Raw genomic sequence first — 54,638 nt, 5'->3', positions numbered from 1 at the left:
GTTGAGGACCGTCACCGGCAGGCCGCCCAGCTCGCGCGAGAGGAGACCCGCGGCGTCGGCGCCCACCCACCCCTTGTCGACGTTGGCAGCCGAGCGGGTGATCCCGTTCGTGACGACGCCCGGGAAGGTGACCCCGACCGGCCCCGACCAGGAGAAGGCGCCGACCACCTCCGCGACGCAGCCGGCCACCCCCTCGGGGGTGGCCGGCTGCGGTGTCAGTACCTTGTGGCGCTCCTGTGCCAGGCCGCCCCTCGCCAGGTCCACGGGAGCGCCCTTGATCCCGGATCCGCCGATGTCCACACCCATGATCTGCATGGACATACCGTACGAAACCAGTTACTTGTCCGCGACCAGTTCGGCAGCTTCGGCGCGCAGGTCGCGGCGCAGTTCCTTCGGGAGGGAGAAGACGATCGACTCCTCGGCCGTCTTGACGATCTCCACGTCGGCGTAGCCGCGCGCGGCCAGCCACTCCAGGACCTCCTCGACCAGCACCTCCGGCACCGAGGCGCCCGAGGTCAGGCCGACCGTGGTGACGCCCTCCAGCCAGGCCTCGTCGATCTCGCTCGCGAAGTCGACCAGGTACGCGGCCTTGGCGCCGGCGTCCTTGGCGACCTCGACCAGCCGGATGGAGTTCGAGGAGTTCTTCGAGCCGACCACGATGACCAGGTCGGAGTCGGCGCCCATCACCTTGACGGCGGCCTGCCGGTTCGAGGTGGCGTAGCAGATGTCGTCGCTGGGCGGGGAGACGAGGAGCGGGAACTTCGTCTTCAGCGCGTCGACCGTCTCCATCGTCTCGTCGACGGAGAGGGTGGTCTGGGAGAGCCAGACGACCTTCGACTCGTCGCGGACCTCGACCTTCGCCACGTCCTCCGGCCCGTCGACGATCGTGATGTGGTCCGGGGCCTCGCCGGAGGTGCCGATGACCTCCTCGTGGCCCTCGTGGCCGATGAGGAGGATGTCGAAGTCCTCGTTCGCGTACCGGATGGCTTCCTTGTGCACCTTGGTGACGAGCGGGCACGTGGCGTCGATCGTCGCGAGCCTGCCGCGCGCCGCCTCCTCGTGCACCACCGGCGCCACGCCGTGCGCGGAGAACATCACGATGTTGCCCTCGGGCACCTCTTCCGTCCGCTCGACGAAGATGGCGCCCTTCTTCTCCAGGGTCTGCACGACGTACTTGTTGTGCACGATCTCGTGCCGGACGTACACCGGCGCCCCGTACTGCTCGAGGGCTTTCTCGACGGCGATCACGGCTCGGTCCACGCCCGCGCAGTAGCCGCGGGGCGCGGCGAGCAGGACACGGCGGGAGGCGGGAGCAGGGGCGGGAGCAGTCATGTGGTCCATCGTACGGGGGTCCCCAGCAGGCCGTACGTCCCCCGTACGGCACACACTTGCCGGGAAGATCAGAAGAAACGTCCCGACAGTCACCCGGAGGACTGATGGCGTCCGCTACGGATTCCGGCAACGCCGCGCCCGGAGGCACGGGCGGCGGTGCGCCCACCGCCCTGCGGCGAAGCCTCGGCTTCCGGGACCTGGTCGTCTACGGGCTTCTCTTCATCGCCCCGATGGCCCCGGTCGGGGTCTTCGGCACCCTCGACGCGAAGTCGCACGGCGCCGTGGCCCTGGTCTACCTGGCCGCGACCGTCGCGATGGCCTTCACGGCCTTCTCGTACGCGCAGATGGTGCGGGTCGCCCCACAGGCCGGCTCGGTCTTCACGTACGCCCGCAAGGGGCTGGGCGAGGGGGCGGGGCTGATCGCCGGGTGGATGGCGATGCTCGACTACCTGCTGATCCCGGCGGTCGCGTACCTGTTCTCCGGGATCGCGATGAACGCGCTGGTGCCGGAGGTCTCCCGGTGGGTGTGGACGGCGCTGGCGGTGGTCGTGACCACCGGCCTCAACCTGTGGGGCGTACGGACGGCAGCGCGGGTCGGTTTCGCCGTGCTGGCCATGGAGGTCCTGGTCCTGCTCGTGTTCGTGGTCGCGGCGGTGACGGTGCTGGTCCGGGACGGGGCTCGGCGCGGGCTGCTCTCCCCGCTGACCGGCGACGGCTCGCTCGGCTTCAGTACGGGCGCGGTGCTGACGGCGGTGTCGGTGGCAGTCCTGTCGTACCTGGGCTTCGACGCGATCGTCTCCTTCGCGGAGGAGGTGACGGGGGGCTCGCGGCGGGTGGCGCGGGCGGTGCTGTTCTGCCTGGGGCTGGCGGGCGCGCTGTTCGTCGCGCAGACGTATCTGGTGGCGCTGCTGAACCCGGTCTCCTCGGCGGAACTGGCGGCCGATCCGGGGCTCCAGGGCCCGGCCTTCTACAACGCGGTGGAGTCCTCGGTCGGCACCTGGCTGCACGACCTGGTGGCGGTCAGCAAGGCCATCGGGGCGGCCTTCGCGGCGCTGGCCGGGCAGGCGGCGGCGGGCAGGCTGGTGTTCGCGATGGCGCGTGAGCGGCGGCTGCCGGGGGCGCTGGCGCGGACCTCGGACGGCACTCCGCGGGCGGCTCTGGTGGTGGCGGCGACGGTGACGCTGGTCGCGGCGTTGTGGGCGGCGGGGCGCGACGACGGGCTGGACCACCTGGTCTCGGTGGTGGACGTGGGGGCGCTGGTGGCGTTCACGCTGCTGCACGCGTCGGTGGTGGGCTGGTTCGTGGTCCAGCGGAGGGAGGGGCCGCCGAACTGGTGGAAGCACCTGGTCATGCCGGTGCTCGGTGCGGTGGTGACGGTGGCGGTGATCGTGGAGGCGTCGTGGGCGGCGCGGGTGGTGGGGGCGGTGTGGTTGGGGGTGGGCCTGTGCGTGCTGCTTGCCCAGCGGGGGCGGCGGCGGGTGTCCCCCTGACGGAACGCTGCCGCCGGACTCCGCTGCCTGGCTCCGCTGCCTGGTGCGGCGCCGGGCTCCGCCGCCGGGCTCCGCTGCCGGGTGCGGCGCCGGGCTCCGCCGCCGGGCTCCGCTGCCGGGTGCGGCGCCGGGCTCCGCCGCCGGGCTCCGCTGCCGGGTGCGGCGCCGTTCCGGGGGCGCTGCCCCCGCACCCCCGCGCCTCAAACGCCGGCGGGGCTGGGGTGGTGTCCCCCGTGCGGGACCCGGCCCCTCGCGCAGCGCCACTGCCGGCCGGTCTTCGAGCCGCACCCGACAACCGGCAGCAGCCGAATCCAGCCCCGCCGGCGTTTGAGGCGCGGGGTCCGGGGCAGCGCCCCGGCAGCGGAGCTGAACCCGGCGGCCGACACGGCCCCGCAGGGTAACGGCCCTGAGGTGGTGTCAGCCCCGCCGGATAGCCTGCGTACATGGGTCTGAATACGTCGGCCGAGGCACCGCTGCCGGTGGGGCAGGTGTCCCGGCTCATCGGGGGCTGGATCGAGCGGCTCGGGCAGGTGTGGGTGGAGGGGCAGATCACGCAGCTCTCGCGGAGACCGGGAGCGGGGGTGGTCTTCCTGACGCTGCGCGACCCCTCGCACGACATCTCGGTCAGCGTGACCTGCTTCCGCCAGGTGTTCGACGAGGTCGCGGACGTGGTCTCGGAGGGCGCGAGGGTCGTACTGCTGGCCAAGCCGGAGTGGTACGCGCCGCGGGGGCAGCTGTCCCTGCGGGCCACCGAGATAAGGCCGGTCGGCATCGGGGAGCTGCTGGCCCGGCTGGAGCGGCTCAAGCGGTCCCTGGCGTCCGAGGGGCTGTTCGCCCTGGAGCGGAAGAAGCCGCTGCCGTTCCTGCCGCAGCTGATCGGGCTGGTGGTCGGGCGGGCTTCGGCGGCCGAGCGCGACGTGCTGGAGAACGCCCGGCGCCGCTGGCCCGCGGTCCGTTTCGAGGTGCGGAACGTGGCCGTGCAGGGCGTGCACGCCGTGCCCCAGGTGATCCAGGCCGTCAAGGAGCTGGACGCCCTCGACGAGGTCGACGTGATCATCGTGGCCCGCGGCGGCGGCAGCGTGGAGGACCTGCTGCCCTTCTCCGACGAGGAGGTCGTGCGGACGGTCGCCGCGGCCCGTACGCCGGTGGTCTCGGCGATCGGGCACGAGCCGGACTCCCCGCTGCTGGACCTCGTCGCGGACCTGCGGGCCTCCACGCCCACGGACGCCGCGAAGAAGGTGGTCCCGGACGTGGGTGAGGAGCTGGAGCGGGTGCGGCAGCTCCAGGGCCGCGGGCTGCGCGCCGTGCGCGGGCTGCTGGACCGGGAGGAGCGGGGGCTGGCGCACGCGCTGGCGCGGCCGGTCTTCGTACATCCCCAGCGGATGGTGGAGGTACGGGAGGACGAGCTGGACGCGCTGCTCGCGCGCAGCCGGCGCACGCTCGGGCACCTGCTGGACCGGGCCGACTCCGAGCTGGAGCACACCCTGGCCCGGGTGGTGGCGCTGTCGCCGGCCGCGACGATGGAGCGCGGGTACGCGGTGCTCCAGCGGGCCGACGGGCACGTGGTGCGTTCACCGCGGGAGGTGACGGGGGACGAGGTGCTGCGGGCCCGGGTCGCGGAGGGCGAGTTCGAGGTGCGGGTCGTGCCGGAATCCGACTAGCCACATGTGATCAACCAATTCACACACTGAAGCAACGGTTCCGTTGCATTGCACACATAGGGTGGAAAAGGAATGGCAGAGGCCGAAACCGCGCTGGGTTACGAGCAGGCGCGCGACGAGCTGGTCGAGGTCGTCCGCAAGCTGGAGGCCGGCGGGACCTCCCTGGAGGACTCCCTGGCCCTCTGGGAGCGCGGCGAGGAGCTGGCGAAGGTCTGCCGGCACTGGCTGGAGGGGGCCAGGGCCCGACTGGACTCGGCGCTCGCGGCGCGCGAGCAGGCCGAGACGGGCGGGTCGGGCGAGGCAGCCGGCTAGGGGGCGGGGGCGGAAAAGGTCCCGCATCGCGAGTGACGCTGATCACCATCAGGGCGATTTAGTTGAAACTTCATCTACTTGCGCCGTAGTGTCTGGGACATCGCTTCACCTCCGTATGGAAGAAGGCTTTCCGCATGTCTCTCGTTCTTGACTCCGCCGCCCAGGACCTCCTGTTCCGCGAGGCCCGCACCGCCAACACGTTCTCGGACGAGCCGGTGACCGAGGAGCAGGTTCAGGCGATCTACGACCTGGTGAAGTACGGCCCCACCGCCTTCAACCAGACCCCGCTGCGCATCACCCTGGTCCGCTCCCCCGAGGCCCGCGAGCGCCTCGTGAAGCACATGGCCGAGGGCAACCAGGCCAAGACCGCCGCCGCCCCGCTGGTCGCGATCCTCGCCGCGGACAACGAGTTCCACGAGGAGCTCCCGCAGCTGCTGCCGCACTTCCCGCAGGCCAAGGACGCGTTCTTCTCCGAGCGCCCGGTCCGCGAGCAGTCCGCGCTGGTGAACGCCGCCCTCCAGGCCGCGTACTTCATCCTCGGCATCCGCGCCGCCGGCCTGGCCGCGGGCCCGATGACCGGCCTGGACTTCCAGGGCCTCCAGAAGGAGTTCCTGGACGCCGACCACACCCCGCTGATGGTGATCAACATCGGCAAGCCGGGCGAGGACGCCTGGTTCCCGCGCTCCCCGCGCCTGGAGTTCGACCAGGTCATCACCACGGTCTGACCCGAGTACGAAGAAAGGCGGCCCGCCCCGGGATTCCGGGGCGGGCCGCCTTTCTTCGTGTCCGCGCTCGGCGGGCCTACTTGCCCTGCTTGAACTCCAGCGACGCCGCCATCGCGCCCAGCTGATCGAAGGAGGCCGTGCCGGTGACCACCGTGACGTGGCCCTGGTCCTGGCGGACGAGGGCGTCGTACTTCTCGCCGTCCCAGCGCTCCCAGGCCGTGTCGCCGACCTGCTGCGTCTGCCCGGTGGCCTTCGCCTTCTGGGTGATCCGGCCGAGGTTCTTGGCGGAGGTGTCCGTGGACTGCTCCACGGCCACGTACTGCTGCTCCGGATCGAGGAAGCCCAGGTGCCAGGAGTCGGCGTTCTTGCGCTCGTACGAGACCGACGTCGCCCGCCACTGCTCCGGGAGCCCCACGGGGGCGGCCACCGGGTAGGGGGCCGCGCGCCGGGCCGTGAGCGTCTCCACCCGGTAGTCGATCGTGAGCGTCGGATCGGCCTTGTCGTCATGGGGGACGAACACGTAGATCCCCGCCACGACGACGCCGATCACCGCCAGCGACCGGACCATGTCCCAGACCGTCTGCTTGCCTTTCATACCTGCCACGGCACCATCGTCCCGCATCCCCTCCGGCGATCACCGCCGGGGGCCGCCTTGGCGGGGCGCGAGTGTCCGCTCAGGCCAATCGGCTGACCGATATACCGCTCATAAGTGACCCGGTCTGCTCAATTTGTCGACCTGACGATAGAGTTCCAGCACCCTCACTTCACCGGCCGTCGCCGACCAGAAAGGTGCCCTCGGATGACCGAGCACAACCTGCCGCCTCAGCTCGTAGTCTCACCGGAGGCCCCCGACCGCAACCTCGCCCTGGAACTCGTCCGGGTCACCGAGGCCGCCGCCCTGGCCGCGGGTCGTTGGGTCGGCCGCGGTGACAAGCTCGGCGCGGACGGCGCGGCCGTCAACGCCATGCGCACCCTGATCTCCACCGTCTCGATGAACGGCGTCGTCGTCATCGGCGAGGGCGAGAAGGACGAAGCCCCGATGCTCTTCAACGGCGAGGCGGTCGGCGACGGCACCGGTGCCGAGGTCGACATCGCCGTGGACCCGATCGACGGCACGACCCTGAACGCCAAGGGCATGCCGAACGCCATCGCCGTCCTGGCCGCCGCGGACCGCGGCACCATGTTCGACCCGTCCGCGGTCTTCTACATGGAGAAGCTCGTCACCGGCCCCGAGGCCGCCGACTTCGTCGACATCAACGCCCCCGTCTCGGTGAACATCCGCCGCGTCGCCAAGGCGAAGGGCATGGCCGTCGAGGACGTCACGGTCGTCATCCTGGACCGCCCGCGCCACGAGGGCATCGTCAAGGAGATCCGCGAGACGGGCGCCCGCATCAAGTTCATCTCCGACGGCGACGTCGCCGGCTCGGTCATGGCGGTCCGTGAGGGCACCGGCGTGGACCTGCTCCTCGGCATCGGCGGCACCCCCGAGGGCATCATCTCCGCCTGCGCCATAAAGTGCCTCGGCGGCACGATCCAGGGCAAGCTGTGGCCCAAGGACGAAGCCGAGCGGCAGCGCGCCCTGGACGCCGGCCACGACCTGGGCCGCGTCCTGACCACGAACGACCTGGTGTCGGGCGAGAACGTCTTCTTCGTCGCCACCGGCATCACCGACGGCGAGCTGCTGCGCGGCGTGCACTACCGCGCGGAGACGGCGACGACGTCCTCGCTGGTCATGCGCTCGAAGTCGGGCACGATCCGGCAGATCGACTCGACGCACCGCCTGTCGAAGCTGCGCGCGTACAGCGCGATCGACTTCGACCGCGCGAAGTAGCCCGCGGCGGCGATCGGGCCGGGGCCCGGGTTCTGGCGGAGCTCGGCGGCCCTGCGGCGCATCCGGGCCAGGATCACCCGGCGCTCGGCGGCGGTGAGGCCGCCCCACACTCCGTACGGCTCGGGCTGGAGCAGTGCGTGCTCCCGGCAGGCGACCATCACCGGGCAGCGCGCGCAGACGCGCTTGGCGGCCTCCTCGCGGGAGAGCCGGGCCGCGGTCGGCTCCTTCGACGGCGCGAAGAAGAGCCCCGCCTCGTCCCGGCGGCACACCGCCTCCGCATGCCAGGGACCGTCCTCTTCCCGTGATGGGGTCCGCGGCTTCGGCACGGCCGGCGCCGCACGCCCCTGAAGAGTCTGGACGGCGGCTGCCTGCAGGGACTGATGCGGCGGATGCGGCACGGTCTACTCCTGACGACGTATACGCGAGCGAGACGCGAGCGGGAGACGATGCACCTGTCCCTACCCGCTGTACGCGCCCCTATGCACCGTGCACCACCGGCCTCGCGGCCTTCGTCCGAAACGTGCCCCTGCCGTCGGGGCTCTCAGGCGCCCTTCGGCGCCCAGCCCGGATCGCGCCCCAGGAAGCCCAGCAGCGACCCGGCCGGGTCGGCTTCGGGCGAGGGCGCGTCGGACAGCGCCGGGCCGTAGGCGAAGCCCCTCAGGGGCTCGGCGAGGGCCTCGGCGGCGGGCCGCAGGGCGCGGGCCAGCTCTGCGGGGAGCGGGGACGGCTGTCCGGTGGCGACGGCGATGTCCCAGGCGTGCACGGCGGCGTCGAGGGCGGCCGCGCCGACGGCGATCTCGGCGGACACCGTGAACGGGGGCAGCGGCACCGCGACCTCCGCGGTACCGGGCACGACCCCGGCGAAGGCCTCGGCGGCCGCGTCGAGAGCGGGCTCCAGCAGCCCCGCCGGGGCGCCGATCGGGGCGCCGGACGGTGCGAACGGGTCCTCGTCCGGGCCGGGTCCGCCGGTGAGGCGGGAGGCGTAGGCGAGCTGGTCGCCGGCGGCGTGCCGGAGCACCTGGGTGACGTTCCACTGCTCGCAGGGCGTCGGCCGGTCCCAGCCGTCGGCCGGCACCGCGGCGACGGTGGCGCGAAGTGCTTGGTGTGCCTGGTCGAGCAGGTCCCACTTGGATACGGTCATGCAGCGGATCCTACGAGAGCGCTTGCGGCCGAATCCCGTTGTTCCCAGGGCGTGTTGGGGAGCGGGAAGCGGAATGGGATCAGCCGTCGAGCCGCTTGCGCAGCTTGTGCGCCAGGTCTACGAGGCGGGCGCCGAGTTTGGGGCGGGCCTCGATGTTGCCGAGCAGGGCGAAGCCCCGGACGATCACGACGGGGGCCTGCGGGTCGGTCTCCCCGCGGCTCTCGCCGCGCACCTCGAAGTTGCCGAGGACCCCGCTGCCGTAGCCGCGCAGGGTGACGTTCTCCGGGACCTTGATCTCCACGTTGCCGAGTACGCACGTCACGTTGATCTCGGTGACCTGCTGCTCGAAGACCGCCTCGGTGAGGTCGATCTCGATGTCGCCCATGACCGAGACCGCGCGGGTGTGCGCGCCCGGCCGCCAGCGACCCTTGCGGGAGGCGCTGCTGCACACGGCGACGACGTTCTCCATGTAGCCGGCGGGCACGGCCGCGGCGGCTCCCACCCCGTACACGGGGCGGTCCTGGCCGGCGCCCGGCGCGGGCAGGTCCCGTACGAGGGCCTCCAGCTCGCCGACCGTCTTGAGTTCGTAGAGCGAGTCCAGGCGCTCCGAGTGCTCCTCGGAGTTCAGCCGGCCCTCGGCGAGGGCGTCGGCGAGCCTCTGCGCGATCCGGTCCCGGTCGGCGTCGGAGGCGCGCAGCTCGGACGCGGCGGGGGCGGGGGCGGCGGGGTGCTTTTCCAGGTCCACGTCGGTCAGCATAGCGAGACGCGATAGATCGCGATAGTCCCGAGTGGCGCAGAGCGCGCCCCGAGTGAGCCTTACCTCACAACCACGGCCGCGTCGAGAGGTCCTACGCTGGATGACCGCGCTGCCAATTGGTCGCCAGTGCTGTCTGCCGAGTGAGGAATGGCCACACGATGCCGGAGTTCGCGTACACCGACCTGCTGCCCTTGGGCGAGGACACCACCCCCTACCGGCTGGTGACCTCGGAGGGCGTGTCCACCTTCGAGGCGGACGGCCGTACGTTCCTCAAGGTCGAGCCCGAGGCGCTGCGCAAGCTCGCCGAAGAGGCCATCCACGACATCCAGCACTTCCTGCGCCCCGCGCACCTCGCGCAGCTGCGCCGGATCATCGACGACCCCGAGGCCTCGTCGAACGACAAGTTCGTCGCCCTGGACCTCCTGAAGAACGCGAACATCGCGGCGGCCGGCGTCCTGCCGATGTGCCAGGACACGGGCACGGCGATCGTGATGGGCAAGCGCGGCCAGAACGTCCTGACCGAGGGCGGTGACGAGGCGGCCCTGTCGCGCGGCATCTACGACGCGTACACCCGCCTGAACCTGCGCTACTCCCAGATGGCCCCGATCACCATGTGGGAGGAGAAGAACACCGGCTCGAACCTGCCCGCGCAGATCGAGCTGTACGCGACGGACGGCGGCGCGTACAAGTTCCTCTTCATGGCCAAGGGCGGCGGCTCGGCCAACAAGTCCTTCCTCTACCAGGAGACCAAGGCGGTCCTCAACGAGGCCTCCATGATGAAGTTCCTGGAGGAGAAGATCCGTTCGCTCGGCACGGCGGCCTGCCCGCCGTACCACCTGGCGATCGTGGTCGGCGGCACCTCGGCCGAGCACGCACTGAAGACCGCGAAGTACGCCTCGGCGCACTACCTGGACGAGCTGCCCCGCGAGGGTTCCGCGCTCGGCCACGGCTTCCGCGACGAGGCCCTGGAGCAGCAGGTCTTCGAGCTGACCCAGAAGATCGGCATCGGCGCGCAGTTCGGCGGCAAGTACTTCTGCCACGACGTCCGCGTCGTCCGCCTCCCCCGCCACGGCGCCTCCCTCCCGGTGGCCATCGCGGTCTCCTGCTCCGCGGACCGCCAGGCGGTCGCGAAGATCACCGCCGAGGGCGTCTTCCTGGAGCAGCTGGAGACGGACCCGGCGCGCTTCCTCCCGGACACCACGGACTCCCACCTGGACGAGTCCTCGGACGTGGTCTCCATCGACCTGAACCGGCCGATGGACGAGATCCTGGCGACCCTGACCGAGCACCCGGTCAAGACCCGCCTGTCCCTGACCGGCCCGCTGGTCGTGGCGCGCGACATCGCGCACGCCAAGATCAAGGAGCGGCTGGACGCCGGTGAGGGCATGCCGCAGTACCTGAAGGACCACCCGGTCTACTACGCGGGCCCCGCGAAGACCCCCGAGGGCTACGCCTCGGGCTCCTTCGGCCCGACCACGGCCGGCCGCATGGACAGCTACGTCGAGCAGTTCCAGGCGGCGGGCGGCTCGAAGGTCATGCTGGCCAAGGGCAACCGCTCGCAGCAGGTCACGGACGCGTGCGGCGCGCACGGCGGCTTCTACCTGGGCTCGATCGGCGGCCCCGCGGCGCGCCTGGCGCAGGACTGCATCAAGAAGGTCGAGGTCCTGGAGTACGAGGAGCTCGGCATGGAGGCGGTGTGGAAGATCGAGGTGGAGGACTTCCCGGCGTTCATCGTCGTCGACGACAAGGGCAACGACTTCTTCCAGAACCCGGCTCCGGAGCCGACGTTCACGCACATCCCGGTGCGCGGCCCGGGCCTCTAGCCCGTAATCCGCGGCGCGTTGGCCGAGGGCCCCTCCCCCGTTCGGGGGAGGGGCCCTCGCACATGTCCACCCATCGGCAGATGGCGGGCGGTCGGGCTCCCTACGAGGCTGTTGCCGTACCCAAACAGCCCACGCAGCACGGGAGTTCACGATGAAGAAGCACACCCGCACCCGCGCCCTCGTCCTCGCCGGGACCGCCGCCGCCCTGGTGGCCTCCCTGGTCGCCGCCGGTCCCGCCCCGGCGGCGCCGGCGGCGGCGAAGGTCGCCTCCGTCCACGGGGGCGGCACGATCTTCTTCCCCTACTCCGCCGAGGACGACATCCGCTTCACGGTCGAGGCCGAGTCGGTCCCGTGGAGCAAGCCGTACCCGGCGCCCGGCCTGGAGAAGGGGCTGCCGACGGACGCGCGGGGCCGGGTGACCATCTCCCACCGCTTCAAGGAGAACGGGTTCACCGGCACCGCCGAGGCGGAGGTCGACTGCCTGGTCACGGGCGGCCGGACCGCCACCCTGACGGCCGTGGTCACGTCCTCGAACGTCGGCTGGGAGGGCAAGCGGATCGGCATCAGCGTCCAGGACGGGCAGCGCGGCGAGCCCGACCGCCTCGGCTTCTCCTGGGGCGTCGCCAACGTCGACGTGAAGCCGGACGGCACGGTGGCCGAGCCGCGGGTGGGCACCTGCATGGCCCCGGCCCCCTTCACGGAGGTCACGAAGGGCACCTTCAGGGTCACCCCGGCGCCCCTCTCCCCGCGGCCCGCGGCGTAGCGGTCCTCCCGCCGGACGCGTTGCCGCCGCGTGCGGCTCAAAGACCGGGGCTCCGCCCCGCACCCCGCTCCTCGAACGCCGGAGGGGCCGGAGTCGGCCCGGCCGCGGCCGACTCCGCCAGGAAACGGGCCTCGACCGGCGTGGCCTCGATGCCGTGCTCCCGCGCTTCCCGCAGCTCGGGGAGCGTCAGACCGTACAGGGCGCGTACGGCCTTCAACGGCAGGCCGTCCGGGCCGCCCACGGCCAGACGGACCGTGCCCTCCTCGGCGACGATCCGCTCGCGGACCCGGGGCGGTGGCGGGCCCCAGCCACCGCCGCAGGCGTAGAACGCGTAGACGTCGCAGGACTCCGACTCCTCCCACCTGAGCCTGCCGTCGACGATGCGTTGCCACGCCTCGTGGCGGCAGTGCGGGCAGGGGCCGCAGTGTGTCGTCCCCAGGAGTTCAGCCATCCGTGCAGCATGCGGTGCCGGAGCCGCCACCGCATCCGGATACCGTCGGGGCATGACGCGACAGCCCCTCCCCGCCACCCCCGCCATCCGCGTGGTCGCCCATCGCGGGGCGTCCCACGAGCACCCCGAGCACACCATGGCCGCCTACCGGCAGGCCATCGCCGACGGGGCCGACTCGCTGGAGTGCGACGTGCGGCTCACCGCCGACCGGAAGCTGGTGTGCGTGCACGACCGGCGGGTGGAGCGGACCTCCGACGGGCAGGGGGTGGTCTCCGCCATGACGTACGCGGAGCTCGCCGCGCTCGACTTCGGGCGGTGGAAGGGCGAGGAGCACGCCGGGGCGCGGGTGCTGCTCTTCGAGGACCTGCTGCGCGAGGCGCTGGCGGCGGAGCGGCCGGTCGGGCTCGCCGTGGAGACCAAGCACCCGTCGAGGGCCGGGGGCCGGCTGGAGGTGGAGCTGGCGCGGATGCTCCGGGAGTACGGGCTCGCGGACGGGGCGTCGGGCCGCGTCGAGGTGATGAGCTTCTCCCGGAACGCGCTGACGCGGATGCACCGGCTCGCGCCCGGGCTGCCGGCCGTCTACCTGATCGAGCGGGCGGTGCGGCCCGTACGACCGCCGTTCGCGACCCACGCGGGGCCCGGCATCGACCTCGTACGGCGGGATCCGGGTCTGGTGGGGCGGCTGAAGGCCAAGGGGCTGCGGGTGCGCGTGTGGACCGTGGACGAGGCCGAGGACGTGGAGCTGTGCGTACGGCTCGGCGTGGACACGATCATCACCAACCGGCCGGCGGAGGTCCGAAAGCTCCTGGAGTCGCGCTGACCTGCCGGCGGGACCGTACGACCCTCACCGTGCAGTACGCGACGCCCGCCAGCGAGCCCATGAGCAGGGGGTTGACCCAGATCGGGACGACTTCCACGACGACGCTCCCGGAGAAGGTGCACTCCGTGGACACCGGGAAGTACGACCGGTCGATCTTGATGTCGGCGTCCGGGGTGCGGTAGCTCTGCGGGCCGCGCTGATCCGTGAGCGCGTTGAGGCAGGGACGGGTGGGGCGCGAGGCGAAGCCGCTCAGGTTGCCCCAGGCGAAGGCGATGACCGCGAGGCTCACACACACCCAGACGGCCTCGGTCCACTGGCCGGTGGCCGTACGGCTCATGCCCCGTCTTCGGGTCACCGCCAGGTGGACGGCCTTGACGAGGACGAACCCCACGGCGGGGAGGGCCAGCAGAACGGATATCGCGGTCATGATCATCGGGCAAGCGTGCCACAGGAGTTGGAGCCACCCGGCCGGGGTGCGCCGGCCGGGTGTGGGGGTGCGCGTGGGGATGTTCGGCGGGGGTGTCGTGTGGGGTTACGCGAAGCGCTGGTTCGCCGAGCCGTTGCACGGCTGCAGGCGCAGCGGGTCGTGGGCGGCGGCGACGGTCAGGCACATGCCCTGGGCGGCCGCGGGGCGGATGGTGGCGCCGTCGCGGACGAACTGCTGGTTCGCTCCGCCGTGGCAGTTCCAGATGATCAGGCCGGTGCCGGCCCCGTAGTTGGCGCCGGGGGCGTCGAGGCAGCGGTCGTGGCTGAGCTCGATGTGGACCGACTTGCGTGCCGTGTCGTACCACCAGCCCTGGTTGCGCCCGCCGTGGCAGTCCCAGCCGAGGACGGCCGTCTCATTGGCGCTGGAGCCGCCCTTGGCGTCGACGCAGTTGCCGGTCGCCTCGTTCTTCAGGGGTGCGTAGAGGGAGTCCCACGCGCCGGCCTGGAGGACCGGGGTGCCGGTGCTCGCGGGGTCGGCGCAGGAGGCCTCGCGCAGGCCGGAGTCGTAGAGCTGGGTCAGGCAGGACGCGAACGCGCCGTGGCCCCGGTAGTTGGGGTGGAAGGACTGGCGGGCGGTGTTCTCGTCCCACGGGAAGTGGTCGCCGAGGTCCAGGTAGAGGCCGCGGGCCCAGGTGTCCTCCATGCAGACCTCGTGGCCATGGAAGAGCCGGGAGTTGTCGAGGAAGATCGCGCCGGAGTTGCGGGCGGCCTCGCGCATGCCCTTCTCGAAGGTGGGCACCGCGTAGTTGCGGCCCCAGGCGGCGTCGGAGTCGTAGCCCGCGCAGCCTCCGGGGAGCTTGCCGGGGAAGTTCGGGTTGTCGTAGAAGTCGGGGCCGATGGGGCTGGGGTAGCCCATGACGACGAGCTTGTAGTCGGAGTCGGCGTAGCCCGCGTCGCGCATGACCGTCTTGAGGTCCGCGACGGTGGCCTCGACCTTGGGCCCCAGCCCGTCGACGCGCCCCTGCCAGCCCGGGCCGTACTTGGGCTCGCAGGTGCCCTGGCTGAGCACCCAGCGGGTGACGCAGTCGGTCATGACCGGGCCGAACTGGAGGTCGTCGTTGGCGCCGGCGACCAGCAGCACCATCTTGATCTTCGTGTTGCGGGCCTTGATGGCGAGGTTGTCGCTCTGGACCAGCTCGTCGGCGTACTGCTTGCTGCCTCCGATGCGGATGTTCCCGGTGTACCCGCCGGAGCAGGCGACGTTGAAGGTCAGGTCGGCGGGGATCCCGGTGCGGTGGATCGCCGAGTCCGGCGAGCGGTGGCACTGGTTGGACGAGGTGTTGGTGGCGGGGTCGTAGTTGCCGACGCCCTCGCCCGAAATCTCGCTGTCCCCGAGCGAGATCAGGCCGGTCTTGCGCTCGGCGAGCGGGCGGACGGCCGGGTCGCCGTAGATCTTGGTGGCCTCCGCCGCGCGGATGGCCTCCAGCTCGGGCGAGAGCGGGGTCGCCGCGCCCGCGGTGGCGGCCGTGACCGTCGCGGCCTGGGCCATCGGGGTGATGGCGGTGACGCCCCCGAGGGCGGCCGCGATCGCCGCGACCGCGGCGAAGGTAGATCTGAGCATGGGTTTCGTACGTGCACGTGCCATGGACGCCTCCCCGGCTGTCGGTGTTACCCCCGGTATTTACTGGCCGGTAGGGGAGTTGGGAACACTTCGAACAAGACAATTGCTCAACTTTTTGAGGAGGCTACGAAGATGACCGAAGACCAGCAGGCCGAAGCGTTCCGGATCGAGCACGACTCCATGGGTGAGGTACGGGTCCCCGCGCACGCCAAGTGGCGTGCGCAGACCCAGCGCGCGGTGGAGAACTTCCCGATCTCGGGGCAGCGCCTGGAGAGCGCCCACATCGAGGCGCTCGCCCGCATCAAGGCCGCGGCCGCCGTGGTGAACGCGCGGCTCGGCGTCGTGGACGAGGACATCGCCGCGGCGATCCGGTCCGCCGCCGCCGAGGTCGCGGACGGCCGCTGGGACGACCACTTCCCCGTGGACGTCTTCCAGACCGGCTCCGGGACCTCGTCCAACATGAACGCCAACGAGGTGATCGCCACCCTGGCCACCGAACGCATGGACGGGGTGCAGGTCCACCCCAACGACCACGTCAACGCCTCGCAGAGCTCCAACGACGTGTTCCCGTCCTCCATCCACATCGCCGCCACCGCCGCCGTCACCCACGAGCTGATCCCGGCACTGCGGCACCTGGAGATCGTGCTGGAGCGCAAGGCCGCCGAGTTCGAGCACGTGGTCAAGGCCGGCCGGACGCACCTCATGGACGCGACCCCGGTCACCCTGGGCCAGGAGTTCGGCGGGTACGCGGCCCAGATCCGCTACGGCGTCGAGCGGCTGCACGCGGCCCTGCCGCGGCTCGCGGAGCTGCCGCTGGGCGGCACGGCGGTGGGCACCGGGATCAACACCCCGCCCGGGTTCTCCGCGGCGGTGATCGCCGAGGTGGCCGCCGCGACCGGGCTGCCGCTGACCGAGGCGCGCGACCACTTCGAGGCCCAGGGGGCGCGGGACGCGCTGGTGGAGACCTCGGGCATGCTCCGCACGGTCGCCGTCTCCCTCACCAAGATCTGCAACGACCTGCGCTGGATGGCCTCCGGGCCGCGCACGGGATTGGCCGAAATCAACCTCCCGGATCTCCAGCCGGGGTCCTCGATCATGCCCGGCAAGGTCAACCCGGTGGTTCCGGAGGCGGTGCTGATGGTCGCCGCGCAGGTGATGGGGAACGACGCGACCGTCGCCGTGGCGGGCGCGGCCGGCAACTTCGAGCTCAACGTGATGCTGCCGGTGATGGCGAAGAACCTGCTCGAATCGATCCGGCTGCTCGCGAACGCGAGCCGGCTGCTCGCGGACCGCACGGTCGACGGGATCACCGCCAACATCGCCCGGGCCAGGGAGTACGCCGAGTCCTCGCCCTCCGTGGTGACCCCGCTGAACCGCTACATCGGCTACGAGGAGGCCGCCAAGGTCGCCAAGAAGTCCCTCGCCGAACGCAAGACGATCAGGGAGGTCGTCCTGGAGTCCGGCTTCGTGGACCGCGGCGACCTCACGGTGGAGCAGCTCGACGAGGCCCTGGACGTGCTGCGGATGACGCACCCCTGAGTCGGCCGCGGTCGGGGGCGGACGGGGGACGGAGGGCTTCGGCGAGGGGCCGGATTCGGTCGTTTACCGTCCCCGACCACCTCCGTGACCTGCACCGCAGCGGGCGCGGGGGCCCCGGACCTAAGATCTGCGCATGACAGGTACCTTCCGGCCCACGAGTGGTGGCGCGCCGCACGGCACGCGCTGGGCGCCCGGGGAGCAGATCCTCTGGCGCTACCGCGACCACGCGCCGGGGCCGACGGGCGGCGTGCACATCTGCCGCCCGGTGACCGTGGTGCGGGACACCGAGGACCTGCTGGCCGTCTGGATGGCCCCGGGCACCGAGTGCGTCAAGCCGGTGCTGGCCGACGGCACGCCGGTGCACGCGGAGCCGCTCGCCACCCGCTACACCGCGCCCCGGACCACCGTGCGCTCGCGCTGGTTCGGCGCGGGCGTGCTGAAGCTGGCCCGTCCCGGGGAGCCCTGGTCGGTGTGGCTGTTCTGGGAGCGCGGCTGGCGGTTCAAGAACTGGTACGTGAACCTGGAGTCGCCGCGGACCCGCTGGTCCGGCGGGGTGGACTCCGAGGACCACTTCCTCGACATCTCCGTCTACCCGGACCGCACGTGGAAGTGGCTGGACGAGGACGAGTTCGCGCAGGCGCAGCACTCCGGGCTGATGGACCCGGAGCAGGCGGAGCGGGTGCTGGCGGCGGGGCGCGACGCGGTCGACGTGATCAAGGCCTGGGGGCCTCCGTTCGGCGACGGCTGGGAGGACTGGCGGCCCGATCCGGCATGGACGGTTCCGGTCCTGCCCGAGGACTGGGACCGCACCCCGGCGCATATGACCTCATGAGACCCTTGATGCGCCCCCGGGGTTCAAACGTAGGATCGTTCTCCGCGAGGTCGCGTCGCCGGCTGTGCGAGCGGTACGTGGTTCCGTAAGTGTCGTGTTACGCGCGGTACTTGACCGGAGGTCGAGGCAGGGCGAGAAGTAACGAGGGGGACCCGGAAGCGCGGGGCGGTGGTGCCGCGGCCGCTGAGCGGGTATACCGCGACTGACCGAGTTGAGTGCAGCGCACATCGAGCGCAAACGGACGGAATTCCACGCGTGACGGAGTACCCCACCTCCCAGGAGGGCCCGCAGCCCGTCGCCTCCGGCGGAGGTACGGACGAGCCCGGCCACGGCAAGGCGCCGATCGCCGCCGAGGCCGTGCGCACGCATGCGCCGGACACGGGCGCCGGCCCCGCCGACCCGGCCGCCGCCACGGCGGCCTCCGATGCCCGCGCGGCCCGCGCCGCGGCGGGTGGCGGCGGACTCCCCCACCCCCGGGGTGAGGCCGGCGCCGCCGCGCGGAACGCCGCGGGCGGTGCGGCCGCCGAGCAGCCCCGCACCCGCGGGGAGGACGATGCGTCGTCCGGGGACGGCCCGGCCCGGGCACGGGACGGCGCGAACTCGCCGAACGCCGCGGGCGGCGACACCGACCGGGTACGGGACGGCGCGGCCGCGCGGAACGCGGGCGCCGCTCCGCGACCGCTCGGCGAGGTCGGCGGCGACTCGGCCGGGGGCGGCAAGGGCGGGCTCCCCGGCGGGGAGGTCACGGCCGCGCGCCGCGAGGGCGACCGGCTGCGGTTCGTCGGGGCCGCCACGCGCCGGATCGCCCGCGGCATCGACCTCGACGAGATCGTGCTCGGACTGTGCCGGGCCACCGTCCCGACGTTCTCCGACGCGATCCTCGTCTACCTGCGCGACCCGCTTCCCGTCGGCGACGAGCGCCCCGTCGGCCCGGTCGTTTTAAGGCTGCGTCGCACCGACCGGCTCCGGCCGATCGACGATCTGACCGCGGTCGAGGGCGCCGGGGCCGCGGGGGCCGCCGGCGAGCTCGACTTCAGTCAGCTCCCGCTGCTCGGCCCGCAGGGTGACCTGCCCGCGGCCGAGCTGTGCGAGATCCGCTCCGGCGGCCCGCTCGCCGAGGTGCTGCGCGGCGTACGGCCCGTCTTCGGGTCCGCCGCCGGCGCCAAGGAGGCCCTCGCGGAGCTGCTCGGATCGGAGCACCCGGTGCCGCGCGGCAACCGGGCCGTCCTCGCGCCCCTGCGCGGCCGCCGCCGGGTGATCGGCGCGGCCGTGTTCCTGCGCAGCCCGGAGCGGCCGGCCTTCGAGCAGAACGACCTGCTGGTCGCCGCGCAGCTGGCCACGCACACCGCGCTCGGCATCGACAAGGCCGTGCTGTACGGCCGCGAGGCGTACATCGCGGACGAGCTCCAGCGCACCATGCTGCCCGACAGCCTGCCCCAGCCCACCGGGGTGCGGCTCGCCTCGCGCTACCTGCCGGCCGCCGAGACGGCCCGGGTCGGCGGGGACTGGTACGACGCCATACCGCTGCCCGGCAGCCGGGTCGCGCTGGTCGTCGGCGACGTCATGGGGCACTCCATGACCTCCGCCGCGATCATGGGTCAGCTCCGCACCACGGCCCAGACCCTGGCGCAGCTGGACCTGCCGCCGGCCGAGGTGCTGCACCACCTCGACGAGCAGGCGCAGCGGCTCGGCTCGGACCGCATGGCGACCTGCCTGTACGCGGTCTACGACCCGGTCTCGCACCGGATCACCATCGCCAACGCGGGCCATCCGCCGCCGGTGCTGCTGCACCTGGGCGGTCGTGCCGAGGTGCTCCGCGTGCCTCCGGGCGCCCCCATCGGCGTCGGCGGCGTGGACTTCGAGGCCGTGGAGCTGGACGCCCCGGCCGGGGCCACCCTGCTGCTGTACACCGACGGCCTGGTGGAGTCGCGGCTGCGGGACGTGTGGACGGGCATCGAGCTGCTCCGGGAGCGGCTGGCCACGACGGCCCAGCTGACGGGCCTGGACCACCCGCCGCCGCTGGAGGCCCTGTGCGACGACGTGCTGGACATGCTCGGCCCGGGCGACCGGGACGACGACATCGCGCTGCTCGCGGCCCGGTTCGACGGGATCGCGCCCAGTGACGTCGCGTACTGGTTCCTGGACCCGGAGGAGACGGCTCCGGGCCGGGCCCGCCGGTTCGCGCGCCGGGCTCTGACCCGCTGGGGTCTGGAGGAGCTGAGCGACTCCCTCGAACTGCTGGTCAGCGAGGTGGTCACCAATGCCGTGCGGTACGCGGAGCGGCCGGTGACGCTACGGCTGCTGCGGACGGACGTACTGCGCTGCGAGGTCGGCGACGACTCTCCGCAGCTGCCGCGCCAGCGGCGGGCGCGGGACACCGACGAGGGCGGCCGCGGTCTGTTCCTGGTCAACCGGATGGCTCGGCGCTGGGGTGCGACCCGGCTGAGCAGCGGCAAGGTCGTCTGGTTCGAGCTGCCGCTGCCGGGGCCGCACGAGCGCCGCTGAGAAGGGCCCGACCGGAAACGCGCCCGGAAGGGGCCCTGCGAGGGCCCGTGGAAGGCCCGTAGAGGGCCTTGAGAGGGCCCGTGGATGCCTGCCAAGGCCCCGTAACGGCAGAACCGCCGCCCGCGTCCTGCGGGGGGCGGTTCTGCCGTTACGGGCCTACTGTCCCTGCTGCGGCGGGAACAGCGGCGGGTCCGGCGGCTTGGGACCGTTCGTCTTGGTCGGGTCCGGGCTCGTGGTCGGCGAGTTGGTCGGGGTCGGGGACTTCGAGCCGCTCTTGGTCGGCGTCGGCGACGGCGACTGGCTGCCCGCCGGGGTGCTGCTGGTCGACGGACTGGTCGACGGGCTGGTCGACGGCGTCGGGGAGGCGCTGCGGGTCGGGGCCTGCGAGGCCCCCATCTCCGCCTCCTTCAGGTCGAACTCGCCCGTGTCCTGGCCCTTGAGCGCGGCGAGGGTGTACGCCTTCCAGATCGCGGCGGGGAACGTGGAGCCACCCGCACGACCACCACCTGCGGTACCGGTCAGCGTGACCTGCGTGTGGTTCGTGGGGTCTTCACCGAACATCGCGACGACGGTGACCAGTTCGGGGGTGAACCCGGTGAACCAGCCGGCCACGTTCTTCTCCGTGGTACCGGTCTTGCCGGCGGCCTCGTAGGAGCTGCTGCGGACCTTGTTGCCGGAGCCGCCCTCGTCGTTGACGACGCCGGTGAGCACCTTGGTGACCGTGTCCGCGGTCTTGCGGCTGATGACCTGGGAGCCGATGGGCTGACGCGGGGTGAACTTGCCTTCCCTGTGCTCGGCCTTCTTGATGATGGTCGGCGTGACCTTCTTGCCGTGGTTGTCGAAGGTGGCGTAGACGGCCGCCATCTCCACGGTGTTGGCGCTCATGGTGCCGAGCGACATGGCGGGCGCGTCCTCCTTCCAGCCCGGACGGTCCTTCATGCCGAGCGCCAGGGCCGTCTTCTTCACCTTCTCCGGGCCGACGTCCACGATCATCTGTGCGTAGACGGAGTTCACGGAGAAGTCGGTGGCGCCCTGGACGGTGATCATCGGATCGCCGAAGTTCCGGTCGTCCTGGTTCTGCGGGGCGAAGGGGGTGTCGCTGCCCTTGACCGGCCGCTTGCTGGTGCCGTCGTAGAGGGCGTTCGGGGTGATCGGCTTGCCGTCCTGCGTGTTGGCGTTCTCCTGCAGGGCGGTGGCGAGCACGACCGGCTTGAAGGTCGAGCCGGGCTGGTAGTCGGTGCGCAGGGCGTTGCTCTCGGACTTCTCCGTCAGGCCCTGGCCGCCGTACATCGCGACGATGGCGCCGGTCTTCGGGTCCACCGAGGTGGCGCCGGCCTGGACGCTCTGGTCCACGGGGCGGTTCTTGGTGTCCTTGCGGTCGAGCTTGGACTCCAGCTCCTCGTTGACGGCCTCTTCCAGCGCCTTCTGCTTCTTCGGGTCGATGTTGAGCACGATGTTCCAACCACCGGCCGCGATCGCCCCGTCCTTGAACCCCTGCTCGTTCATCTCGTCGTTGGCGGCCTGGATCAGGTAGCCCTTCTGGCCGTCCATGCCCGGGCGGGGCTTGGGCTTGATGGGCGGCGGGAGGGTCATGGTCTTGCGCTTGGCCGGGTCGAGCTTGCCCATCTCGACCATGTTGTCGAGGACCGCGTTGAAGCGGATGTTGACGAGCCTCGTGCCGTTCGGGCCGGCGGTCGCCAGGTCGTACTGGCTGGGCGCCTGGATGACGGCGGCGAGGTAGGCGCCCTGCTCCAGGGTGAGCTTGTCGGAGTCGACCCCGTAGAAGGCCTGGGCCGCGGCCTGGATCCCGTACGCGTTGCGGCCGTAGAAGTTGGTGTTCAGGTAGCCGACGAGGATGTCGTCCTTCTCCATGCGCTGGTCGACCTTGAGGGAGATCACCAGCTCCCGGAGCTTTCGGGTCGGCGACTGGTCCTGCGTCAGGTAGTAGTTCTTGACGTACTGCTGGGTGATCGTCGAACCACCGGCCGTGCCCTTGCCGCGCACCGTGTTGAACAGGCCGCGGGCCACGCCCATCACGTCGATGCCGCGGTCCTTGTAGAAGGACTTGTTCTCGATGGCGATGAAGGCGGTGCGGACGTCTTCGGGGATCTTGTCGATCGTGACGTTCTCGCGGTTCATCGTCCCGGTGCGGGCCATGATCGAGCCGTCGGCGTACCGGTAGGTGTTGCTCTGGAGCGTGGCGCTCTTGTTCGGGTCGGTGGGTTCGTTCACCGAGAAGTAGAGGATCACCGCCGCGGCCATGAGGAGCAGGATCAGGCCGAAGAACGTCCCGAGGACCTTCTTCCAGGTGAAGAAGCGGCGTATGCCGGTGCGCTTGCCGCCGCCCGCCCCTCCCTTGGCGGGCTTCCCGCGCCCGCTCGGCGCACGCCGCGCACTGCGCTGCTGCTGCGCCCTACGCGCTTCTGCTCGGCTCATCGCTCCCGCTCCGCTCGATTTCCCCCGACACGTCAGCTCAGAAAGCTAACACCGCAGGCTGTGACAAAGGTTGGTCAACCATCATCAATACCGGTCAAATCGGACGTGAGAATCAGCACCCACGCCACTGGAACCGACGCACGTGAGGGCCGAAGGGTTGCCGTATCGCGAAAAAGTGATATCACTTTGCTAAGCGGCTCGACCGGCCGCGACCAAGAGAAACGGGGCAGACCATGACGAACGCAGCGAGCTCACCGGCCGGGGCGTCGGACGGCGTACGGGAATTCAGCGCGCGCAGCGTGGGCGGGGGCCTGGCGCTGCTGCTCGGACTGGCGGGCATGGTGGCCGGGGCGGGCCTGATCGCGGCCGGCGCGGTCCAGACGGCGGCCGCGGCCAAGGTCCTGCTGATCGCGGGCGGCATCGTGCTGATCGTGACGTCGATCTTCGCGATGAGCGGGCTCAACACCGTCGCGCCGGGCGAGGCCCGGGTGGTCCAGCTGTTCGGCCGCTACCGGGGGACGATCCGCACGGACGGGCTGCGCTGGGTCAACCCGCTGACCTCCCGGGAGAAGATCTCCACCCGCGTGCGCAACCACGAGACGGCCGTCCTGAAGGTCAACGACGCCTATGGCAACCCGATCGAGCTGGCGGCGGTCGTGGTGTGGCGGGTCGAGGACACGGCCCGCGCCGTCTTCGAGGTCGAGGACTTCACGGAGTTCGTCGAGACCCAGACCGAGGCCGCGGTGCGGCACATCGCTATCGAGTACCCCTACGACGCCCACGACGAGGGCGGGCTGTCCCTGCGGGAGAACGCCGAGGAGATCACCGAGAAGCTCGCGGCCGAACTCCACGCCCGGGTCGAGGCGGCCGGCGTGAGCATCATCGAGTCCCGCTTCACGCATCTCGCGTACGCTCCGGAGATCGCCTCCGCGATGCTCCAGCGCCAGCAGGCGGGCGCGGTCGTGGCGGCCCGCAAGCAGATCGTGGAAGGCGCGGTGGGCATGGTCGAACTGGCCCTCACCCGCCTGGCGGAGGAGGACATCGTGGATCTGGACCCGGAGCGCAAGGCCGCCATGGTCTCGAACCTGATGGTGGTCCTGTGCGGGGACCGCGCCGCGCAGCCGGTCGTCAACACGGGCACCCTCTACCAGTGACCCGGCCCGAGGCCCCGGACCCGACCCCGGACCCGGCGTCCGGGGCGAAGGCCGGGCGGCAGGCCCGCAAGCAGGTGCTGCTGCGGCTGGACCCGCAGGTGTACGACGCACTGGCGCGGTGGGCGGGTGACGAACTGCGCAGCGCGAACGCGCAGATCGAGTTCCTGCTGCGCCGCGCGCTGTCCGAGGCCGGGCGACTGCCCTCCTCGCCGGGGCCGATCCCCCGCCGCGGCCGCCCCCGTAACGCACCCGATTCCTGAGGGATTTCCGCCGGAATTCAACGGCGTGTGCCGCCCGTCCGCCTCGGCGCGACTGGATACGCTCACCGCGTCGTACACGGCCGCTCACCGAATTCGAGGCGCGTATGAATCTGACCAGTTGGAAATCATTCGGCGATCGGCGGGCGGTCCGGAAAGCGGCCGGCGTGGCCGCGGCGATCGTCGCGTGTTCCGGGCTCGCCTGGACGGCGGTTTCCCTCACCACCAGTACGTCCACGGACTCCAAGCGGCCCGAGGCCTGCCTGTACACGCCCACCGGCAAGGGCAACGGCGACAAGTCGGTCGGAGTGCCGACCTACGACACCATCTCCGCACGGCGGCCGTTCATGCTCACCCTCTCCACCAGCGAGGGCCCGATCACCATTCAGGCCCTCACCACGCAGGCGCCGTGCACCACCAATTCCTTCGCCTATCTCGCCGGGAAGAAATACTTCGACGGCAGTAAATGCCACCGTCTCACGACGAAGGGTATTTTCGTACTGGAATGCGGCGACCCCGCCGGGGTGGGAACCTCTGACCCCGGCTACTCCTACCCGAACGAAAACCGGAAGGGCGCCACCTATCCGGCGGGCACGGTGGCCGTCTCCAAGGCCCAGCCGGGACGGAACGGCGGACAGTTCTTCATCAGTTACGCCGACCCGCTCCTCAGGATGCCGCCCGAGTGGACTCCCTTCGGCAAGGTGATCGACGGGCTGGAAGTGGTGCAGAAGTTCGCCGCGAAGGGGACGGCGAACGGAGCGCCCGACGGTGCGCCCAAGGAGCCCGTCGTCATCGACTCGGCCACGGTGCAGTATCCGAAGGGCTGAGCGCGGTACGGGTGCCACGTGACCGTCACGGTCGCGTGGCACCCGTGCGTGTACCCGCGTCCGACGGTCAGCCGGTACGGGTCAGCAGGATGAAGCCGTCCTTGTCGTACACGGTGCTGTAGCCCCGTGCGCGGGCCTCTTGGACGGCCCGGTCCTGCTGCATGTGGTTGTACGGCCACTGCAGCGCCGGGGGCACCTCGGTGTCCACCATGATCCACTCCGGGTCGGGGCGGCTGTCCCCCCAGCCGTGCAGGCTGACGCTGGTGCGGTCGGCCAGGTGGGGCACCAGGTAGTGCCCCGCCTGGACCGTGGCGCCGTCCGGGATCATTTCCATCACCTTGTGGGCCTCGGCCGTGCGGGGATGTTCGGCCCAGGTGTCCGGCTTGACCAGTTGCCAGAAGGCGAAGTGCGGCAGCAACAGCAGGGTGACCGCCGCGCAGCCCGCCAGGTACCGGTACAGGCCGCGACCGCTCGCGCCCCGCCGGTGCAGGGCGTCGACGAAGGCCACGAAGACGATCGGCATGACCAGCAGCGAGTAGTGGTAGCTCGTACCCCAGTGCGGCGCGTAGTCCGAGGAGAGGCGCCACAGCACGGACGGCACCAGGACCAGCGCGATCGGCGAGCGCAGGGCCAGGAAGAGGGTCGGGGCCAGGATGTAGAGGATGGTCGTGACCTTCTCGCGCGGCGTGATGAGACCGAGCGTCATCCGTTCGACGGAGCCCATGAAGCCGCCGTCCGACTGCACGGCTCCCGCGGCCGCGCCGGTGTTCGGGTTGTGGGAGGCGAAGTAGCCCTCGAACCCGCCCGGGTGGAAGGAACTCAGCACCAGCAGGGACAGCCCGAGCGCCGCCACGCCGATCGCCGCCGTCACCAGCCCCGTCCTGCGGTTGCCCCGGCCCGCCTGCCAGGCGATGACGACGCCGATCGCGGCCACGGTGAGGCCGAGGTCCTCCTTCACCAGGAGCAGGGGCATCGCCCAGGCCGCGGCGGCGCGCAGTCGGCCCGCGCCGAGGGCCGTGAGGGAGAGCGTGAGCAGCGGAAGGGCGAACGCCCACTCGTGGAAGTCGGATTCGAGTCCGCTCGCCAGGCCCCACGAGAGGCCGTAAGCGACGCCGATGACCACGGCGGCGGGGGCGCCCAGAGCGCGGCGGGTCCAAAGGGCCAGGGGCACCATGCTTCCGGCGACCAGCGCGGCCTGCGCGACGAGCAGCATCTTGACCGAGGGCCACAGCCAGTACAGCGGCGCCAGCAGGGCCAGGATGGGCGAGAAGTGGTCGCCCAGGACCGGGAAGTCCGGGCCCTTCACCTCGGAGACGGGCAGGTGCCAACCCGCGTACGAACGCACGACCTGGACGAAGATCGCCAGGTCGAAGCTGCGCGAGCCCAGACGGTCGTGGACGGACAGGGACAGGATCGAGTATCCGAAGAACAAGGCCCCCGCCATGGCCCAGATCCACCATGTGCGTGCGGGGCGGTCTTCCGGGGGCGTCTCCGGCGCCGCCCGTTCCTCGATGCCCGTCTGCTGTGGTGGAAGTGTGGCGGCGGTTCCGGTGGGTGCTTGCATGAACCCGCAAGATGCCGGCAACGCCGGCGGTCGGGGCCGGAGTTGCCCTCCATCTGGGCCGATTCCCTTCGGATGGCGCACGCCGGGGGTCTATACATCGAGCGTATACACACGGTGTAGAGTCACCGACATGTCCATCGGTCACACGCTCCTCGGCCTCCTGGAGGCCGGCCCGCGCCACGGCTACGACCTCAAGCGGGCCTTCGACGAAAAGTTCGGCCACGACCGCCCCCTCGCCTACGGGCAGGTCTACTCGACCATGTCCCGCCTCCTGAAGAACGGCCTCGTGGAGGTCGAGGGGATCGAGAGCGGCGCCGGGCCCGATCGCAAGCGGTACGCCATCACCGACGCCGGCATCACCGACGTCGAGGCCTGGCTCTCGGAACCCGAGAAACCAGAGCCGTACCTGCACTCGGTGCTCTACACCAAGGTCGTCCTCGCCCTGCTCACCCACCGCAGCGCGAGCGGGCTCCTGGACACCCAGCGGGCGGAGCACCTGCGCCTCATGCGCATCCTGACCGCGCGCAAGCGCAAGGGCGACATCGCCGACCAGCTCGTCTGCGACCACGCCCTGTTCCACCTGGAGGCCGACCTCCGCTGGTTGGAGCTCACCGCGGCCCGCCTCGACCAGCTCGCCCAGGAGGTACGCCGATGATGCCGGCCGGATCACTGCTCGCCGCCACGGACCTCCACAAGGCCTACGGCAGCACCAAGGCGCTCGACGGCGCGGAGTTCTCCATCCACGCCGGCGAGGTCGTCGCCGTCATGGGCCCCTCCGGCTCCGGCAAGTCGACGCTGCTGCACTGCCTCGCCGGCATCGTCACCCCCGACTCCGGCTCCGTCTCGTACGCGGGCCGCGAGCTCGCCACGATGAGCGACTCGGAGCGCAGCGCCCTGCGCCGCTCCGACTTCGGCTTCGTGTTCCAGTTCGGGCAGCTCGTACCGGAGTTGACCTGCGTGGAGAACGTGGCGCTGCCGCTGCGGCTGGCCGGTGTCCGGCGCAAGGAGGCCGAGGCCACCTCCCTGCACTGGATGGAGCGGCTCCAGGTCGAGGACCTGGCCCGCAAGCGCCCCGGCGAGGTCTCCGGCGGCCAGGGCCAGCGGGTGGCGGTCGCCCGTGCGCTGGTCACCGGACCCCGGGTGATCTTCGCCGACGAACCCACCGGCGCCCTCAACTCCCTCAACGGCGAACTCGTGATGCAGCTGCTCACCGAGGCCGCCCGGTCCGCGAACGCCGCCGTCGTCCTCGTCACCCACGAGACCCGTGTGGCCGCGTACTCCGACCGGGAGATCGTCGTGCGCGACGGCCGGTCGCTCGACATGGAGCGCGTCATATGAACACCCTGCGCGCATGGGCCCGGGACCTCGGCATGGGTGTCCGCTTCGCCTTCGGCGGCGGCCGCGAGGGCTGGACCCGCACCCTGTTCACCGGTGTGGGCGTCGGCCTCGGCGTCGCCCTGCTGCTGATCTCCACCGCCCTGCCGAGCGCTCTCACCGCCCGTTACGAACGGGGCGACGCCCGCTCCATGATCAACGCGCCGCGGGCCGAACAGCCCGGCCACAACACCCTGTTGGCCATGCGCGCCGACCAGACGTACCACGACATGGACGTCGAGGGCGGCTTCCTGCGGGCCGAGGGGCCCGACGCGCCTGTTCCTCCGGGCCTGGGGAAAGTCCCCGGTCCGGGCGAGATGGCCGTCTCCCCCGCCCTGAAGCAGCTGCTGGACTCCCCGGACGGCAAGGGGCTGCGCGAGCGCCTGGAGGACTGGCGGGTCTCCGAGATCATCGGCGAGTCGGGCCTGATGGGCCCCGGCGAACTCTACTTCTACGCGGGCAGCGACCGGCTGCAGAAGACCGGCCCCGAGCAGTACCAGGTCATCCGGATCACCGGCTTCGCCCCCACCAAGGAACGCGAGGGGCTCGACCCCGTGCTCACGCTGCTGGTGGTGCTGACCTTCGTCGCTCTGCTGCTGCCGGTCACCGTGTTCATCGCTTCCGCCGTGCGCTTCGGTGGTGAACGTCGCGACCAGCGGCTCGCGGCGCTGCGGCTGGTCGGCGCGGACGCCCGTACGGTCCGCCGGATCGCCGCCGGGGAGGCCCTCGCCGGGTCCCTGGTCGGGCTGCTCCTGGGCGTCGGCTTCTTCGCCGTGGGCCGCGAACTGGCGGGCAGCTTCACGCTCCGCCAGCGCAGTGTCTTCCCCGCCGACCTGAATCCGTCGCCGGAGCTGGCCGCGCTGGTCGCGCTCGCGGTGCCCGTGGCGGCGGTCGCGGTGACCCTGTTCGCGCTGCGCGGCGTGGTCATCGAACCACTGGGCATCGTCCGTACGGCCACCCCGCGCGGGCGCCGCATGTGGTGGCGGCTGCTGCTGCCGCTGGGCGGACTGGGCCTGCTGGTCCCGCTGATGGGCCGCCGGGCCGACGGGGGCGGGGACTTCAACAAGTGGCAGGTCGGCGCCGGCATCGCCCTGCTCCTGGTCGGCATCACCGCGGTGCTGCCGTGGCTGCTGGAACGGCTCGTGTCCCGGCTCTCCGGCGGCCCGGTGTCCTGGCAGCTGGCCGTCCGGCGCCTCCAGCTGACCGGTGGCGGCGCCGCCCGGCCGGCCAACGGCGTGGCCGTGGCCGTCGCCGGGGCCATCGCCCTGCAGATGCTCTTCGCCGCCGTCGAGAGCGACTACGTCGCGTCCACCGGCCAGGACCCGGCCCGGGCGGCGCTCTCGATCAGCCTGCCCCAGGGCAACGGGGGCATGGGCGACCTCCCCGCCAAGGTCGCCGCCACCAAGGGCGTCGTCGCGGCGGTCCCGCTGACCGCCGTCTACGGGCAACAGGCGGGCCCCGACGACGGGACGCGCACCGAGATCACCATCGGCACCTGCGAGGCGCTGCGCGAGGTCGCCGTACTGAACTCGTGCGCCGACGGGGACTCCTTCGTCCTGTCGGATGCCTACTCCGGCCGGCCACTGCGGCCGGGCGAGAAACTGACCATCGACCCGTTCCTGGACTCCGCGCCGGACTCCGGGCACTCCAAGGCCGTCGAATGGACCGTCCCGGCCGGGGCGCTGCCGGCCACCGGCCGCGAGGACCCGACGGGCAGGATCCGGGGCGGGGTCCTGCTGACGCCCTCGCTGGCCCCGCAGGGCGTGGGCGCGGCGGAGAACGCGCATGTCTTCGTGCAGGTCGACGGGTCCGTGCCGGACGCCGTGGACAAGGTCCGCACGGCCGCCCTCAAGGCGGACCCCCTCAGCCGCACGCTGACGCTGAAGTACACCAAGGAGAAGGCCGGTTACTCGGCGATCCGCACCGGGCTGTTCTTCGGCGCGACCGCCGTGCTGATCCTGATCGGCACCAGCCTGTTGGTCTCGCAGCTGGAGCAGCTGCGCGAGCGCAAGAGGCTGCTGTCGGCGCTGGTCGCGTTCGGTACGAAGCGTTCCACGCTGAGCCTGTCGGTGCTGTGGCAGACGGCCCTGCCGATCGGGCTGGGCCTGGCGCTGGCCGCGGCGGCGGGCCTGGGCCTGGGGGCGGTCCTGATGCGGATGACCGGCCGGTCGGTCCGGATCGACTGGGCTTCGGTGGCCGCGATGACGGGCGCCGGGGCGGCCCTGGTGGGCGCCGTGACCCTCCTCAGCCTGCCGGCCCTCCTCCGCGTCATGCGGCCGGACGGCCTGCGGACGGAGTGACCAGGTGCGGCGCCGCTGCGGGGGCTCCGCCCCCCGAGCCCCCGCGCCTCAAACGCCGGCGAGGCTGGATTCGGCTGAGCTGCGCTCGAAAGTGCCGCCCGGCGGGGCTGGATTGCGCGGAGCGCAAATTCAGCCCCGCCGGCGTTTGAGGCGCGGGGGTCCGGGGGCGGAGCCCCCGGCAGCGGCGCCTCACCCGGTTCGCGGCCCGGGGGCGCGGGGCCGGCCCCGGTCAGTCCGCCAGGGAGACCGGGAGGAGCCGCACCGCCTCGCGGAGGGCGGCGGCGACGGCCTGGAACTCGTCCTGCCGCGCCGTCCCCGTCCGCATCGCCAAGGCGACCCGCCGCACCGGCGCGGGCGCCGCGAAGTACCCCGTGGCCAGCCGATCGTTCCGCGCGGTCTCCAGCCTCAGCGCGGTCCGCGGCAGCAGTGTCACTCCGAGTCCCCCTGCGACCAGTTGTACGAGGGTGGACAGCCCGGCGGCGGTCGTCGTGACGTCCGCGTCCGAGGTCCGCCCCGCCTCGCGGCAGATGTCGAGGGCCTGGTCGCGCAGGCAGTGGCCTTCGTCCAGCAGCAGCAGTCGCAGCCCGCGCAGTTCCTCCAGCGGTATGTCCCGGCGGCCCGCCAGCTCGTGCTCCCGGGGCGCCAGCAGCACGAACTCCTCGTCGAAGAGCGGCAGTTCGGTGACGCCCGGTACCCCCAGCGGCACCGCGAGCAGCAGCAGGTCGAGCCTCCCGCCGGCCAGCCCCTCCAACAGCGAGGCCGTCTGCTCCTCGTGCACTTGGAGGTCCATCCCGGGGTAGCGCCCGCGGAAGAGACGGAGCACGGTCGGCAGCAGGTACGGCGCCACCGTGGGGATCACCCCGAGGCGCAGCACCCCGGTGAACGGCGCCCGTACGGCCTCGGCCTCCTCCATCAGCCCGCCCACGGCGTCCAGCACCACCCGCGCACGCGCCGCGATCCGCTCCCCCGCGGGCGACAGCAGCACCTTGCGGGTGGTCCGTTCCAGGAGCCGTACGCCGAGGGCCTCCTCCAGTGCGGAGACGGCCCCCGAGAGCGCGGGCTGGCTCATGCCGATCGCCCCGGCGGCGTCCCGGAAGTGCAGGTGCTCGGCGACCGCCGCGAAGGCGCGCAACTGCGCGAGGGTCGGCTGCTTCACCGGCCTCGCCGGCTTCGTTCCCCTGTTACCCGTAGCCACTGATAGGCACCTCCGATCACCTGCCGCAAGAGTAGCTATTTCTTTAATCAATCCTGGTGTGCCAGCATGTGAGATCCGTCCAACCCCCTCGGAAAACCCCCAAAAAGGGCTCTTTCCATTCCGTAAGGAGAGCGCGTGCTCACTGTCGGCGACCAGTTCCCCACCTTCGACCTGACGGCCTGCGTCTCGCTCGAAGCAGGCAGCGAGTTCGCGCAGATCGACCACAAGACGTACGAGGGCAAGTGGAAGGTCGTCTTCGCCTGGCCCCTCGACTTCACCTTCGTCTGCCCGACCGAGATCGCCGCGTTCGGCAAGCTGAACGAGGAGTTCGCCGACCGCGACGCGCAGATCCTCGGCTTCTCGCTCGACTCCGAGTACGTGCACCATGCCTGGCGCAAGGACCACGCCGACCTGCGTGACCTGCCCTTCCCGATGATGTCCGACATCAAGCGCGAGCTGTCGACCGACCTGGGCATCCTGGGCGAGGACGGCCTGCCGATGCGCGCCGTCTTCATCGTGGACCCGAACAACGAGATCCAGTTCTCGATGGTGACCGCCGGTTCCGTGGGCCGTAACCCCAAGGAGGTCCTGCGGGTCCTCGACGCCCTGCAGACCGACGAGCTGTGCCCGTGCAACTGGAACAAGGGCGACAGCACCATCGACGCCGGCGCCCTGCTGGCCGGTGAGTGAGCGATGTCCCTCGACTCCCTCAAGTCCGCCATACCGGACTTCGCCAAGGACCTGAAGCTGAACCTCGGTTCGGTCATCGGGAACCAGGACACCCTCACCCAGCAGCAGCTGTGGGGCACGGTCCTGTCCTGCGCGATCGCCGCCCGCTCCCCGCTCGTCCTGCGTGAGCTGGAGCCGGAGGCGAAGGCCGTCCTGTCCCCGGAGGCGTACACCGCCGCCAAGTCCGCCGCCGCGGTCATGGCGATGAACAACGTCTTCTACCGCACCCGCCACCTGCTCTCCGACCCGGAGTACGGCAACCTGCGGGCGGGCCTGCGGATGAACGTCATCGGCAACCCGGGCGTGGAGAAGGTCGACTTCGAGCTGTGGTCCCTCGCGGTCTCCGCGATCAACGGCTGCGGCCAGTGCCTGGACTCGCACGAGCAGGTCCTGCGCAAGCACGGCCTCGACCGCGAGACGGTCCAGGAGGCCTTCAAGATCGCCTCGGTGATCCAGGCCGTCGCCGTCACCCTCGACGCGGAAGCGGCCCTGGCCGCCGAGTAGTCACCCGTGGGAGAGCAGGGCCCCCGCAGCCGTCACCGGCGGCGGGGGCCCTGCCCGTACCCGGCTCCCGGTTCCCCGCTCCCGGCACCGCGCGGGCCCGGGCGGGCGTTCACCGCTTCCTCAGCGCCTCCATCATCACGCGCGCGTCCTCGACCATCGCCGCCCTGAGCGCGTCCCCGTCGGCCTCGGCGTTGTTCCCGTTCTCCGCCCACCACACCGCGGTGATCGTGAAGACCGCCCCGCCGTCGAGCACCTGGAGCTGCGGCTCCTTCGGCGCCCCGCCGATCAAGGCCCGTTCCCCGAGCCCGGGTACCTCCTGCGGCCCGTCGAGTTCCTCGTCCCCGTACGGATCGATCAGGAGCGACGTGCCGAACTCCGGCCCGGGGTCGGTCTTCTTGTGCAGGTAGACCCGTACCTGGCTGTAGTACGAGGCCTTCCCCGGGATCCGCAGCGAGTTGTAACCGCACGTGGCCCAGTCGAGCGCGGGACTCCCGCCGCGGCTGCGCCGGCCCTTCTCGAACCCTCCGGCCAAGGTGCCGAGCCCGCTCAGCGGCGCGTCCTTGCACAGGTCCTCGGAGTGCCGGTACGAGATCCTCGGCGCGGCGGAGAACCGATCCTGCAAGGCCGGCAGCCCCGCCCACACCGCGGAGGCCACCAGGGCCCCGCCGAGCGCCCACACCCACGGCAGGCGGCGTCCCGCGGGCCCCCGGGGAGCCTCGTGCCGTGCCTCCTCGGCCGGAGGCCCGCCCGACCACTCGCCGTCGAGCTCGGGCTCGCCGATCACGCCTGCGGGCCGTCCGTGACACCGACGGCCGTCGCACCGTGCGGCGCGGGGCCGACAGGACCGACGGCGGGGTGCAGTTGCTCGCGCGAGTACGCCCGCAGGTAGACCACCACCGTGTTGGTGACGGCCACCAGCGGCACGGCCACCACCGCTCCGCCGATGCCCGCGATCATTCCGCCGGCCGCCACGACCAGCACCACCGCGAGCGGGTGGACCCGTACGGCCCGGCCCAGGATGAAGGGCTGGAGCACGTGCCCCTCGATCTGCTGCACCGCGAGCACCACGCCCAGCACCGCGAGCGCGATGACCGGACCCTGCGTCACCAGCGCCACGACCACCGCGAGGGCGCCGGAGATGACCGCGCCGACGAGCGGGATGAAGGCGAACAGGAAGATGAAGACGGCGAGCGGCACGGCCATCGTCACGTCGAGGAAGTAGAGCCCGAGGCCGATGAAGACGGCGTCGATGAGCGCGACGAGCACGGTGCCGCGCACGTACGCGGTCAGCGTGCGCCAGGCGCGCGGACCGGCGCCGGCCATGCCGGGGCGGGCGGTGGCCGGGACGAGCCCCAGCACCCAGGTCCAGATCTTCTTGCCGTCGTAGAGCAGGAAGAGCGTGGAGAACATCGCGAGCAGCATGCCCGTCAGCACCTCGACGAGCACCGTCACGCCCTGCAGACCGGCGGAGGTGATCTGCTCGGTGTTGGTGCCGATGGTCTCGCTGAGGTTCTTCGCGATGTCGTTGATCTGCTTCTCGGTCACGTGGAACGGACTGTCCAGTGCCCAGGTCTTGAGTTCGTTGATGCCCTCGCGGACCCGGTTGGACAGGTCGTCGAGGTTCTCCATGACCTGCCAGACCACGAACCAGCCGACGAGCCCGATGATGACGAAGCCGAGGATCGCGGTGACGGCCGTGGCCAGTCCGCGCGGCATGCCGAGGCGGCGCAGCCGGACCACGAAGGGCTGGAGCAGCGCGGTGACGAGCATGGCGGCGGCGAAGGCGAGGACGACCAGCCGCACTTCGCTGATCACCTTCATCAACACCCAGAGCATCCCCGCGAGGAGCAGCAGCCGCCAGCTGGCCTCGGCGGCCACGCGCATGCCCCACGGGACCACGCTCGCCGGATCGGGGCGCTCGGGCAGGGCGACGACGGCCGGTGCCCGGTCGCGCTCGGGCGCCGGCCCGGGCCCGGGCACGTCACGGCCCGGCAGGTCGCCCCTCGCCTCGGCCGCGATCTCGGCGCGCCGCTCGTCGAGCGCCGCCTCCATCCGGTTCAGCCTGCGCCCCAGCCGGCCGAGCCAGCCTGCCGTCTTCGACATCTCTTTCCCTTCCCCCCGCCCCGTGGTCACACCTCGAAAGACCGTACACGCGAGGAGCCCCACACCGTATGACGGTGTGGGGCTCCTCGGGGTTGAGCAGGGGGTGCGGCGGCCTCGCGGCCTAATACCAGCCGTTGGCCTGGTGGAAGCTCCAGGCGCTGCACGCGCTGCCGTACCGGCTGTTCATGTAGTTCAGGCCCCACTTGATCTGCGTCGCGGGGTTGGTGCGCCAGTCGGCGCCGGCCGAGGCCATCTTCGAGCCGGGGAGCGCCTGGACCAGACCGTACGCGCCCGAAGACGAGTTCACGGCCTTGTAGTTCCAGGTGGATTCCTCGTTGATGATGTTCGAGAAGCACTGGAACTGGCCGGCCGGGACCATCTGCCGGGCGATGTCCTTGACCTGGGCGACCGTGTACGAGCTCTGCAGGGCGAAGTCGCCGGCGTCGCGGGCGGCGGAGCGGCTGGCCACGTCCTTCGCCTCGCGGTCCGCCTTGGCCTTGGCCTCGGCGTCCGCCTTCTCCTTCTCCGCGGCGGCCTTCTTGGACTTGGCGTCCTCGGCGGCCTGCACGCGGGCCGCCTCCTCCGCCGAGCGCTTGGCGTCGGCGTCGGCGGCGTGGGCGATGGTGTCGGCCTGCTGGGTCAGGGACCCGCTCTGGACCGATGCCTGGTCGCCGACCGGGATGTCGGTGAGGAGAGTCGCGCCGGACGCTGTCGTTTCGAGGTCGTTCGAGGGGTCGCCGGCGGCAACGCCCACGACTGCTCCGACGGTGGTGACCGCGGTGGCCGAAGCCACTGCGAACCCCCGGACCGAGATCCGGCTCACACGGTGTCCTTCCAGCAGCGTCCGCAGTGACCGCGCGGGCGCAATATTGCCCTCGACTCTGGCCTCCGTGGTTCTTGGGTCACTGGAGGCGCTGGCCCGTGGGCAGCTCCCTCGCGGGGGCTGCGCTTGAAACTCCGGGCGGCATACGGCAATCGACTGTGGAGTTGTGGTGCTGCGCGTACCTCACGGGAGGTACAGGTGTGCCGTATGCGGGGCCTGACGGAAACCAGACTCTGCCGGAACGCCACGCCGCAAGGCAATTCTCCGTTGCGTGGGAAAGGTCACACCTGGCTCGTTGCCGCTGATTCGTCCAAAGGCCTGTGCAGCACGACGCCGCCCGGCTAGGCTCTCGGGCCTTTGCCGGGCGGCGCCAACTCTCTTTCCCGCTATGGGCGTTTTACCCCTCTGCGCCCCTCGCGGATCCCTCGACCTCCTCCGTGCTCCTTACAGCGATTCGAGCATCTCGGTGACGAGCGCCGCGATCGGGGACCGCTCGGATCGGGTCAGCGTGACGTGCGCGAAGAGCGGATGCCCCTTCAGTTTCTCGACCACGGCGACGACTCCGTCGTACCGGCCGACCCTGAGGTTGTCCCGCTGGGCCACGTCGTGGGTGAGAACGACCCGCGAATTCGCCCCGATCCGGGACAGAACGGTCAGCAGGACGTTCCGTTCCAGCGACTGGGCCTCGTCCACGATGACGAACGCGTCGTGGAGCGAACGGCCGCGGATGTGCGTGAGCGGCAGGACCTCCAGCATCCCGCGGTTCAACACCTCCTCGATGACCTCTTTGCCGGCGACCGCCGAGAGGGTGTCGAAGACCGCCTGCGCCCAGGGGCTCATCTTCTCGTTGGCGTCCCCGGGCAGATAGCCGAGGTCCTGACCGCCCACCGCGTACAGCGGCCGGAAGACCATCACCTTCTGGTGCTGCCTGCGCTCCAGCACCGCCTCCAGGCCCGCGCACAGAGCCAGCGCCGACTTTCCTGTGCCGGCCCGGCCGCCCATGGAGATGATGCCGATCTCCGGGTCGAGGAGGAGATCGAGCGCGATGCGCTGCTCGGCGCTGCGGCCGTGCAGCCCGAAGGCCTCGCGGTCACCCCGTACGAGCTTGACGTTGCCGTCGGCCGTGACCCGGCCGAGCGCCTTGCCGCGCTCGGACTGCAGGACCAGTCCCGTGTGCACGGGCATTTCGGCGGCCTCCGGCACGTAGAGCCGGTCCTCGGAGTAGAGGAGGTCGATCTGCTCCCCGGAGAGGGCGAGCTCGCTCATACCCGTCCAGCCCGCGTCGGTGATCGCGAGCTCGGCGCGGTACTCCTCCGCGAGCAGGCCCACCGAAGAGGCCTTGATGCGCAGCGGGAGATCCTTCGAGACGACCGTGACGTCGTAGCCCTCGGCCTGGAGGTTGCGGGCGACCGCGAGGATGCGCGAATCGTTGTCCCCCAGCCTGAAGCCGGCGGGCAGGACACCCGGGTCGGAGTGGTTGAGCTCGACGCGCAGGGTGCCGCCCAGATCACCCAACGGGATGGGGGCGTCGAGGCGACCGTAGCGAACCCGGAAGTCGTCGAGCAGGCGCAGGGCCTGGCGCGCGAAGTAGCCGAGTTCGGGATGGTGCCGCTTGGCCTCCAGCTCGGTGATCACCACGATCGGGAGCACGACCTCGTGCTCGTCGAAACGGGAGATCGCGTTGGGGTCTGCCAGCAGGACGCTGGTGTCGAGGACGTAGGTCCGCCTGTCGGGCAGGCGGCGCTTTGTGCTGGTCACCACGGAAGGACGTACCCCCTCGGAAGAGGTCGGGCCATGAAGACCGGACCGGTCATCGGCACCCATGCCGGGGCCGATTTCCGGCCCTCCCACTCCGTCCGTGCGAACCGCACGTGCGTCCTGGTGCAAAGGGCCTCCCGGGCGGACGACCCCATGCCGTCCGCTGAGACTCGACACCCGTGGATCGGGCATCGACCTGAAAGGGATATTCCCCGATCAGGCCAGGCCATGCCTTGGCATATGACGGACGCTCGGTGAATCCCTGGTTAAGGGTGGGAGGGGAGGACGTGCCGGGGCCCGAGGCGCCGTCAGGCGCCCCGGGGGGCCGGGTGGAGCGAGGGGCGGCGGAGGGGGCTCAGGTGCCGTAGCGCCGGTGGCGGGCCGCGTAGTCGCGCAGCGCGCGGAGGAAGTCGACCTTGCGGAAGGCCGGCCAGAAGACCTCGCAGAAGTAGTACTCGGAGTGCGCGCTCTGCCAGAGCATGAATCCGGACAGGCGCTGCTCGCCGCTGGTGCGGATCACCAGGTCCGGGTCGGGCTGGCCGCGCGTGTAGAGGTGCTCGGCGATGTGGTCGATGTCCAGGATCTCGGCGAGCTCCTCGAAGGAGGTGCCCTTCTGCGCGTGCTCCAGCAGCAGCGAGCGGACCGCGTCGGCGATCTCCTGGCGGCCGCCGTAGCCCACGGCGACGTTGACGAGTATCCCGTCGATGTCCTGCGTGGCCTGCTCGGCCTCCTTCAGGACGGTCTGCGTCTGCGAGGGCAGGATGTCGAGGTTGCCGACGTGGTGGACGCGCCAGCGGCCGTCCGCGGCGAGGCCCCGTACGGTGTTCTCGATGATGTTGAGCAGCGGGCGGAGCTCGACCTCGGGCCGGTCCAGGTTGTCCGTGGAGAGCATCCACAGGGTGACGACCTCGACGTCCGTCTCGGTGCACCAGCCCAGCATCTCGGAGATCTTGTCGGCCCCGGCCTGGTGGCCCTGCTCCGTCGTGCCTCCGGACGCCTTCGCCCAGCGCCGGTTCCCGTCCAGGATGACGCCGATGTGCTTGGGCGCCGCGTCATGGTCGATGCGGCCTTCCACCCGGCGTGCGTAGAGCCTGTACACCAGGTCGCGCAGCTTCACGATCTTCCAGCCCCTCCGTGCAATGCCCCCGAGCGATTGCGGTGCGGTCCCACCCCCGAGGCGGCCACATTACTGCGCGCCGGGAGGGGGTACCCAACTCGGTCTGTCACAACTCCGTGATAGGGAGGACAACGTGACTGATACCAATCCCTATCGGGCAGAACCCTCGCGCTACGACTCCATGGAGTACCGGCGCACCGGCCGCAGCGGCCTCAAGCTCCCGGCCGTCTCCCTGGGCCTCTGGCACAACTTCGGCGACGACAGGTCCCTGGCGTCCCAGCGGGCGATCCTCCGCCGTGCCTTCGACCTCGGGATCACCCACTTCGACCTGGCGAACAACTACGGCCCGCCCCCCGGCTCGGCCGAGCTGAACTTCGGCAAGATCTTCGCGCAGGACTTCGCGCCCTTCCGCGACGAGCTGATCCTCTCCACCAAGGCCGGCTACCTCATGCACCCGGGGCCGTACGGGGAGTGGGGCAGCCGCAAGTACCTGCTGAGCTCGCTCGACGCCTCGCTGAAGCGGATGGGCGTGGACTACGTCGACGTCTTCTACTCGCACCGCTTCGACCCGGAGACCCCGCTGGAGGAGACCATGGGCGCCCTCGCGTCCGCGGTCCGGCAGGGCAAGGCGCTGTACGTCGGCGTCTCCTCCTACACGGCGGAGCAGACGGCCGAGGCGGCGCGGATCCTGCGCGACATGGGCGTGCGCCCGCTGATCCACCAGCCCTCGTACTCCATGATCAACCGCTGGACGGAGGAGGACGGCCTGCTCGACACCCTGGAGGAGGCCGGCATGGGCTGCATCTCCTTCGCGCCGCTCGCGCAGGGGCTGCTGACGGGCAAGTACCTGAAGGAGATCCCCGAGGGCTCGCGGGCGACCCAGGGCAAGTCCCTGAACCCGGCGCTGCTGTCCGAGGACGTCGTACGGCGCCTCAACGGACTGAACGAGATCGCCGCGCGGCGCGGGCAGTCGCTGGCCCAGCTGGCGCTGACGTGGGTGCTGCGCGACGAGCGCATGACCTCGGCCCTGATCGGCGCGTCGAGCGTGAAGCAGCTGGAGGAAAACGTGGCGGCGCTGGCCGGAGACCGGCTCTCTGAGGCCGAACTGAAGGAGATCGACTCCTTCGCGGTGTCCACGCCCGGCACGAACATCTGGGCCCAGCGCGGCTGACCTGCGGGTTTGCTCGATCGGCCCGGAGAACGAAAAACGGGCCGGTCCGTGGGGGGGATACGGACCGGCCCGAGGGGGGGGTTCCACCATAACCCTTCGTAAAGCGTGATGCGTGCATTGCGGCGACACGATTACGCTCCGAAACCGCCCAGCAGCACTCCGGTGAGTGCTCCGGCGGCCATGAAGGGGCCGAAGGCGAAGGCGCGCTTCCGCGCGTCGGGGCCCTTCAGGGCCTGCGGGAGGCCGTACAGGGCCCCGTAGAGGAAGCCCAGGAAGGCCCCGAAGGTCCATACCCCCCACCCGTACCACCCAAGAGCGACCCCCAGCGAGAGCGCCAGCTTGACGTCGCCGAAGCCCAGGCCCGCGGGGTTGATCAGGTACAGCAGGAGGTACGCGGCCCCGAGCGCACCGCCCCCGAGCAGCGCGCCCCGCCAGTCGCCCGCGGCGCCGGGCAGGAGGGCGGCCGCGGCGAGTCCGGCGGAGGTGGCGGCGGCGAGCGGCAGGGTCAGTACGTCGGGCAGTCGGTGCACGGCCAGGTCGACGAGGGCGAGCAGCACGAACAGCGGGGCGAGCCCCACGTACACCCCCGCCTCGGGGCGCGCCCCGACGGCGGCCGCGAGCACGGCGCAGACCGCGGCGGTGAGCACGGCGAGGGGGGCGCCCCGCCGTCCGTAGGCGTGCGCCTCGGCCCTTTCGGGCGGTGGCCCGCCGGGCCGCGGCGCACCGGCCGCCGCCCGCGGCGCGTCGGCGTCCGCGCGGCAGCGGGCCGGGCCGAGCCAGCCGGCCAGCCGGTGGCCCTGCGGGCAGCTGTCCCGCCAGGGGTCTCCCGGCTCGACGGAGAGCCGGTACGCCGCGCGCGGCAGCAGCCGTCCGGCGGCGGCGCCGTAGCCTGCGGCGGCGAGGACGATCAGCACGACACCCATCCGGCGACGGTAGCGCCGACCGGGTGATGGCGGGTGCCGCTGCGCGGAGCCGTCCCCTACCCGCCCTTCCTCCGTTCCCCGGGGCTCCGCCCCGGACCCCGCGCCTCGAACGCCGGCGGGGCTGAAAGATCCAGCCCCGCCGGCGTTCGAGGCGACGGGCGCGAAGCGCACGTACGGGGTCCGGGGCGAAGCCCCGGTTTCGGGAAGGGGCGGGGTGGGGGAAGGCCCCGCGCAGCGGCACCCACCGCCCTACGCTGGCCGCCATGGCGAACTGGCGGGACGGCAGAGGCACCCTCACCATCGGCGGGGCGACGGTCCCCCTGGAGGTCGCCGCGAGCTACCGCGCCCGCACGCGCGGCCTCCTCGGCCGGGACGGGATCACCGGCGCGCTCCTGCTCACCCCCGCCGCGAGCGTGCACACCTTCCGCATGCGGTTCGCCATCGACGTCGCGTACCTCGACCGGAACCTCCGCGTCCTCGCCGTCACCACCATGCCCCCCGGCCGCCTCGGCCTGCCCCGGCTGCGCGCCCGGCACGTCCTGGAGGCCGAGGCCGGGGCGATGGCCGGGTGGGGACTGCGGGTCGGGACGACGGTGAAGGCGGACGTATCCGGGCGTCTCGACCGCGGCTAGGCGAGGCCCCTCACCAGGGGTAGGTTGGGGCGGTTGAGCTGGGGTCTCAGGGGAGCGGCATGACGGAGAACGCGCGGATCAAGGCGCTGGAGCAGATCATGCCGGCGACGCACGGGGCCGACGAGGACATCGACTGGCGGTCGGCCGAGGCGGCTTGGGGGACCCGGTTCCCGGCCGATTTCGTGGCGTTCATGGGCCGCTTCGGCGCGGGCTCCATCAACGGCGAGGCCAGTGTGCTGCTTCCGCTCCCCAAGCCCGGACTCCAGTGGGACCCGGCGGAGATGACCGAGGAGACCGCCAACGCCCGCCAGATCTGGGAGGACGAGGGCGGCCGGGCCGCCTTCGACGTGGATCCGGAGTCGATCCTCGCCTGGGGCGTCACCGGCGGCTCGGACATCCTGTGCTGGCTCACCTCCGACCCGGACCCGGACCGGTGGCCGGTCCTCGTCTGCGGGCGGCACACCGCGGACTCCTTCGCCGTGTACCCGTACGGCATGGCCGAATTCCTGTACCGGCTCTGCTCCGACGAGTTCGACGTGAGCCCGGTCAGCATCACCTTCTGGGACGGCGGCCACCTCAGCTTCGTGCACTGGCGCAAGGCCCAGCGCCGTTGGCAGGAGGGCCGCAACCCGGAGACCGGCGAGCCGGACCCGTACGCCGGCGACTTCGCCGACTAGCCACACCTCCCCGCGGCCTCCGGCCGGTTCCAGCCCGTTTCGAAACAGGAAACGGGCTTTTCGGCATGTCTACGCGCGTCCGAATTGTGGATCTCATATCGGAAAACACAATAAGAAAAAGGCCCACTTGGAGCATTGAACACAAGTGAGGCCCCAATGGAACCAACCCACCCCCCTTCAGGAGAGAATTCCGGCCAACGGGCCACGGAGGGACACCCCAGCCCGGAGTGACTCATAAGTAGCATCGACATCCAAAAGAAATTCAGGGGAATACGCCCGTGCGACGAAGGATTTCCGGAGCGCCCGCCACCGCGGTCGTGCTCGGTCTGTTGGCCTCTCTGACCGGATGCGGTGGCGACTCCGGGGACGCCGCGGACGGCGAGGGCACCCTCCACCTGGTGGCCGCCGAATACGGCGACACCGCGGCCACGAGTTCCAAGGCTTTCTGGGACAAGGTGACGACCGATTTCACGGCCGCCCACCCCGGTATCAAGGTCAAGGTGGACCTCCGCCCGTGGGCCGACATCGACCGTGAGGTCGCCCGTATGGTCAAGGCCGGCAAGGCGCCGGACATGGCCCTGATGGGCTCCTACTCCGACTTCGCGGCGCAGGGAAAGCTCTATTCCGCGGACGAGCTCCTCTCGGTGACCGCCGAGGCGAACTTCCTGGAGCCCCTCGCCGAGGCCGGTTCCATCGGCTCGACCCTCTACGGCCTGCCCTTCGTGGCGAGCAGCCGCCTGCTCTTCTACAACGACACGCTCTTCGAGAAGGCCGGCATCAAGGCGCCCAAGACCTGGCCCGAGCTCAAGGCCGACGCGCAGGCGCTCAAGAACAAGGGCGTGAAGTTCCCGTACGCGATGCCCCTGGGCCCGGAGGAGGCGCACGCCGAGGCGCTGATCTGGGAGCTCAGCAACGGCGGCGGCTACGCGGACAGCAGCGGCAACTACAGCCTGGACTCCGACCAGAACATCAAGACCTGGAACTGGGTGAAGGAGCAGCTGGTCGCGCCCGGTCTGGTCGGGCCCGTCCCGCCGTCCAAGCTCAACCGCGCCGACGCCTTCGCCGAGTTCCTGAACGGCAACGTCGGCATGCTCAACGGCTACCCCTCGCTCCTCCACGAAGCGCGCGCCAAGGGCATCAAGGTCAACGCCGTCCCGATGCCGGTCTCGGACACCCTCGGCGCCGGGGAGACCCCTCCGACGGTCGGCGTGGCCGACTGGATGATGGCGTTCAAGCAGAACGGCAACGGCAAGGCGATCGGTCAGTTCCTGGACTTCGTCTACCAGGACAAGAACCTGTCGGAGTTCGCCAACCGGTACCACCTGCTGCCGTCGACCACCTCCGCATCGCGCGCCCTGGGGGGTGCCAACGGCATGGACTCGAACGACACGCAGTTCCTGACCGCGCTGCGCGGCGCCCAGCTCTACCCGGTGAACGACCCCACCTGGGTGACCGTCAGCGACAGCATCAAGCGCAACATCGGACGCGCCGTCGACCCCGACGGCAACCCGAAGGCCGTCCTCGAGGAAATCAAGGCCAAGGCGAACGAGGCCAAGAAGCAGCACTGATGGTCCCCTCGATCCGGGACCTTCGCCCCCTGTCGCGGCAGACCCCGTGCGGCAGGATGGGCAAGACGGCACTCGATCCGAGGCCGCGGCCCGGTCGCCCGCGAAGCACCCACAAGGTGCGCGGGGCGACAGGCCACACCCCGTCCGTCAGCGCTGCTTGCCGTGGTCCTCGGCGAACGCCGTGCGGTACTGCTCGCAGCTGGAGTCCCAGCGCAACGTACCCGTGAGCGTCCCGTAGCCCTTGCGCGTGACGGACCATTCCACCGTGTACTCACCGGTGTCGCACGCGATCCGCTTGCCGCCCGCGACCTTCTCGCGCCCCGTCGCCGGCTTGCCCGTCAGCTCCTGGTGCACCTCTCCCGCCTTGGCGCGGTCCCCGGCGCGCCGCAGGACGGCGTGCACGACGATCGGGTGCCTGCCCTCCTTGGTCGTCAGCGTCTTCTTGACCACCGTCGACTCCGACACCGCCCACGCGAACTCGTAACCCGGTTGCCAGGCGAGGGTCTTGGGGTCGGGGGCCTGCCGCTCGTACTCCGGTGCGCCCGCGGGGCCGGGGCGGGTGACCGTCTTGTACTGGATCCCCGGGTGGAAGCGGAACTGGGCCTCCACCTTGTGCATCTCGTCCTTGGTCCACATCGACTTCATGGCCTTCTCGCCATCGGACGGGTCCTGGAGGTACGAGGTCCCCTCGGCGGCGGTGGCCGCCTGACCGAGGGCGGGAGCGAGGGCCGCCGCGGCGGTGGCCAGGGCGAGAGCTGCGATGCGGGTGCGCTTCATGCCCGGTCCAACGGGGCCCCGCGGCGGGCCGGAACGACGCCGGGCGCGCATTCACCCGTACGGGAGCCCGCGGGGCGCGGAGCGTCCCGTCCGGGGCCCCTGGCCGCCTGTCGGCCCGTCGGCCTACGCCTGGCCGGTTTCGAAGCGGCTGATCTTTCCGCCACCGGGGGCGATGGTGAACCGCCAGGCGGTGCGCATCTCGCCCCAGGTGTCGTTGCGGTAGCTCACCACGAGGGCGCGGCCGCCGTCCGCCTCGGACTCGACGTCCATGTGGCCGTTGGAGGAGAAGATCTCCCTGTCGGTCCAGTCCTCGACGTCACGGTCGGATCCGTCGTCGGACATGGTCGCGTCGCCGGTCAGGACGGCGAGGAAGGCCTCCTTGTCGTGCGCGTTGACGGCCCTGACGAAGGCGGCGACCACGGGGTCGGAGAGTTTGGCGGGGGCGATGCTCACGGGGCCTCCAGGGGGCTTCGGCGGGCGTGCGGGCGGGCGTACGTGCGTACGCGCCCGACCAGGGAACACCCGGGGCCGGGCCGGATCGGCGATCCTCACCCGTTCGCCGCCGGACGGCGTGTCAGGAGCCGTGTCTCGGGCGGGCCGCGACTCGGGGGCGCCGGGCTCAGGAGGGCCGTGGCTCAGGAGGGCCGTGGCTCAGGAGGTGCGGACCGGGAAGCCGGTGGGTCGGCCCTGTTCCTTGAGCCATGCCAGCACTTGGTCGAGCGCCTCGACGGTCTGCGTGCGGCTGCCGCCGCCGTCGTGGAAGAGCACGGTGGGGCCGTTGCCGATCTCGCGCTTCACGGCGGCGACGATGGCGGCCGTGCCGGGCTTCTCGAAGTCCTTGGTGTCGACGTTCCAGCCGAGCGGGCGCATGCCGTTCGCGGCGGCGATGCGCCGGCTGTCGGGGGTGAACGCGCCGCCGGGAGCGCGGTAGTAGTCGACCTTCGCGCCGCCGCCCGCCGCCTCCTCGATCAGCCTCTTCGCCTCCAGGATCTGCTGCTCCTGGTAGGCGAGGGGCTTCTTGTCCATGGACGTGTCGTGGCTCATGGTGTGGTCGCAGAGCCGGTGCCCGGCCGCGACGACCTGCTTGACCACGTCGGGGTTGGCCTTGGCCTGTGTTCCGATCATGCAGAAGGTCGCCTTGACGTCGTACTTCGCGAGCACGTCGAGCACCTTCGGGGTCCATCGGGGGTCGGGGCCGTCGTCGATGGTGATGTTGACCGCGTTCGCGCCGCCCTCCGACGCGTGGGCTATGGACTCGGGTATCCCCCGGGGTTGCAGCCCCGGCTGCCGCCCTGACGACCGGTCACCCTTCGCGTCGTCACCGCTGTCCTGCTGCCGGGACACGTTCCGCTGTGAGGTCGTGTGTCCCGAGTCGACGAAGGCCGCCACTCCCCACACCGTCGCCCCCACGGCGACGGCCGAGGCCACGACGGCCGCACGGGCCCGGATGCCCTGCTTGTCCATGCTGTCCACTCCCCATCCGCCTTGTCAGCGTCCTGTGGATCAGGACGATCAGGACAGCGGGGAGGTTCCAGCCAATTGGGCCTTAAAATCCAGCTAATGGGACAGATGGGACTCGTGTGACGAGGCAAAAGCCCGGCCCCGGTGGACCGTTGGTCCACCGGGGCCGGGCTTTCGCTGTGCCGTCCTCACCCGTCAGTGGGCGAGCGACTCCTGCGGTGCCGGGGCAGCCTTGTCGCCCTCGGCGCCGCCGGCCGAGGCCGGGCCGGCGCCCCGCAGCGGGACCTCCTTGACGAACCAGGCCGCCAGGAAGCCCAGTACGGCGATGGCCGCGCCGAGCAGGAACGCGGAGTGCGTACCGGCCGCCACCGCGTGCTGGTAGGCGTCGCGCACGGCCTCCGGCAGCTTGGCCAGGCTGGCGGCGTCGAGCTGGGCGGAGCCGGCGGCGTTCGCGGCCTGCGGGCCGAGGCGCTCGGACATGGTGTCCGTGACGCGGGTCGTGAACAGGGAGCCCATGAGGGCCACGCCGAAGGAGCCGCCGAGCGTACGGAAGAGGGTCGCCGAGGAGGAGGCGACGCCCATGTCCTTCATCTCGACGCTGTTCTGCGCGACCAGCATGGTGATCTGCATCAGGAAGCCGAGTCCGGCGCCCAGGACGGCCATATAGAGGCCGGAGACCAGGCGGGTGGTGCCGGTGTCCATCGTGGCGAGCAGGAACAGGCCGACGACCATGAGCGCGCCGCCGATGATCGGGAACATCTTGTACTTGCCGCTGTTGGTGGTGATGCGGCCCGCGATCAGCGAGACGACCATCATCGAGAGCAGCATGGGCAGCAGGAGCAGGCCCGAGTTGGTGGCGGAGGCGCCCTGCACGGACTGCTGGAACAGCGGGAGGTAGAGCACGCCGCCGAACATCGCGAAGCCGACCAGGAAGCCGATCACGGACATCAGGGTGAAGTTGCGGCTGCGGAAGATGTGCAGCGGCATGACCGGCTCGGAGGCCTTGGTCTCGGCGTAGACGAAGGCGGCGATGGACAGGACGCCGAGGACGATCAGGCCGATGATCTCGCCGGAGCCCCAGGCGTACTCGGTACCGCCCCAGGTGGTGACGAGCACGGTGGAGGTGATCGCGATCGTCAGCAGCGCCGCGCCGAGGTAGTCGATCTTCGGGCGGGCCTGGTCGGTCCGCTTCGGCAGGTGCAGCACCGCCGTCACCATCGCGAGCGCGACGGCACCGAGGGGCAGGTTGATGTAGAAGGACCAGCGCCAGCCCATGTGGTCGGTGATGGTGCCGCCGACCAGCGGGCCGCCGATCATGGCGAGGGCCATCACGCCGGCCATCATGCCCTGGTACTTGCCGCGCTCACGGGGCGGGATCAGGTCGCCGATGATCGCCATGACGCCGACCATCAGACCACCGGCGCCGAGGCCCTGGATCGCACGGAAGCCGATGAGCTGGCCCATGTCCTGGGCCATGCCGCTGAGCGCGGAGCCGATCAGGAAGATGACGATCGAGGTGAGGAAGGAGCCCTTCCGCCCGTACATGTCGCCGATCTTGCCCCAGATCGGGGTGGAGGCCGCGGTGGCCAGGGTGTAGGCGGTGACCACCCAGGAGAGGTGCTCCAGACCGCCGAGCTCGCCGACGATCGTGGGCATCGCGGTGCCGATGATCATGTTGTCGAGCATGGCCAGCAACATTGCGATCATGAGGGCCATGAGGACGACCCGAACGCTGCGCGGCTTCACCTCCTCGGAGGTCCCGGCCGTTTTCGCCACGTCCACCATGTTCCACTCCCCGTGTACTTCTTCTGGTACTTATTCGTTCACCGGCACTTACTTGCCGCCCGGCTAGTTCACTACACTGGGGAAGGTAGACCCGTAACTTGCCGGGCGTCAAGTAAGTAAGTCTGAGGAGAGTCATGTCCAGCAGCAGTCCGCAGCGCCGCCGTGGCGACACGCGTCAGCGCATCCAGGACGTCGCACTGGAGCTCTTCGCCGAACAGGGCTACGAGAAGACGTCGCTGCGCGAGATCGCGGAGCGGCTGGACGTCACGAAGGCGGCGCTCTACTACCACTTCAAGACCAAGGAAGACATCATCATCAGCCTCTTCGAGGACGTGACCCGTCCCATCGACGAGCTGATCGCGTGGGCCGAGGAGCAGCCGCGCACCCTGGAGACCAAGCGCGAGGTGCTGCGCCGCTACAGCGAGGCGATGGCGGCCGGCGCCTCCCTCTACCGCTTCATGCACGAGAACCAGGCGACGACGCGCGAGCTGAGCATCGGCGAGACGGTCAAGGCCCGGCTGTTCCGGCTGATCGAGCTGCTGCGGACGGAGGACGGTCCCGTGACGGACCAGGTCCGCTGCGTCAGCGCCCTGTTCACGCTGCACGCCGGGATGATGTTCCTCCAGCACGTGGAGGCCGACCCGGAGGAGACCCGCAAGGCCGCGCTGGAGGTCGCCACGGACCTCATCACCCAGGCCCACCCGGCGCCGTAGCCGGCGGTGCGCGAACGGGTCGGGCGGGACGTACCGGCCCGTCCGACGGACCGACGGCCTGATGGACCGATGACCTGACGGACCGATGGACCGACAGGCCTACTGATCGATGGGCCGACAGGCCGATGGGGCCGGCGCGGCACCGCGCGGGCGCCCGGGGCGGCCTGTACGTTCCCGGCATGTCCGCCAGCACGGTCACCCCGACCACCCCCGCACCCGGCCGGTCGCGTCACCCGTACGACGCCTGCCCGCTCTGCTCGGCGCCCGACATCTCCGAGCTGCGCACGGGCGACTGCTCACACCACGCGCTGTACAAGCCGGTCGTCTCGCCGCTCATGGTGTGGATGCGGTGCGGCGCGTGCGGACACGTCTTCACCGAGGGCTACTTCACGGACGAGGTCCGCGCCGAGGTCTTCTCCTCGACCCACCCGAACCAGCGGCCGGGCGCGGACTTCGAACAGAACCGCTACGTCTCGGCACGCATCGTGGAGCGCGTCGCCCGCCACGCCCCGGACGGCGCCTGGCTCGACGTCGGTTTCGGGAACGGGTCGCTGCTGTTCACCGCGGAGGAGTGGGGCTTCCAACCCCAGGGCCTCGACCTGCGCCCCGCCACGGTCCAGGCGATGCGCGCGCTCGGCATCGACGCCCATTGCGCCGACCTCACCGCACTCGACGAGCCCGGCCGGTACTCCGTGATCAGCCTGGCCGACGTACTGGAGCACATGCCGTACCCCGGCCAGGGCCTGGTCGCCGCGCACCGGCTGCTGCGGGAGGACGGCGTGCTCTTCGCGTCGATGCCCCACTACGACTGCGCGGCCTGGCGCCTCCTCGACGCGCGCAACGCCAACCCCTACTGGGGGGAGCTGGAGCACTTCCACAACTTCAGCCGCGCCCGCTTCTACTCCCTGCTGGAGGAGCACGGCTTCGAACCCCTCCAGTACGCGGTCAGCGAGCGCTACCGGCTGTGCATGGAGGTCATCGCACGCCGCCGTTAGGTGCGGGGCGGACCGAGGCGACGGTCCGCCTCGTCGATCGGGACGTCGTTGATGCTCGCCTCCCGCCGGCTCATCAGGCCGTCGGGGGCGAACTCCCACTGCTCGTTGCCGTGGCTGCGGTACCACTGGCCGTCGGCGTCGTGCCACTCGTACTCGAAGCGGACGGAGATGCGGTTGCCGGTGTACGCCCACAGCTCCTTGCGCAGCCGGTAGTCGAGCTCGCGCTCCCACTTCCCGGCGAGGAACTCGCGGATCTCGGCGCGGCCCGTGAGGAAGCGGTCGCGGTTCCGCCACACCGAGTCCTCGGTGTACGCGAGGGAGACGCGTTCGGGGTCGCGGCTGTTCCAGGCGTCCTCGGCGGCCTGGACCTTGGCGCGCGCGGACTCCTCGGTGAAGGGCGGCAGGGGCGGGCGTACGGCGGTGGTGTCGGTCACGGTGATCCATCCCTCTCGGCGGGAACGAACGACGGGGAGAACGCTCGTTCTCCACCCTAGAGAACGAGCGTTCTCCCCGCAAGGGAATCTGGACTACCCTGCCCGTATGGACGACGAAGAGGCCCGCGCCCGACTGCTGGACGCGGCGGAGGAGCTGTTCTACGCGGAGGGCATCCAGGCGGTCGGCATGGACCGCATCCGCGCCGCGTCGGGCGTCCCCCTCAAGCGGCTCTACCGACTCTTCCCCGCGAAGGAAGCCCTGGTCACGGCCTATCTGGAGCGCCGCGACCAGCGCTGGACGCGCAGCCTGCGCGATGCCGTCACCGGGGCCCCGGAGCCGGTGCCCGCCGTCTTCGACTGGCTGGCGGGGTGGTTCTGCGAGCCGGAGTTCCGTGGCTGCGCGTTCCTGAACGCGTACGGGGAACTGGGCACCGGCCCGGCGGCGGTGCTGGACGTCGTACGCCGCCACAAGGCGGAACTGCGCGCACTGCTCGGCGAGTTGGCCGGGCCGGACCGCCCGGGGCTCGCGGACCAGCTGCTGATCCTGGTCGAGGGCGCCACCGTGGTGGCGGCCCTCGACCCCGGCCCGGACCCGGCCCGCCGGGCGCGGGAGGCCGCCGAGCGGCTCCTCACCGCGACCGGCTGAACCGGGGCCGGGGGGACCGGCTAGTTCTTGTGTCCGTGCCGGACGTCCAGGCAGAGCGCCCACACGTCGGTGTAGCTGCCCTGGGAGGGCGAACCGCCGCTGTGGGTGGAAGCCGTCCAGTACGACGGGTCGGAGCTCCCGTCGGCGAACGGCGTGCCGGCGGCGTCGCTCGGGAAGCTGCCGTTGAGGTGGGGGCCGCCCGAGGTCGCCTTGCTGAAGTCGGTCGTGGTCACGTTGCCGCCGCTGATGGCCGCGCCGCCGCTGACCAGCCGGCCGTCCTCGCGTGAGCAGCCGGTGCTCGCCGTCGTGCCCGTCGAGGCCGTGTTCGGGCCGTCGACCTCCTTGAAGCGGACCGTCGTGGCGGTGTGCTCGAGATCGATGTCGTCCGTGCTGCAGATCGCGTAGGCGTAGGTCATGTTGTCCGCGCCGCGGCCGCCGCCGATCCCGCCGACCGCCGTCCAGGAGTCGGGGTCGCGCTCGCCGTCGCCCGCCGCGATCGAGCCGTAGTGGTGTGCGGCGTCGTTGAAGGTGGGGAAGCTCGCGATCGGCTTGAGGCTGCCGACGGAGGCCGGGGTGGTGCGGGCGCCGCCGCCGATCAGGACGGTGTTGGCCGGGCAGGTCGCCGTCACGAGCTTGGAGGAGAGCCCGCTGGTGGGGCCGACGGCCTTGTTCATGACCACCTGGGTGTGCCGGATCAGGTTGCTCCGCAGGCAGATCGCGTACGGGGTGGTGGAGAAGGCCTCGCTGCTGCGGCTGCCGCTCCCGCCCATCGCCATCCAGTGCGTGGCGTCGGTGCCGACGACGCCGGGGGCGTCGGTGTACTCGGTGACGCCGTCGGCGCTGGGCACCACGCCCATCACGTGGTTGCCGTTGGACATCTCGTCGTTGCCGATGGCCTGGTCGGCCCCACCGCCGGAGACGAGGCCGTCGGGACAGTCGGCGTGCGAGGTGACCCCGGTGAAGGGCGTCGCGGGGCCCATGGTGGCCCCGGGGGTGACGACGGTGACGTCGGCCGTCTTGGCGTACGCGGCTCCCGGCACCGCGACGGTCAGCAGGCCGGCCAGGAGCAGTGCCTTGGCCGTGGCGGAGCTCCGCCGGAGTTTCGTGCTCATGGGGTTCTCTCTCTTGTTTCCTCGTGCGTGGACGGTTGGCGGCAACCGGCCGCTCAGACGCCGTCGCTGGCGCACAGCGCCCAGGCGTCGGTGTGGGTGCCGGGCGAGGACTGTCCGCCGGTGTGGGCGGACGCCGTCCAGTACGCCGCCGTGGTGGTCCCGTCGCCGACCGCGGCGCCGCCGGAGGTGCTGGGGAAGCTGCCGTTGAGGTGGTCGCCACCCGAACCGGGGCCGGTGAAGTCGGTGGTCGTCACGTTGCCCCCGCTGACCGCGGCGCCGCCGCTGACCAGCTTCCCGTCGTTCTGGCCGCAGCCGACGGTCGCGGTCTGACCGGTGCTGCCGGTGGTGGGGCCGCTCACCTCGCTGTAGCGGACCTTCACCGTGGCGCCGCCGACGTTGATGCCGCTTCCACTGCAGATGGCGTAGGCATAGGTGTAGTTGGCGCTGTTGGTGCCGTTGTCCCAGCCGACGGCCGACCAGGAGTCGGGGTTCGTCTCTCCGTCCGCCGCGGCCTTCGCGCCGAAACCGTGCGCGGAGTCGTTGAAGGTGGGGAAGCTCGCGATCGTCTTGAAGGTGCCCGTGTTGCCGGGGGTGGTACGGGCGCCGCCGCCGAGCAGGCGGGTGTTGGCCGGGCAAGTCGCCGTGACGCGGCCCACGGTCGCCCCGGTGGTGGGGGTGTTGGCCTTGTTCATGACGACCTGGGTGTGGTTGATCAGGCTGCTGGTGAAGCACATCGCGTAGGGCGTGGTGGAGAAGGAGGCGTTGACCTGACCCCCGCTTCCGCCGATGCCGAGCCAGTGCGTCACGTCATTGCCCACGACAGCGGTGGAACCGGTGTATTCGGTGGTGCCGTCGGAGCTGGGCGAAGTGCCGTTGACGTGATTGCCGTTCACGCCCGAGCCGGTGCCGATGGCCTGGTTGACGCCGCCGCCGGAGATCAGGCCACTGGAACAGTCGGCGTGGGTCGATATCTCGGAGTTGGCGGAGGCGGGTCCGCTGCTGGCCCCGGGGGTCTTCACGGCCACGCCCACGGTGTTGGCGTAGGCGGTCGCCGGTACGGCCAGGGCCAGTACGGCGCCGAGTACGAGCGTCCTGCCGTTGGCGAAGCGGCGCAGAAGTCCTGCGTTCATGTGGATCTCCCCATCTGACGGGCGGTGAGCGACAAGCGGCGGGCCGCGGTCGAAGACGGCGCGGCGCGCGGTACGCGGTGCGGCGCGTAGCGGAGCGTTGTCCGGAGGCGGGGGTACGGGCGTCGTCGGGCGTCGTCGGTGCGGAGCTGCCACGGCATCACAACGGCTGCCTGCCTCGCGGATGTACGCCGCTCAGGGGCAGACAAGGGGTTCGGACCGGCCATCTCGCCACCCTGTCCGGAGCAGCACATGCGGACTCTAGCAGCCTCTTAACGCCGCATCTACATAGGAAATTCTTACCTTCGAGTAGCAGATGCCTGGTTTAACGATCGACCGTCCCGGCGGGCTGGGCGTTCCGGCATCCGGCGTACGGGCGGGTGTCACGGCCCGCGCGGGCCCGCGCGCGGTCGTAGCGTCGCAGGCGGACCCCGTCCCCCCTCCGCTCAGGAATCGAGGAACCGAGATGGCAGTTCTGGTCTACAACCGGAGCGCGGATTGGACCCAGGAGACCTACGAGGCCATCCACGAGCGGGTGCTCCCCGACCCGAAGAACCCGCCGGCGGGGCTCCTGGTCCACACCGCGTCGGCGGACGAGCGGGGCGGTTGGATGGTCGTCGACGTGTGGGAGTCGGAGGCCGACTACCGGCGCTTCGTCGAGGACAGGATCGTTCCCGCCGCACGGGAACTCGGGACGCCGCCGTTCGACACGCACATCAGCGAGATCTTCTACCACCTGATCCCGTAGCCGGGACATCGAGGCGCCAGTCGGCGCAACCTGTGGGGCGCGGCCGGGAAGACAGGGAAGGGGTGTGGCCGAGAACGCCAACGACGGCGACGCGACGGCGACGGCCGCACCCGAGAGGCAGCGCGAATGACCCCCTCCACGTTTCTTGCCGACCTTCCCTTCGCACGGGGACGACGCGCCGAACGCGCCCCGGACCGGCCGTGGTCGAGGAAGAGCAGGGCCCCGGTCGCATCGGCACTGGGTGCGGCCCTGGTGTTCGTCCTGCCCGGGGTGGCAGTGGCGGCGCCGGGCGACCCGGACACCGGCTTCGGCACGGGCGGCCGGGTCACCACGGACTTCGGCGGTTTCGAGCAGGTCAACGGGGTGGCCGTACAGCCCGACGGCAAGATCGTCGCCGTCGGGCTCACCGACACGGGCGGGGCCGACGGCGGCGTCGACAACTTCGCGGTGGCCCGGTACGACGCCAACGGCACCCCGGACAACACCTTCGGCACCGGCGGCCGGTTGACCACCGACTTCGGCGGCGCCGCCCAGGCGGTTGCCGTGCAGCCGGACGGAAAGATCGTCGTCGTCGGCCACGGCGACGACGACTTCGCCGTGGCCCGCTACAACGCCGACGGCAGCCCGGACACCACCTTCGACAACGACGGCAGGGCCACCACCCAGTTCGGCGGGGTCGACCAGGCCCGCGCGGTGGCGCTGCGACCCGACGGGAAGATCGTCGTCGCCGGCCTCAGCAACGCGGGCGGCACCTACGACTTCGCGGTGGCCCGCTACAACAGCAACGGCAGTCCGGACATCGACTTCGACGCAGACGGCAGGGTGACCACCGACTTCGAGGGCGGCCTCGACCAGGTCTTCGGGTTGGCGCTGCGGCCCGACGGAAGGATCGTCGCCGCGGGGTCGGCCAACGGCTTCGGTGCCGACGACTTCGCGCTCGTCCAGTACGACGGTGACGGCACCCTGGACTCCGGCTTCGGCACCGGCGGCAGGGTGACCACCGACTTCGGCGGCCTCGACCAGGCCCGCGGGATGGCCCTGCAGCCCGACGGCAAGATCGTCACCGCCGGCCTCGGCGGCTCGGGCAGCACCTCCGCGTTCGCACTGGCACGCCACAACGCCGACGGCAGCCCCGACGCCGGCTTCGGCACCGACGGCCGACTGACCACGGCCTTCGGTGCCACCGGCAGTGCGGCCGCGGTGGCGGTGCAGAGCGACGGCAAGATCGTCGCAGCCGGGCAGGGCGGCTCCGGCTTCGCACTGGCCCGCTTCAACGGCGACGGCACCGCGGACACCTCCTTCGGCACCGGCGGCAAGGTGACCACCGACTTCGCGGGCGCCGACGACGGAGCGCACGCGCTCGCCGTGCAGGCCGACGGCAAGATCGTCGCCGCCGGGGCCTCATCGGGGGCCGCAGGCGACTTCGCACTCGTCCGCTACCAGAGCGGCGCCACCTCGTCCGCGCCCCGTCGGCCGTAGCCCCTCGGCGCCGCCGCACCCGTTTTCCCGGATCGGCAGGCCATGTCAAAACGACATAAAATGGACGTGAAGGGTAGACAAGGTCCGTCCGGCGCCTTCGAGGCGCCCCCGCGGGCCGTTCGGCTAGCCCAGGAGGCGGTGATGGCCGTATCCCCCGACACGGGATCGCAGTACAACCACAGTGACCCCGAGGACACCCTCAAGCAGATCGGCGGCTCGT

The 54,638-nt window shown here is 71.2% G+C and carries 53 protein-coding genes and 1 pseudogene (2 of these 54 running past the window's edge); 29 read left to right on the top strand and 25 right to left on the bottom strand.

Annotated elements, in window-relative coordinates; all coding sequences use genetic code 11:
- Nucleotides 1-315, bottom strand: partial view of a polyphosphate--glucose phosphotransferase gene (gene ppgK / locus ACFYYJ_RS31330; RefSeq protein ID WP_385364286.1) — the beginning only. Its footprint begins 441 nt before the window's first position; only the first 315 of its 756 coding nucleotides appear in the window; its start codon is at nucleotides 313-315; its stop codon lies off the left edge, out of view.
- Between the two features lie 21 nt (nucleotides 316-336).
- Nucleotides 337-1,341 (bottom strand): 4-hydroxy-3-methylbut-2-enyl diphosphate reductase, encoded by a 1,005-nt coding sequence (locus ACFYYJ_RS31325; RefSeq protein WP_385125997.1) that lies wholly within the window; start codon nucleotides 1,339-1,341, stop codon nucleotides 337-339.
- 95 nt (nucleotides 1,342-1,436) lie between these two features.
- Between ACFYYJ_RS31325 and ACFYYJ_RS31320 the strand changes: the two genes are divergently transcribed.
- The 4 genes from ACFYYJ_RS31320 (at nucleotide 1,437) to ACFYYJ_RS31305 (ending at nucleotide 5,520) form a co-directional block, all read left to right on the top strand.
- Complete coding sequence (locus ACFYYJ_RS31320) at nucleotides 1,437-2,822, top strand: APC family permease (protein ID WP_389137437.1); 1,386 nt, start codon at nucleotides 1,437-1,439, stop codon at nucleotides 2,820-2,822.
- A gap of 443 nt (nucleotides 2,823-3,265) precedes the next feature.
- Nucleotides 3,266-4,483, top strand: a complete 1,218-nt coding sequence (gene xseA, locus ACFYYJ_RS31315) for an exodeoxyribonuclease VII large subunit (protein ID WP_385367005.1) — start codon at nucleotides 3,266-3,268, stop codon at nucleotides 4,481-4,483.
- Nucleotides 4,484-4,555: 72 nt separating this feature from the next.
- A complete protein-coding gene (locus ACFYYJ_RS31310; protein ID WP_389137435.1) occupies nucleotides 4,556-4,795 on the top strand; it encodes an exodeoxyribonuclease VII small subunit in 240 nt (79 codons plus the stop codon).
- A 134-nt stretch (nucleotides 4,796-4,929) separates the two neighbouring features.
- Entirely contained in the window at nucleotides 4,930-5,520 is a 591-nt protein-coding gene (locus ACFYYJ_RS31305; RefSeq protein WP_385125990.1) for a malonic semialdehyde reductase, read from the top strand.
- A gap of 76 nt (nucleotides 5,521-5,596) precedes the next feature.
- On the opposite strand, the gene ACFYYJ_RS31300 is transcribed toward ACFYYJ_RS31305, so the two are convergent.
- Nucleotides 5,597-6,115 carry a DUF4245 domain-containing protein gene (locus ACFYYJ_RS31300; protein WP_389137524.1) on the bottom strand — a complete coding sequence of 173 codons (519 nt, stop codon included), beginning with the start codon at nucleotides 6,113-6,115 and terminating at the stop codon, nucleotides 5,597-5,599.
- Nucleotides 6,116-6,319: 204 nt separating this feature from the next.
- Here ACFYYJ_RS31300 and glpX point away from each other — a divergent pair, with 204 nt between their 5' ends.
- Nucleotides 6,320-7,351, top strand: coding sequence for a class II fructose-bisphosphatase (glpX, locus tag ACFYYJ_RS31295; RefSeq protein WP_385134357.1), 1,032 nt, complete (start codon nucleotides 6,320-6,322; stop codon nucleotides 7,349-7,351).
- Here glpX and ACFYYJ_RS31290 read toward each other — a convergent pair.
- The 3 genes and pseudogenes from ACFYYJ_RS31290 to ACFYYJ_RS31280 all read right to left on the bottom strand — a co-directional run.
- Nucleotides 7,351-7,749 (bottom strand): annotated as a pseudogene (locus ACFYYJ_RS31290) (WhiB family transcriptional regulator); the annotation flags it as partial. The gene glpX and the pseudogene ACFYYJ_RS31290 sit on opposite strands and share 1 nt — an antisense overlap.
- Before the next feature lie 143 nt (nucleotides 7,750-7,892).
- A complete protein-coding gene (locus ACFYYJ_RS31285; protein ID WP_385133685.1) occupies nucleotides 7,893-8,492 on the bottom strand; it encodes a TIGR03086 family metal-binding protein in 600 nt (199 codons plus the stop codon).
- Nucleotides 8,493-8,571: 79 nt separating this feature from the next.
- The gene (locus ACFYYJ_RS31280) at nucleotides 8,572-9,237 is read right to left on the bottom strand and encodes a DUF1707 domain-containing protein (protein ID WP_389137431.1); all 666 of its coding nucleotides are present in this window, start codon (nucleotides 9,235-9,237) and stop codon (nucleotides 8,572-8,574) included.
- A 170-nt stretch (nucleotides 9,238-9,407) separates the two neighbouring features.
- Between ACFYYJ_RS31280 and ACFYYJ_RS31275 the strand changes: the two genes are divergently transcribed.
- Both ACFYYJ_RS31275 and ACFYYJ_RS31270 read left to right on the top strand, forming a co-directional pair.
- Complete coding sequence (locus tag ACFYYJ_RS31275) at nucleotides 9,408-11,072, top strand: fumarate hydratase (protein ID WP_385133679.1); 1,665 nt, start codon at nucleotides 9,408-9,410, stop codon at nucleotides 11,070-11,072.
- Nucleotides 11,073-11,223: 151 nt separating this feature from the next.
- Nucleotides 11,224-11,835: a hypothetical protein gene (locus ACFYYJ_RS31270; RefSeq protein ID WP_389137429.1), complete on the top strand. Its 612-nt coding sequence runs from the start codon at nucleotides 11,224-11,226 to the stop codon at nucleotides 11,833-11,835.
- A 37-nt stretch (nucleotides 11,836-11,872) separates the two neighbouring features.
- Here the strand turns inward: ACFYYJ_RS31270 and ACFYYJ_RS31265 are convergent, their stop codons facing one another.
- Entirely contained in the window at nucleotides 11,873-12,286 is a 414-nt protein-coding gene (locus tag ACFYYJ_RS31265; protein WP_389137427.1) for a hypothetical protein, read from the bottom strand.
- 52 nt (nucleotides 12,287-12,338) lie between these two features.
- Here ACFYYJ_RS31265 and ACFYYJ_RS31260 point away from each other — a divergent pair, with 52 nt between their 5' ends.
- The gene (locus tag ACFYYJ_RS31260) at nucleotides 12,339-13,106 is read left to right on the top strand and encodes a glycerophosphodiester phosphodiesterase (RefSeq protein ID WP_385133671.1); all 768 of its coding nucleotides are present in this window, start codon (nucleotides 12,339-12,341) and stop codon (nucleotides 13,104-13,106) included.
- On the opposite strand, the gene ACFYYJ_RS31255 is transcribed toward ACFYYJ_RS31260, so the two are convergent.
- A complete protein-coding gene (locus ACFYYJ_RS31255) occupies nucleotides 13,060-13,539 on the bottom strand; it encodes a hypothetical protein (protein ID WP_385133668.1) in 480 nt (159 codons plus the stop codon). The genes ACFYYJ_RS31260 and ACFYYJ_RS31255 overlap by 47 nt on opposite strands.
- Before the next feature lie 99 nt (nucleotides 13,540-13,638).
- Complete coding sequence (locus ACFYYJ_RS31250; protein WP_389137425.1) at nucleotides 13,639-15,153, bottom strand: ricin-type beta-trefoil lectin domain protein; 1,515 nt, start codon at nucleotides 15,151-15,153, stop codon at nucleotides 13,639-13,641.
- A gap of 132 nt (nucleotides 15,154-15,285) precedes the next feature.
- Between ACFYYJ_RS31250 and ACFYYJ_RS31245 the strand changes: the two genes are divergently transcribed.
- From ACFYYJ_RS31245 to ACFYYJ_RS31235, 3 genes are all read left to right on the top strand, one after another.
- A complete protein-coding gene (locus tag ACFYYJ_RS31245) occupies nucleotides 15,286-16,692 on the top strand; it encodes a class II fumarate hydratase (RefSeq protein WP_385365468.1) in 1,407 nt (468 codons plus the stop codon).
- Nucleotides 16,693-16,825: 133 nt separating this feature from the next.
- Entirely contained in the window at nucleotides 16,826-17,524 is a 699-nt protein-coding gene (locus tag ACFYYJ_RS31240; RefSeq protein ID WP_385133660.1) for a DUF402 domain-containing protein, read from the top strand.
- A 255-nt stretch (nucleotides 17,525-17,779) separates the two neighbouring features.
- Nucleotides 17,780-20,029 carry a SpoIIE family protein phosphatase gene (locus tag ACFYYJ_RS31235; protein WP_385365466.1) on the top strand — a complete coding sequence of 750 codons (2,250 nt, stop codon included), beginning with the start codon at nucleotides 17,780-17,782 and terminating at the stop codon, nucleotides 20,027-20,029.
- Nucleotides 20,030-20,185: 156 nt separating this feature from the next.
- Here ACFYYJ_RS31235 and ACFYYJ_RS31230 read toward each other — a convergent pair whose 3' ends face one another.
- Nucleotides 20,186-22,465, bottom strand: a complete 2,280-nt coding sequence (locus ACFYYJ_RS31230) for a transglycosylase domain-containing protein (protein WP_389137422.1) — start codon at nucleotides 22,463-22,465, stop codon at nucleotides 20,186-20,188.
- Between the two features lie 233 nt (nucleotides 22,466-22,698).
- Between ACFYYJ_RS31230 and ACFYYJ_RS31225 the strand changes: the two genes are divergently transcribed.
- From ACFYYJ_RS31225 to ACFYYJ_RS31215, 3 genes are all read left to right on the top strand, one after another.
- Entirely contained in the window at nucleotides 22,699-23,619 is a 921-nt protein-coding gene (locus ACFYYJ_RS31225; protein WP_385132695.1) for an SPFH domain-containing protein, read from the top strand.
- The gene (locus tag ACFYYJ_RS31220) at nucleotides 23,616-23,879 is read left to right on the top strand and encodes a hypothetical protein (protein WP_389137419.1); all 264 of its coding nucleotides are present in this window, start codon (nucleotides 23,616-23,618) and stop codon (nucleotides 23,877-23,879) included. Before ACFYYJ_RS31225 ends, ACFYYJ_RS31220 begins: the two co-directional genes overlap by 4 nt.
- A gap of 164 nt (nucleotides 23,880-24,043) precedes the next feature.
- Nucleotides 24,044-24,703, top strand: a complete 660-nt coding sequence (locus tag ACFYYJ_RS31215; RefSeq protein WP_389137417.1) for a peptidylprolyl isomerase — start codon at nucleotides 24,044-24,046, stop codon at nucleotides 24,701-24,703.
- Between the two features lie 67 nt (nucleotides 24,704-24,770).
- Here the strand turns inward: ACFYYJ_RS31215 and ACFYYJ_RS31210 are convergent, their stop codons facing one another.
- Nucleotides 24,771-26,267: a DUF2079 domain-containing protein gene (locus ACFYYJ_RS31210; protein ID WP_389137415.1), complete on the bottom strand. Its 1,497-nt coding sequence runs from the start codon at nucleotides 26,265-26,267 to the stop codon at nucleotides 24,771-24,773.
- A 130-nt stretch (nucleotides 26,268-26,397) separates the two neighbouring features.
- Between ACFYYJ_RS31210 and ACFYYJ_RS31205 the strand changes: the two genes are divergently transcribed.
- From ACFYYJ_RS31205 to ACFYYJ_RS31195, 3 genes are read left to right on the top strand one after another with little or no spacing between them, the layout of a single operon-like run.
- Nucleotides 26,398-26,922 carry a PadR family transcriptional regulator gene (locus tag ACFYYJ_RS31205; protein ID WP_385132705.1) on the top strand — a complete coding sequence of 175 codons (525 nt, stop codon included), beginning with the start codon at nucleotides 26,398-26,400 and terminating at the stop codon, nucleotides 26,920-26,922.
- Entirely contained in the window at nucleotides 26,919-27,605 is a 687-nt protein-coding gene (locus ACFYYJ_RS31200) for an ABC transporter ATP-binding protein (RefSeq protein ID WP_385132707.1), read from the top strand. The genes ACFYYJ_RS31205 and ACFYYJ_RS31200 overlap by 4 nt, the downstream gene beginning before the upstream one ends.
- Nucleotides 27,602-29,941, top strand: a complete 2,340-nt coding sequence (locus ACFYYJ_RS31195) for an FtsX-like permease family protein (protein WP_389137412.1) — start codon at nucleotides 27,602-27,604, stop codon at nucleotides 29,939-29,941. The genes ACFYYJ_RS31200 and ACFYYJ_RS31195 overlap by 4 nt, the downstream gene beginning before the upstream one ends.
- 229 nt (nucleotides 29,942-30,170) lie before the next feature.
- Here the strand turns inward: ACFYYJ_RS31195 and ACFYYJ_RS31190 are convergent, their stop codons facing one another.
- A complete protein-coding gene (locus ACFYYJ_RS31190; RefSeq protein ID WP_385132711.1) occupies nucleotides 30,171-31,136 on the bottom strand; it encodes a hydrogen peroxide-inducible genes activator in 966 nt (321 codons plus the stop codon).
- A 135-nt stretch (nucleotides 31,137-31,271) separates the two neighbouring features.
- Here ACFYYJ_RS31190 and ACFYYJ_RS31185 point away from each other — a divergent pair, with 135 nt between their 5' ends.
- Complete coding sequence (locus tag ACFYYJ_RS31185) at nucleotides 31,272-31,826, top strand: peroxiredoxin (RefSeq protein ID WP_389137409.1); 555 nt, start codon at nucleotides 31,272-31,274, stop codon at nucleotides 31,824-31,826.
- Nucleotides 31,827-31,829: 3 nt separating this feature from the next.
- Nucleotides 31,830-32,369, top strand: coding sequence for an alkyl hydroperoxide reductase (locus ACFYYJ_RS31180; protein ID WP_384743150.1), 540 nt, complete (start codon nucleotides 31,830-31,832; stop codon nucleotides 32,367-32,369).
- Nucleotides 32,370-32,478: 109 nt separating this feature from the next.
- Here the strand turns inward: ACFYYJ_RS31180 and ACFYYJ_RS31175 are convergent, their stop codons facing one another.
- From ACFYYJ_RS31175 to ACFYYJ_RS31155, 5 genes are all read right to left on the bottom strand, one after another.
- Nucleotides 32,479-33,153, bottom strand: coding sequence for a hypothetical protein (locus tag ACFYYJ_RS31175; protein ID WP_385132717.1), 675 nt, complete (start codon nucleotides 33,151-33,153; stop codon nucleotides 32,479-32,481).
- Nucleotides 33,150-34,472 carry an AI-2E family transporter gene (locus tag ACFYYJ_RS31170; protein WP_385132719.1) on the bottom strand — a complete coding sequence of 441 codons (1,323 nt, stop codon included), beginning with the start codon at nucleotides 34,470-34,472 and terminating at the stop codon, nucleotides 33,150-33,152. Before ACFYYJ_RS31170 ends, ACFYYJ_RS31175 begins: the two co-directional genes overlap by 4 nt.
- Nucleotides 34,473-34,593: 121 nt before the next feature.
- Nucleotides 34,594-35,295: a transglycosylase SLT domain-containing protein gene (locus ACFYYJ_RS31165; protein ID WP_384595878.1), complete on the bottom strand. Its 702-nt coding sequence runs from the start codon at nucleotides 35,293-35,295 to the stop codon at nucleotides 34,594-34,596.
- Between the two features lie 444 nt (nucleotides 35,296-35,739).
- Nucleotides 35,740-37,056, bottom strand: coding sequence for a PhoH family protein (locus tag ACFYYJ_RS31160; protein ID WP_385132722.1), 1,317 nt, complete (start codon nucleotides 37,054-37,056; stop codon nucleotides 35,740-35,742).
- A gap of 352 nt (nucleotides 37,057-37,408) precedes the next feature.
- Nucleotides 37,409-38,170, bottom strand: coding sequence for an isoprenyl transferase (locus ACFYYJ_RS31155; protein ID WP_384743164.1), 762 nt, complete (start codon nucleotides 38,168-38,170; stop codon nucleotides 37,409-37,411).
- Nucleotides 38,171-38,303: 133 nt separating this feature from the next.
- On the opposite strand from ACFYYJ_RS31155, the gene mgrA reads away from it, so the two are divergent.
- On the top strand, nucleotides 38,304-39,341 hold the full coding sequence (gene mgrA, locus ACFYYJ_RS31150; RefSeq protein WP_385132725.1) for an L-glyceraldehyde 3-phosphate reductase: 1,038 nt from the start codon (nucleotides 38,304-38,306) through the stop codon (nucleotides 39,339-39,341).
- A gap of 131 nt (nucleotides 39,342-39,472) precedes the next feature.
- Here the strand turns inward: mgrA and ACFYYJ_RS31145 are convergent, their stop codons facing one another.
- Entirely contained in the window at nucleotides 39,473-40,264 is a 792-nt protein-coding gene (locus tag ACFYYJ_RS31145) for a prepilin peptidase (RefSeq protein ID WP_385132728.1), read from the bottom strand.
- Between the two features lie 263 nt (nucleotides 40,265-40,527).
- On the opposite strand from ACFYYJ_RS31145, the gene ACFYYJ_RS31140 reads away from it, so the two are divergent.
- The 3 genes from ACFYYJ_RS31140 (at nucleotide 40,528) to ACFYYJ_RS31130 (ending at nucleotide 43,141) form a co-directional block, all read left to right on the top strand.
- The gene (locus ACFYYJ_RS31140; RefSeq protein ID WP_385366689.1) at nucleotides 40,528-40,896 is read left to right on the top strand and encodes a DUF192 domain-containing protein; all 369 of its coding nucleotides are present in this window, start codon (nucleotides 40,528-40,530) and stop codon (nucleotides 40,894-40,896) included.
- A 59-nt stretch (nucleotides 40,897-40,955) separates the two neighbouring features.
- Entirely contained in the window at nucleotides 40,956-41,573 is a 618-nt protein-coding gene (locus tag ACFYYJ_RS31135) for an SMI1/KNR4 family protein (RefSeq protein WP_385127342.1), read from the top strand.
- 278 nt (nucleotides 41,574-41,851) lie between these two features.
- On the top strand, nucleotides 41,852-43,141 hold the full coding sequence (locus tag ACFYYJ_RS31130) for an ABC transporter substrate-binding protein (protein ID WP_385366690.1): 1,290 nt from the start codon (nucleotides 41,852-41,854) through the stop codon (nucleotides 43,139-43,141).
- Between the two features lie 147 nt (nucleotides 43,142-43,288).
- Here ACFYYJ_RS31130 and ACFYYJ_RS31125 read toward each other — a convergent pair whose 3' ends face one another.
- The 4 genes from ACFYYJ_RS31125 to ACFYYJ_RS31110 all read right to left on the bottom strand — a co-directional run bounded on the left by ACFYYJ_RS31125 (nucleotide 43,289) and on the right by ACFYYJ_RS31110 (nucleotide 47,164).
- A complete protein-coding gene (locus ACFYYJ_RS31125; RefSeq protein WP_385127345.1) occupies nucleotides 43,289-43,918 on the bottom strand; it encodes a hypothetical protein in 630 nt (209 codons plus the stop codon).
- A gap of 123 nt (nucleotides 43,919-44,041) precedes the next feature.
- Nucleotides 44,042-44,371: a nuclear transport factor 2 family protein gene (locus ACFYYJ_RS31120; protein ID WP_385127347.1), complete on the bottom strand. Its 330-nt coding sequence runs from the start codon at nucleotides 44,369-44,371 to the stop codon at nucleotides 44,042-44,044.
- Nucleotides 44,372-44,569: 198 nt separating this feature from the next.
- A complete protein-coding gene (locus ACFYYJ_RS31115; protein ID WP_389137403.1) occupies nucleotides 44,570-45,382 on the bottom strand; it encodes a polysaccharide deacetylase family protein in 813 nt (270 codons plus the stop codon).
- A gap of 192 nt (nucleotides 45,383-45,574) precedes the next feature.
- Entirely contained in the window at nucleotides 45,575-47,164 is a 1,590-nt protein-coding gene (locus ACFYYJ_RS31110; RefSeq protein ID WP_385361856.1) for an MDR family MFS transporter, read from the bottom strand.
- A 134-nt stretch (nucleotides 47,165-47,298) separates the two neighbouring features.
- On the opposite strand from ACFYYJ_RS31110, the gene ACFYYJ_RS31105 reads away from it, so the two are divergent.
- Entirely contained in the window at nucleotides 47,299-47,877 is a 579-nt protein-coding gene (locus ACFYYJ_RS31105) for a TetR/AcrR family transcriptional regulator (RefSeq protein WP_389137400.1), read from the top strand.
- 179 nt (nucleotides 47,878-48,056) lie between these two features.
- Nucleotides 48,057-48,872: a class I SAM-dependent methyltransferase gene (locus ACFYYJ_RS31100; RefSeq protein WP_385361852.1), complete on the top strand. Its 816-nt coding sequence runs from the start codon at nucleotides 48,057-48,059 to the stop codon at nucleotides 48,870-48,872.
- Here the strand turns inward: ACFYYJ_RS31100 and ACFYYJ_RS31095 are convergent.
- Nucleotides 48,869-49,312 carry a nuclear transport factor 2 family protein gene (locus ACFYYJ_RS31095; protein ID WP_385361862.1) on the bottom strand — a complete coding sequence of 148 codons (444 nt, stop codon included), beginning with the start codon at nucleotides 49,310-49,312 and terminating at the stop codon, nucleotides 48,869-48,871. The genes ACFYYJ_RS31100 and ACFYYJ_RS31095 overlap by 4 nt on opposite strands.
- Nucleotides 49,313-49,412: 100 nt before the next feature.
- On the opposite strand from ACFYYJ_RS31095, the gene ACFYYJ_RS31090 reads away from it, so the two are divergent.
- Nucleotides 49,413-49,952: a TetR/AcrR family transcriptional regulator gene (locus tag ACFYYJ_RS31090; protein ID WP_389137398.1), complete on the top strand. Its 540-nt coding sequence runs from the start codon at nucleotides 49,413-49,415 to the stop codon at nucleotides 49,950-49,952.
- 20 nt (nucleotides 49,953-49,972) lie between these two features.
- On the opposite strand, the gene ACFYYJ_RS31085 is transcribed toward ACFYYJ_RS31090, so the two are convergent.
- Both ACFYYJ_RS31085 and ACFYYJ_RS31080 read right to left on the bottom strand, forming a co-directional pair.
- The gene (locus tag ACFYYJ_RS31085; protein WP_389137396.1) at nucleotides 49,973-51,064 is read right to left on the bottom strand and encodes a hypothetical protein; all 1,092 of its coding nucleotides are present in this window, start codon (nucleotides 51,062-51,064) and stop codon (nucleotides 49,973-49,975) included.
- A gap of 53 nt (nucleotides 51,065-51,117) precedes the next feature.
- Nucleotides 51,118-52,194 (bottom strand): hypothetical protein, encoded by a 1,077-nt coding sequence (locus ACFYYJ_RS31080; RefSeq protein ID WP_389137394.1) that lies wholly within the window; start codon nucleotides 52,192-52,194, stop codon nucleotides 51,118-51,120.
- A 463-nt stretch (nucleotides 52,195-52,657) separates the two neighbouring features.
- Between ACFYYJ_RS31080 and ACFYYJ_RS31075 the strand changes: the two genes are divergently transcribed.
- From ACFYYJ_RS31075 to ACFYYJ_RS31065, 3 genes are all read left to right on the top strand, one after another.
- The gene (locus tag ACFYYJ_RS31075) at nucleotides 52,658-52,939 is read left to right on the top strand and encodes a hypothetical protein (protein WP_385127362.1); all 282 of its coding nucleotides are present in this window, start codon (nucleotides 52,658-52,660) and stop codon (nucleotides 52,937-52,939) included.
- A gap of 126 nt (nucleotides 52,940-53,065) precedes the next feature.
- On the top strand, nucleotides 53,066-54,418 hold the full coding sequence (locus ACFYYJ_RS31070; RefSeq protein WP_389137392.1) for a WD40 repeat domain-containing protein: 1,353 nt from the start codon (nucleotides 53,066-53,068) through the stop codon (nucleotides 54,416-54,418).
- 141 nt (nucleotides 54,419-54,559) lie between these two features.
- Nucleotides 54,560-54,638, top strand: the beginning of a protein-coding gene (locus ACFYYJ_RS31065; RefSeq protein ID WP_385127366.1) for an HdeD family acid-resistance protein. Its footprint extends 557 nt past the window's final position; 79 of the gene's 636 nt are visible here — the first part of the coding sequence; its start codon is at nucleotides 54,560-54,562; its stop codon lies off the right edge, out of view.

This window comes from Streptomyces sp. NPDC002467 (assembly GCF_042889825.1).
Taxonomy (GTDB): domain Bacteria; phylum Actinomycetota; class Actinomycetes; order Streptomycetales; family Streptomycetaceae; genus Streptomyces.
Note: the sequence above shows the minus strand (reverse complement) of the source record. Positions and strands in the feature narration are given on the sequence as shown.

Excerpts from the sequence above, each read along its gene's own strand:
- ACFYYJ_RS31325 (WP_385125997.1), bottom strand. The coding sequence starts at position 1,341 with ATGGACCACATGACTGCTCCCGCCCCTGCTCCCGCCTCCCGCCGTGTC.
- ACFYYJ_RS31320 (WP_389137437.1), top strand. The coding sequence starts at position 1,437 with ATGGCGTCCGCTACGGATTCCGGCAACGCCGCGCCCGGAGGCACGGGC.
- xseA (WP_385367005.1), top strand. The coding sequence starts at position 3,266 with ATGGGTCTGAATACGTCGGCCGAGGCACCGCTGCCGGTGGGGCAGGTG.
- ACFYYJ_RS31310 (WP_389137435.1), top strand. The coding sequence starts at position 4,556 with ATGGCAGAGGCCGAAACCGCGCTGGGTTACGAGCAGGCGCGCGACGAG.
- ACFYYJ_RS31305 (WP_385125990.1), top strand. The coding sequence starts at position 4,930 with ATGTCTCTCGTTCTTGACTCCGCCGCCCAGGACCTCCTGTTCCGCGAG.
- ACFYYJ_RS31300 (WP_389137524.1), bottom strand. The coding sequence starts at position 6,115 with ATGAAAGGCAAGCAGACGGTCTGGGACATGGTCCGGTCGCTGGCGGTG.
- glpX (WP_385134357.1), top strand. The coding sequence starts at position 6,320 with ATGACCGAGCACAACCTGCCGCCTCAGCTCGTAGTCTCACCGGAGGCC.
- ACFYYJ_RS31285 (WP_385133685.1), bottom strand. The coding sequence starts at position 8,492 with ATGACCGTATCCAAGTGGGACCTGCTCGACCAGGCACACCAAGCACTT.
- ACFYYJ_RS31275 (WP_385133679.1), top strand. The coding sequence starts at position 9,408 with ATGCCGGAGTTCGCGTACACCGACCTGCTGCCCTTGGGCGAGGACACC.
- ACFYYJ_RS31270 (WP_389137429.1), top strand. The coding sequence starts at position 11,224 with ATGAAGAAGCACACCCGCACCCGCGCCCTCGTCCTCGCCGGGACCGCC.
- ACFYYJ_RS31265 (WP_389137427.1), bottom strand. The coding sequence starts at position 12,286 with ATGGCTGAACTCCTGGGGACGACACACTGCGGCCCCTGCCCGCACTGC.
- ACFYYJ_RS31260 (WP_385133671.1), top strand. The coding sequence starts at position 12,339 with ATGACGCGACAGCCCCTCCCCGCCACCCCCGCCATCCGCGTGGTCGCC.
- ACFYYJ_RS31255 (WP_385133668.1), bottom strand. The coding sequence starts at position 13,539 with ATGATCATGACCGCGATATCCGTTCTGCTGGCCCTCCCCGCCGTGGGG.
- ACFYYJ_RS31250 (WP_389137425.1), bottom strand. The coding sequence starts at position 15,153 with ATGCTCAGATCTACCTTCGCCGCGGTCGCGGCGATCGCGGCCGCCCTC.
- ACFYYJ_RS31245 (WP_385365468.1), top strand. The coding sequence starts at position 15,286 with ATGACCGAAGACCAGCAGGCCGAAGCGTTCCGGATCGAGCACGACTCC.
- ACFYYJ_RS31240 (WP_385133660.1), top strand. The coding sequence starts at position 16,826 with ATGACAGGTACCTTCCGGCCCACGAGTGGTGGCGCGCCGCACGGCACG.
- ACFYYJ_RS31230 (WP_389137422.1), bottom strand. The coding sequence starts at position 22,465 with ATGAGCCGAGCAGAAGCGCGTAGGGCGCAGCAGCAGCGCAGTGCGCGG.
- ACFYYJ_RS31225 (WP_385132695.1), top strand. The coding sequence starts at position 22,699 with ATGACGAACGCAGCGAGCTCACCGGCCGGGGCGTCGGACGGCGTACGG.
- ACFYYJ_RS31210 (WP_389137415.1), bottom strand. The coding sequence starts at position 26,267 with ATGCAAGCACCCACCGGAACCGCCGCCACACTTCCACCACAGCAGACG.
- ACFYYJ_RS31205 (WP_385132705.1), top strand. The coding sequence starts at position 26,398 with ATGTCCATCGGTCACACGCTCCTCGGCCTCCTGGAGGCCGGCCCGCGC.
- ACFYYJ_RS31200 (WP_385132707.1), top strand. The coding sequence starts at position 26,919 with ATGATGCCGGCCGGATCACTGCTCGCCGCCACGGACCTCCACAAGGCC.
- ACFYYJ_RS31195 (WP_389137412.1), top strand. The coding sequence starts at position 27,602 with ATGAACACCCTGCGCGCATGGGCCCGGGACCTCGGCATGGGTGTCCGC.
- ACFYYJ_RS31180 (WP_384743150.1), top strand. The coding sequence starts at position 31,830 with ATGTCCCTCGACTCCCTCAAGTCCGCCATACCGGACTTCGCCAAGGAC.
- ACFYYJ_RS31170 (WP_385132719.1), bottom strand. The coding sequence starts at position 34,472 with ATGTCGAAGACGGCAGGCTGGCTCGGCCGGCTGGGGCGCAGGCTGAAC.
- ACFYYJ_RS31145 (WP_385132728.1), bottom strand. The coding sequence starts at position 40,264 with ATGGGTGTCGTGCTGATCGTCCTCGCCGCCGCAGGCTACGGCGCCGCC.
- ACFYYJ_RS31140 (WP_385366689.1), top strand. The coding sequence starts at position 40,528 with ATGGCGAACTGGCGGGACGGCAGAGGCACCCTCACCATCGGCGGGGCG.
- ACFYYJ_RS31135 (WP_385127342.1), top strand. The coding sequence starts at position 40,956 with ATGACGGAGAACGCGCGGATCAAGGCGCTGGAGCAGATCATGCCGGCG.
- ACFYYJ_RS31125 (WP_385127345.1), bottom strand. The coding sequence starts at position 43,918 with ATGAAGCGCACCCGCATCGCAGCTCTCGCCCTGGCCACCGCCGCGGCG.
- ACFYYJ_RS31115 (WP_389137403.1), bottom strand. The coding sequence starts at position 45,382 with ATGGACAAGCAGGGCATCCGGGCCCGTGCGGCCGTCGTGGCCTCGGCC.
- ACFYYJ_RS31110 (WP_385361856.1), bottom strand. The coding sequence starts at position 47,164 with ATGGTGGACGTGGCGAAAACGGCCGGGACCTCCGAGGAGGTGAAGCCG.
- ACFYYJ_RS31105 (WP_389137400.1), top strand. The coding sequence starts at position 47,299 with ATGTCCAGCAGCAGTCCGCAGCGCCGCCGTGGCGACACGCGTCAGCGC.
- ACFYYJ_RS31100 (WP_385361852.1), top strand. The coding sequence starts at position 48,057 with ATGTCCGCCAGCACGGTCACCCCGACCACCCCCGCACCCGGCCGGTCG.
- ACFYYJ_RS31090 (WP_389137398.1), top strand. The coding sequence starts at position 49,413 with ATGGACGACGAAGAGGCCCGCGCCCGACTGCTGGACGCGGCGGAGGAG.
- ACFYYJ_RS31085 (WP_389137396.1), bottom strand. The coding sequence starts at position 51,064 with ATGAGCACGAAACTCCGGCGGAGCTCCGCCACGGCCAAGGCACTGCTC.
- ACFYYJ_RS31080 (WP_389137394.1), bottom strand. The coding sequence starts at position 52,194 with ATGAACGCAGGACTTCTGCGCCGCTTCGCCAACGGCAGGACGCTCGTA.
- ACFYYJ_RS31075 (WP_385127362.1), top strand. The coding sequence starts at position 52,658 with ATGGCAGTTCTGGTCTACAACCGGAGCGCGGATTGGACCCAGGAGACC.
- ACFYYJ_RS31070 (WP_389137392.1), top strand. The coding sequence starts at position 53,066 with ATGACCCCCTCCACGTTTCTTGCCGACCTTCCCTTCGCACGGGGACGA.